We start from the raw sequence: 53368 nt of genomic DNA, 5'->3' as shown, positions 1-53368 counted from the left end.
CCGGATGACCTCATGTCCCCGGCATCGGCCGGTCGCGGTCCAGAAGGCGGCGGAGTTACGGGCCTGACGCGTCGGCGCCTCGGCCAAGGTGACGGACATGGACGGGTCGGTCGGTGTCGATCGTGTGGTCATCGTGCCTACGGTAGTGGCCAGTTGTTGTTTCACGGGGGCTCAGCCCAGGGCGAGCCAGCGGATGCCGAGCCGCTCGACCTGTGCGGCCTCCGCCTCGTCGAGCGGTTCCCGACCGGTGGCCTTGCGCAGGAACCGGGGGTGGCTCCACCCCAGTTCGCCGGCCTTCGCGGCGTGCTCCGTGCCGAGGAGCAGCTCCGTCACGGCGTCGCCGGCCGGCGGGGTGAGCCAGGCCTCGCGGCCGAGGGCGTCGGCCAGGTCGAGGCCGTGGACGGCGACCTCCACGACGCGGGTGAGGAGGAACTCCGACAGGAGCATGGCGTCGCCATGGCGTGTCCGCACGGTCCGGCCGTCGGGCTGGGCCCGGCACAGCCGGTCGGCCCGCCGCCACGTCGCGGCGAAGTCCCCGGCGAAGGCGGCGCCGTCGGCCGGTCCCGCCGCACGGTCCTGGGCCAACGCGATCCGCTTGCCGTTGGTCCCGGGCGAGAACCGGTCGTCCGGGCGGTAGTACTCCACCGCGGAGATCTCCGCCGCGTCGGGCGCCGGCGCGTCCAGCATGGCCGGAAGCCAGTCGATCACCACGCACACGTGCCCGAGCAGGTCGCGCACGGTCCAGGGGGCGCAGCGGGTCGGGAGGTTCCACTCGCCCTCGGAGAGTCCGGCCACGGCGTCGCCGAGGGCCTCGCATTCCAGCTGAAAAGCCTTCAGCACCCGGTCCTGGTCCACGCTCCGCCGCCTTCCGTCCGTCCGCCGCCCCGCGCTCGTCCCGCCGTCCCGCCGTCCCGCCGGTCCGCCGGTCCGCTCCGGGCGGTTCGTCGAGCGGATCACCGGGTACGGGCGGGGACTTCACGCCGTACGCCTCTCAGATCATCGACACGCGCGCGGAGGCGGTCCCGGTTGCGTTTCGCCGGAGGGAGACCGCGAGCGGGGCCCGGCTTCCGCCGCTCGCCCTCCGGGGGCGTGCGATAGCTTCCCGTCATGACCGAACCCGGAACTCACACCTGGCCGCCTGCCCCGATACCGACCGAACGGCTCGTGCTCCGCGAGTCCGAGGCCCGGGACCGTGCGGCGTTCGTCGAGCTGTTCGCCTCGCCGGAAGTGGGCACCTACGTCGGCGGGGCCCGGCCTCGCGACGAACTCGAGCGCGCGGTGCCGGAAGTTCCCGGCCGGCGCCCCGGCTGTTTCGTCGTCGCCCTCGACGGAACGATGATCGGCATGGTCACGCTCGACCCGCGCGGCGCCGACCGCCGGGGGCACGTCCGCCCCGAGGCCGGGGAGACCGACCTCGGTTACCTGTTCCTGCCGGAGGCCTGGGGACACGGCTACGCCTTCGAGGCGTGCGCGGCGGCTCTCGACTGGTTCTCCGGCGCGTACCCCGGCGAACCCGTGGTGCTCTCCACGCAGAGCGCCAACGACCGCGCGATGCGCCTCGCGGCGAAGCTGGGCTTCACCGAGGTCGAGCGGTTCGAGGAGTACGGCGCCGAGCAGTGGTTCGGCGTGCGCCCCCCGGTCAGGCCGGCCGGATGACGGGCGACACCGTGAGCGGGATCGTGCTGATGTCGGACCCGAGGGTCGCCGCCGTACCGGTGACCGAGTCCGGCGAACGCCTCGTGGACGTCCGCCTCGACGGCCGGCTGCTCGTCGACGACCGCAAGCAGGACCCGGCGGACGCCTTCGCCCACCTGCGGGAGGGCGTGCTGGAGCGGCTGCTCACGGCGCAGGAGCTGCTCCCCGAGGGCACGCGGCTGCTGTTCGTCGAGGGGTACCGGCCCCCTTCCCTCCAGCGGGAGTACTTCGAGGAGTACGCGGACCGGCTGCGCTCCGCCCATCCGGACTGGTCCTCCGACCTGATCCACTCGGCGGCGAGCCGGTACGTGTCGCCCCCCGACATCGCGCCGCACAGCGCCGGCGCGGCCGTCGACCTCACCCTCGCCGACGCCGACGGAACCGAGCTGGACCTCGGCACCCGCATGAACGCGGACCCGGAGGAGAGCGCGGGCGCCTGCTACACCCACGCCGCGAACATCACCGAGGAGGCACGGGCCCACCGGGAGCTGCTGGGCACGGTGCTCACGGCGGCGGGACTGGTGAACTACCCGACGGAGTGGTGGCACTGGTCCTTCGGGGACCGCTACTGGGCCCTGGCCACAGGAGGGACGGCGGCCCTCTACGGCCCGAAGGAGCTCGACCCGCGCGACTGACGCGGCCTCGGGTCGGCACCCCGGGACGGAAAGGGCCGCCGCCCGTCAGCGGGGGGTGCCGGGGCGGCCGGTGCCCGTCACCGTGAGGAGGGCGAGGCGTCGCGCGGTGGCGGTGGTCCCGGGGGCGGCGAGGGGTCCGAGGGCGAGCCGGACCAGGGCGAGCGGGTTGTCGTCGCCGGCGATGCGGTTGGCGCTCAGCTCGCCGCAGGAGACGCACTGGTGGATGACCAGCCACTCGCCGTCCGGGCGGACGGACAGGGCCAGCGCCTCCATCCGGCCCCGGCAGTCCGCGTCGCGGTCGCCCGGGATCCGCCGGTCGACGTGCAGGCTGGCGAGGCAGTGGGGGCAGTGGTTCCGGTGGGCGGTGCCGGGCGCCTCCAGGGGCACGTCGAGCCGGCAGGACACGCACCGGAAGTCCTGGGCCCGGTGACCGCCCCGGGAGTGCAGGACGTCCTTGTGCCGCTGTGGACGGCGCCGCCCGCGGTTGCCGTGGTTGCTGCGCGACATGGTGGTTCTCCTTCCCTGTACGGGCGGTCAGAGGGTCCCGAACGCTTCGAGCGGGAAGGGCGGTTGGGCCAGCGGGCGGACCGCCATGCGCATCAGGACGAGCTGGTTGTCGTCGGCGCGGACCGGCTGGGAGGTGAGCTCGTCGCAGCGCAGGCAGCGGTGGATCACCGTCCAGTCCCCGGTGCGGACCACGGCGACGGCGATCGGGGACATCCGGCCCTCGCAGTCGCTCGGCCCGCCCTCGACGTGGTCGAGGACGTGCCGGGAGTGCAGGCAGGACGGGCAGTGGTCGCGCGGCGTGCCGTCGGAGGCGTACGCGGACACGGTCAGACCGCACCAGGCGCAGTCGAAGGCGCCGGGACCGGGGCCGGGGATGTCGGTGGTCCTGGCGGTGTGGCTGGTGCTGTTGCTGGTGCTTCTGTTGCTGGTGCTTCTGTTGCTGGTGCTTCTGTTGCTGGTGGTGTGGCTGGACACCCGGGTGCTCCTTGCTGGGAAGTCGGTCAGGACAGCAAGAGCAGGCCGAGTGGCCTCGTCGGATGGCGGCCCGAAAGCACCGTGGGACGGCGGACGGGCAGGTCAGGGCACCGGAGGACGCGTCCGGCAGCCGGCCCGGAGGTACGGGCGGCGGAGGCGGCGGACGGTTACGCGGTACGGCGAGGCGCACTCGGCGCGGGCCGGGACATCAAACACCCATTTCCAGGGCACACGGGCCCAGAAGGAATCAGAACGACCGCGTCAGCTAACAGGACGCCTTCCTGGGGCGTCAACGCGTTTTCCGACCGCCGACCCGCCGGGGCCGGGGGGCGGGCGGGGCCGGGGCCGTAAGCCGCTCGCGGGCCGAAGTCCGTTCACGGTCCGTCGACTTGGCGGCCCTCAGTAGTAGTGGCGCATGATCTCGGTGGCCCACTCGGGCTGGGTCGTGGTGCCGCGCGGGCCGAACTCGCTCATGTAGGGCTTGATGTCGAGCACCGGGGTGCCGTCGACCGCGTCCAGGCCCTCCACGTGCACCTCGCGGCCGTCGACGCGCAGCAGCCGGCAGCGGGACACCCCGAGCCGGTTGGGGCGGTTCTTGCCGCGCTGCGCGAAGATGCCGACCAGCGGCCAGTCGTCGTTGCCGCGGGGGTGCCGGGCGCCCGTCTCCACCTTCTCCACCGGGACCCGGTCGAAGTGGTAGACGACCTCCACGTGCGAGAAGGCGTCGAGGCCGGCGAGCGCGTCCGCGCCGAACCGTTCGTCCAGGCGGATCACCGCCGCCACCCCGCCCCACTCGTCGTCCCGGACCTCGGCCCGGCCGCCGACCACCCGGCCGACCGGCTCCGAGACGATCTCCACGGGGGTGCTGTTCTCGGTCATGCGCACGGGGCCTTTCGCGAGACGGGACGGGTCACCGACCGGATCGGCGGACGGATCACGGCCGCCCCACGGTCGCCCCACGGTACGCCGGAGCGGAGCCGGCGTGGATCACTCTCCGCGAACCGGGGCGGCTGTCACATCCGACGGGGCTGTCCGGTCATGAGGGTGTACTCACCTGGAGGTTGACCATGAGGATCCTGCTCGCCGGGGCCACCGGCGCCATCGGACGCCCGCTGACCCGCGCCCTCGTCCGGGGCGGACACGAAGTGCTGGCCCTGGCCCGTTCGGAGGGGGCCGCGGGGACGGTACGCGCCCTCGGCGCGACGCCCGTGCGGGCGGACGCGCTCGACCGGGAGGGGCTGCTGCGGGCGCTCGACGGGCTGTCCGCCGACGCGGTGGTCCACCAGCTGACCGCGCTCAAGGCGCCCAGCCGGAAGCTCACGGCGGACGACCCCAGCAACGTGCTGCGCGAGCGGGGCACCGCGCACCTCCTGGAGGCGGCGGGCGTGCTCGGGGCGGGCCGTTTCGTCACGCAGTCGCTGGTCCTGGGGTACGGCTACAGCGACCACGGCGACCGGCCCGTCACCGAGGAGGACCCCTTCGGCGTGCGCGGCGGGACGGTCGCGGACCACGTCGTCACGGGTCTCGTCGAGGCGGAGGGCCGGGTCTTCGCCGCGGACCACGTGGCGGGCACGGCGCTGCGGTACGGCGTCTTCTACGGCCCCGGGACCTGGTTCGACCCGGCCCCCGGCACCCGGCCGTTCCCGGTGCCGGTGGGCGGCGGCGGCACGATGTCGTGGATCCACGTCGAGGACGCGGCCGAGGCCACCGTCGCCGCGCTGGAGCGGGGCGGCGCGGGCGAGGCGTACAACATCGTCGACGACCGCCCCTCCACCTGGGGCGAGCTCTCCGCCGCCCGCGGCCGCCGGCTCGTCCTCCCCGGCCGGCTCCTGCGCCTGGCCGTCCCGTACCTGGGCCCCCTCATGCTCGACACCCACCTCCGCGTCTCCCACGCCAAGGCCACCCGTGACCTCGGCTGGACCCCCCGGTACCCGGACCACCGCGTGGGGATGCGGGGGTGAGGGAAGGCGGGGCCGGAGGTCAGGGGCCGGGCGTCAGGGGCCGGGCGTCAGGCGGCCGGGCGTCAGACGGCCAGGCGTCAGACGGCCAGGCGTCAGACGGCCAGGCGTCAGACGGCCAGGCGTCAGGCGGCCGGAGGTCAGACGGCCAGGCGTCAGGCGGTCGCCTTCTTGATGAGGGCCTCGATGCGGGCCTCCACCTCGGGGGTGAGGACGGTGAGGGCGAAGGACGTGGGCCACATGTCGCCCTCGTCGAGGATGGCGGAGTCGCTGAAGCCGAGGGTGGCGTAGCGGGCCTTGAACTTGGCGGCGCTCTGGAAGAAGAGGACGATCTTGCCGTCCTTGGCGTAGGCGGGCATGCCGTACCAGGTCTTGGCGGTGAGCTCGGGGGCGACCTTCTTGATCAGGGCGTGGACGCCCTCGGCGAGCACCCGGTCCTCGTCCGCCATCTCGGCGACCTTCGCGAGGAGGTCGGCCTCGCCGTCGGCGGCCTTGGCCCGGCCGCCGCCACCACCGCGGGCCTTGGTGCCCTTCAGCTCCTTCGCCCGCTCCTTCATCGCGTCCCGCTCGTCCTCGGTGAAGCCGTCGTAGGACTTGGCGGGCGCCGTGTCGGCGGATGCCCCGGTGGTGGTCGCCCGCGTCGCCTTGGTGGTCATGGACCGGTCCCCTCGTTCGTGTCTTCCCTGGTCTGCTTCCAGGCTAGGTATCGGTGTTTCCCGGTGCTTCTCCGAAACTGACCGGGCTTCCTCACCGTCGGTGCGGTCGCGGTTCCCGCGCGGGTCCTTCAGCGCCTGGAGCCGTACCGCCTCGGTGCGGGCTTCCGCCCATCCGGGCCGGCACATGTCGGTCCCCCTCCGGGCTCAGCGGAGTTCCTGGATGCGGATCAGGTTGCCCGCCGGGTCGCGGAAGGCGCAGTCGCGGACGCCGTACGGCTGCTCGGTCGGCTCCTGGACGACCTCGGTGTCGCCGGCGGCGACCTTCGCGAAGACGGCGTCGAGGTCGGGGGTGGCGAGGAGGACCCAGCCGTACGTGCCCTTGGCCATCATCTCCGTGATGGTGCGGCGCTCGTCCTCCGTGATGCCCGGGTCGACGGCCGGCGGCGCGAGCAGGATCGAGGTCTCGGGCTGTCCGGCGGGTCCGACGGTGATCCAGCGCATCTTCCCCTGGCCGACGTCGCTGCGGACCTCGAAGCCGAGGACGTCGCGGAAGAAGGCGACGGAGGCCTCGGGGTCCTCGTGCGGGAGGGCCATGGTGTGAATGGTGATGTCCATACGGATGAAGGTAGTTGGAGGCAGAAGCGCGCGCTTCTCGGATCCTGACCGTGTCGGCGGAGCGGGTCGTTCCCCTCCGAGGGGGCCGGCTAGCGGGTCCCCTCGGTCGGCCCCGGCCCCTGCGCCGGCCCTGCCCCCGGACCCGATCCCGGACCCGATCCCGATCCCGGCCCTGACCCTGCCCCCGGACCCTGCGCCGGCTCGCGCTCCGGCTCCGACTCCGGTTCCGGCTCCTCCGCCGCCAGGAAGTCCGTCACCGCCAGCGCGAAGAGCAGCGCGAGCGCCAGGCCGATCACGACCCAGCCCGTCGGGTGCGGCCACAGGACGAAGGCGAGGGCCGCGCCGACCACCAGGATCCACACGATCCAGGTGTGGAAGCGGCGCACGAAGCCGCCGACCGGACCCAGCCGCATGCCCGACCGGTCCGCCGTGGAGCGGGTCGCCGTGATGCCCGAGTGCCACAGTCCGCGTGCCAGGAGGGCCGGGCGGCTCGGTCCCGACAGCCAGGCGACCAGCGCGACGAGCACGCCGAGCACCGCGCACACCCGGACCGAGGTGCGCAGGAAACGGATCAGGGTGTCGTAGACGGATCCGGCGGCGGCCGGGGAGACGGTGGCGGGCAGCGCGTTGAGGTAGACCGTACGGAAGACGGTGAGCGCGATCCCGAGGACGACGGCCGCCACGGCGAAGCCCAGGGCGGCGGCGACGAGCGCCCGGCGGCGGCGCACCGCGAGCAGCACGCCGCCCGCCACGCACAGGACGGCGATCACCGGCAGCCACACGCCCAGCGCCTGGAGCAGCGCGAAGCCGGTCTTGGCCTTCCCGATGTCGTCGGAGCGCAGGACCGTGAAGTCGGTGTGCACCTCGGGGATCTTGGCGGCGACGGTGAGCCCCGAGTCGACCAGGCGTTCCTTGACCCGCTCGATGACGGGCGCCAGGTCGATCGACACCGTGTCCGTCTCGATCTTCACCGCCCCGTCCTGGTCGCCCGTCAGGGCCCGGTCGAGGGAGGTGTGGATGGCGCGGTTGGCGTCGGTCCAGATGGTCTCGAAGGCCGGGGAGGCGACGACGTCCTGCGCCCGGTCGTGGACGAAGCTCGCGAGCGCGCTCTCCAGCGAGCCGCCGAGCTTCCCGAGCGCCTTCTCCACCAGCGGCCGCTGGTCGGGGGCGACGCCTTCGAGCAGCGCCGGCAGGTCGATGTGTTCCATGACGGCGCCGGTCACCCGGTTCGCGACCGCCGCCTGCACGTCCGGATCGGAGGCGAGCGGGGTCACCGTCTGGACGTAGCGGTCGGTGTCGCCCAGGAGGTCGGCGGTCCAGGCGGCGACCAGGCCGAGCGGCACGAGCACGCAGCCGATCACCACGAGGAGCCCGGAGAAGAAGGAGCGGAGGCGGTGGTGCTCGCGCTTCGGCGCGCCCTGTGCCGTACCGGCCTCCAGGGCCGCGACCCGGGCCCGCAGCATGGAGAGTTCGTCGTCGGTCCCGCCCGCGGATGTGCCCATGGGGCCACTGTGGGGGCGGGGTGGGGTTCCGGCTCGCGGACGGTGTCGAACGGGTGACCCGGTCGCGGGCGGGCGGATGCGCGATCATGCCGTCATGACTCCGCTGCCGCGCTGTGCCGTGCTCGACGACTTCCAGGGCGCCGCCCTCGCCTCCGCCGACTGGAGCCCGCTCCACGGGCGCGTGGAGGTACGGGTGCTCCGCGAGCACCTGACGGACCGGGACGCGCTCGTCGCGGCCGTCGGGGACTGCGAGGTCCTGGTGGTGATGCGGGAGCGGACGCCGCTCGACGCGGCGCTCCTCGACCGGCTGCCCCGGCTGCGGCTCGTCGTCACCTCCGGGATGCGCAACGCCTCGATCGACCTGGCGGCCTGCCGGGAGCGCGGGATCACCGTCTGCGGCACCGCCAGCGGCTCCGAGCCGCCCGTGGAGCTGACGTGGGCGCTGATCCTGGGGCTCGTCCGGCACGTCACGACGGAGGCCCGGGCCCTGCGGGAGGGCGGGCCCTGGCAGTCGACGGTCGGCGGCGACCTGGCCGGGCGGACGCTCGGCCTGCTCGGGCTGGGGAAGATCGGCGGGCGGGTCGCCGCCGTGGGCCGCGCCTTCGGCATGGACGTCCTCGCCTGGAGCCCGCACCTGACCGAGGAGCGGGTCGCCGCGCACGGGGAGGGGGTGCGGCTCGCCGAGGACAGGGCCGAGCTGTTCGCGGAGAGCGACGTCGTCTCGCTGCACCTGGTGCTCTCCGACCGCACCCGGGGCATCGTCGGCGAGCCGGAGCTGCGGGCGATGCGGCCGGGGGCGTATCTGGTGAACACCGCGCGGGCCGGGCTCGTGGACGGTACGGCGCTGCTGCGGGCGCTGCGCGAGCGCTGGTTCGCGGGGGCGGGGCTGGACGTGTACGAGACGGAGCCGCTGCCGGCCGGCGATCCGCTGCGCACCCTCCCCAACGTCCTCGCCCTCCCCCACCTCGGGTACGTCTCCGAGGCGAACTACGCCCGCTACTTCGGGCAGGCGGTGGAGGACATCGAGGCGTACCTGGCCGGTGCGCCCGTCCGCGTGCTGGAGTGAACCCGTCCCGCCCGCCCCGCACCGCCCTATCCCGTCCCGCCCTGCCCGCCCCGTCCTGCCCGTCCTGCCCGTCCTGCCCGTCCTAGTCCAGGCTGGCGCGGGCCAGGTCGAGGAACTCCGCCTCGGTGAGGCCGAGTTCGCGGGCCTCGGCGGCGGCCTCCCGCAGCCGGGTGACGAGCCGGGCGCGGTCGGGGGCGGCCGCGCCGGGGACGATGAGGGCGCCGCGGCCCCGGCGGAGTTCGATGAGGCCCTCCTCGCGGAGCCGCTGGTAGCCGCGGAGGACGGTGTGGACGTTGACGCCGAGGGAGTCGGCGAGTTCCCGGGCGGCCGGGAGGCGCTCGCCGGGGGCGGCGGTGCCGTCGGCGAGGGCGCCGCGGACGCAGCCGGCGATCTGGTCGCCGAGCGGGACGGAGGAGGCGGGGTCGACACGGAAGAGCACGGTCAGAGCCTTCCACGGCGTTCGACGAGGGTGTTGAGGAGGGCGGCGGCGGTACGGGCGTCGGGCACGGTGACGGCGAACTCCCGGCCGTTCCCGCGCCGGACGACCAGCGCCTCGCCGGAGCGCAGCACCACGCCGGAGCGGTGGGCGCGGACCCGGTAGCCCCAGCCGCCGAACTCGCGCAGGGCGTCCACGTCACGGACGTCGGCGGCGGTGATGTCGGCGAGCGGCACGTGGACGCGGGGCCGGGGGGTGAGCGTGGAGCGGACGGTGAGGCCGTGCCGGTCGACGTTGACGCGGACCCGGGCGAGGGCGAGTCCGGGGACGGCGACGACGAGCGCGACCGGGAGCAGCGGCCACGGGCCGAGGAGGGCCGCGACGGCGCCGCCGGCGAGGAGGAGCAGGCCGAGGGCGGTGAGCGGGGCGGAGGCGGTGGCCCGGGACCAGCCGGCGACCTCGCGGGCGCCGAGGTCGAGGCGGGGCGCGTCCGGGTCGGCGCCGGGGCCGGAGGCCTCGTGCTCCTCCGGCGGGACGAGCCGGGAGAGGGCGTGGCCGGCGAGGGCGAGGACGGCTCCGGCGGCGGCCGCGACGGCGAGGCCGGAGAGCGGGGAGGTGACGTCGGCGGGGTCGGCCGCGTCGAGGTTGTCGTGGACCACGAGGCAGAGCAGGGTTCCGGCGAGGCCCGCGGTCAGCCAGGCCCCCCACAGCGCGTTCCGCCGGACGAGGACGGTCCAGCCGGCGCCGAGGGTGAGCAGCAGTCCGGTGCCGACGGCGGCGAAGGCGGCCCGGCCGGTGAAGCCGTCGGCCTCCCCTCCGTACGAGAAGTGGGTGGCGAGCGGGTCGGGGAGCCGGTCGGACCAGGCGGCGATCAGCAGGGGGTACGCGGTGGCGGCGAGGGCGAAGGGGAGCGCGGCGAGGGCGCGGAGGCGGAGCGGGACGCGGCGGTGGGGCGGGGTGGTGGGGCGCGGGGTGGTCGGCATGGAAACCTCCTTTGTTCGCACTCTACTAGAACAAGTGGGTTTTCGAGCGGCGCGGTCGCCCCTCGCTTCCGGATGCGGGGACGTGGGGCCGGTAGTTGACTGGCCCGAATACTGACGAATGCCGTCGAATGGGGAGTCTTCATGCGCCGTCGGTCCGCCGCCGCCCTCACCGCCCTCGCCACCCTCACCGCCGCCCTCGCGACCGGCTGCGGCAGCGACGACGAGCCCGACCCGCTCCGGGCCCAGCAGTGGGCGCTGAACGCGCTGAAGCTTCCCGACGCCTGGGGCTCGGACAAGGGGGACGACACCGTCATCGCCGTCGTCGACACCGGCGTGGACCCCGGCCACCCCGACCTCGAGGGGCGGCTCGTCGACGGATACGACTTCGTGGACGGCGACGACGACCCGAAGGACCTCAACGGGCACGGCACGCACGTCGCGGGCATCGCCGCCGCCCACACCGACAACGGCCTCGGCATCGCGGGCGGCGCGCCCGGCGCCAAGATCATGCCGGTGCGGGTGCTGGGCGCGGACGGCAGCGGCAGCGACGCGAACATCACGAAGGGGATCGTCTGGGCCGCCCAGCACGGCGCCGACGTCATCAACCTCTCCCTCGGCGAATCCGGCCTGATGGCCCGGCTGCTCAAGGGCGGCGTCCTCAACGAAGCGATCTCCGTCGCCAACGCCAAGGGGGCCGTCGTGGTCGCCGCCGCCGGCAACGACGCGACCCTGCTCCAGCCGTACGAGCTGACCACGCCGGTCCTCGTCGTCAACGCGGCCGACCAGAACGGGCAGCCGGCCGAGTTCACCAACTTCGGCGCGCAGAACGCGGTGGCGGCGCCCGGGGTCGACATCCTCTCGACCCTGCCGACCTACACGTCCCGGGAGACCCTGAAGAACACGACGGGGTACGGCAAGCTCTCCGGCACCTCGATGGCCTCGCCGTACGTCTCCGCCGTGGCCGCGCTCCTGCACCAGCAGGGCCTGAGCCCGACGGAGATCATGACGGCGATCCGCGACACGGCGAAGAACCCGGCGAACGCGCCGAAGCTGGGGCTCGGGAACGTGGACGCGGCGGCCGCGGTGAAGGCGGCGGGCGGCACGCAGTAGCCGCACCGGGCGGGCCGGCGCGGGTCGGCGCAGGTGGACGCGGGTCGGCGTCGGGCGGCGCAGGTGGACGCGGGTCGGCGTCGGGCGGCGCAGGTGGACGCGGGTCGGCGTCGGGCGGCGCGGGCGGTGGCTACTCGCCGCAGTCGTGGACGGACGGGTCGACGACCACGCGGTCCAGGAGGGCGCGCAGCAGGGCCCGTTCGGCTTCCGTGAGGTCGGCGAAGAGCTCGCGCTCCGCCTCCCCGACGGCCTCGTCGACCCGCTCCAGGACGGCCGTGCCGGCGGGGGTGATCTCGACGATGTGCCGCCGCCTGTCGGCCGGATCGCGGCGCCGCTCGGCGAGGCCCGCCGCCTCCAGCTCGTTGAGGATCGCGACCAGTTGGCTGGGGTCGATCTCCATCGCGCCCGCCAGGTCGCGCTGGCTCATGGGCGCGGTCGCGAGCTGCATGAGGGTCATCGCGTTGCGCGGGTGCAGCCCGGCGACGCCCAGGGCGGAGCGGATGCGCGCGCCGGTGAGCTCCCCGCGGAAGGAGAGGAGGAAACCGAGCCGGTCGGTCGGGAGGGCTGCCATGCCGTCCACCGTAACAACAAGTACATTGTGGAGACAGATAAATCGTTGTTACTCTTCAATGGTTTTCCCCATCTGACCATTGGAGCGTCCCCATGTTCATCGGCTATGCCGTCCTCGCCGCCCTCCTCGCCCTCGCGATGACCGCCTCCGCCGTCATGACCTTCACCCGCAACCCGGCGGTGGCGGGGAACATGACGAAGCTCGGGGTGCCGGAGGGCTGGCTGCCCTGGCTGGGCACCGCGAAGGTGGCGGGCGCGCTCGGCCTGCTCGCGGGGCTCGCCGTCCCGGCGCTCGGCGTGGCCGCCGCCGTCGGCCTCGTCCTCTACTTCGTCGGCGCGGTCGTCACCCACCTGCGGGCGAAGGACTACGAGCTGGCGCCGGCCCTGGTCCTCACCGTCCTCCCGGCGGCCGCGCTGGTGCTGCGCATAGCCAGCTCCTGAGGGTCCGCGCCCCGGATGCCGGAGGCGAGGCGGAGCGGGGCGCCACGGAGCGAGACGAGACGGAGCGTCTTGCAAAGTCTGCCAGGATGGCCTACCTTCAGGGCAACGAGACGATCCGTCTCGTCTTCTCGACGGCAGGAGTCCGCCCTTGTTCCGTGCCCGGCTCACCGAGGTCACCAAGCGCTACGACGACCGGCACGTCCACCACCGGACCGTCCTCGACCGCGTCTCCCTCACCGTCCGTCCCGGCGAACGCCTCGGCGTCGTCGGCGACAACGGCTCCGGGAAGTCCACCCTGCTCCGGCTGCTCGCCGGCCTCGAAACCGCCGACAACGGCACCGTGGCCGTCGACGCCCCCGGCGGCCTCGGCCATCTCCCCCAGACCCTCGACCTCCCCGCCACCGCGACCGTCGGCGACGCCGTCGACCACGCGCTCGCGGAGATCCGGGAGCTGGAGCGGGAGATCCGGGCGGCGGAGGCCGCGCTCACCCCCGCCGGACTCGACCGGTACGCCGCGCTCCTCGCCGCCTACGAGGCACGGGGCGGGGAGGGGGCCGAGCGGCGGGTCGCGACCGTGCTGCGCCGGCTCGGGCAGAACACCCCGCTCGACCGGCACCGGCCGCTGGCCACGCTCTCCGGCGGGCAGCGGGCCCGGCTCGCGCTGGCCGGCGTGCTCGCCGCCGACCCGGAGCTGCTGCTGCTCGACGAACCGACGAACGACCTCGACGACGAGGCCGTGGCCTGGCTGGAGGAGCGGCTGCGCGCCCACCGGGGCACGGTCGTGGCCGTCTCCCACGACCGCGCCTTCCTCGACCGGGTCGCCACCGCCGTCCTGGAGGTCGACGAGGACCGGCACACGCTGCGCCGCTACGGCGACGGCTACTCCGGCTACCTCGCCGGCCGCGCCGCCGAACGGGCCCGCAGGGCACGAGAGTACGGGGAGTGGAAGGAGGAGCTGGCCCGCCACCGGGCCCTCGCGGACAGCGCCGTCGACCGCTTCTCCGCCATCCCGCGCAAGGCCCCCGCCGCGTTCAGCGGCGCGGGCGCCTTCCGGGCCCGGTCACGGGCGCACGGGGCGATGAGCAGGATCCGCGCCGCCCGCGAGCGGCTGGCCCGGCTCACCGAGCACCCGGTGCCGCCGCCGCCCGAACCACTCCGCTTCCGGGCGGGGTTCGACGGCGACGGCGCCTCCGTCGGCCTGACCGGCGTACGCGTCGACGGCCGCCTCCGACTCGACGCCCTGCGCCTCGGACCGGGCGAGCGGCTGCTCGTCACCGGCCCCAACGGCGCGGGGAAGACCACCCTCCTCCGGGTCCTGGCGGGCGAGATCGCCCCGGACGCGGGCACGGTGACCGTGCCCGCCCGGGTCGGACTGCTCCGCCAGGACACGGCCTCACCCCACGACCCCCGTACGGTGGGCGAGGCCTTCGGAGAGGGCCGCGAGGACGAACTGCTCGCCCTCGGGCTCTTCACGGCCCGGGATCTGTCGACCCCGGTCCGACTGCTGTCGACGGGCGGGCGCCGCAAGCTGGACCTGGCCCGTCTGGTGACCGCCCCGGCCGACCTGCTCCTCCTCGACGAACCGACCAACCACCTCGCGCCGGCGCTCGTGGAGGAGATCGAGGCCGCGCTCGCCTCCTACCGGGGCACGCTGGTGGTCGTCAGCCACGACCGACGGCTGCGGGCGGGCTTCCGGGGCCGGCGCCTGGAACTCCCGCCGGCCCTCGTCGCCGCCCAGTCGCCGCCCGTCGCCGTCTAGTCGTCCGAACCCTCCAGGTCGCCCTCCGTCTCCAGGAACACCTGGCGCAGGGCGGCCAGGGTCTCCGGGTCCGGCTTCTCCCACATGCCGCGCGACTCGGCCTCCAGGAGGCGTTCGGCGATGCCGTGCAGGGCCCAGGGGTTGGCCTCCTTGAGGAAGGCCTGGTTGGTCTCGTCGAGGACGTACTCCTGGGTGAGCTTGTCGTACATCCAGTCGGCGACGACCCCGGTCGTGGCGTCGTAGCCGAAGAGGTAGTCGACGGTCGCGGCCAGCTCGAAGGCGCCCTTGTAGCCGTGGCGGCGCATCGCCTCGATCCAGCGCGGGTTGACCACCCGGGCCCGGAAGACCCGGGAGGTCTCCTCCACCAGCGTCCGGGTGCGGACGGTCTCCGGCCGGGTCGAGTCGCCGATGTACGCCTCGGGGGCGGTGCCGCGCAGCGCGCGGACGGTGGCCACCATGCCGCCGTGGTACTGGAAGTAGTCGTCCGAGTCGGCGATGTCGTGCTCGCGGGTGTCGGTGTTCTTCGCCGCCACCGCGATCCGCTTGTACGCGGTCTCCATCTCGGCGCGCGCCGGGCGTCCTTCGAGCCCGCGCCCGTACGCGTACCCGCCCCACACCGTGTACACCTCGGCGAGGTCGGCGTCGGTCCGCCAGTCCCGCGAGTCGATCAGCTGGAGGATGCCCGCGCCGTAGGTGCCGGGGCGGGAGCCGAAGATGCGGGTGGTGGCGCGGCGTTCGTCGCCGTGCTCGGCGAGGTCGGCCTGGGCGTGGGCGCGGACGTAGTTGGCGTCGGCGGGCTCGTCGAGCCCCGCCACCAGCCGGACGGCGTCGTCGAGGAGGCCGATGACGTGCGGGAACGCGTCCCGGAAGAAGCCGGAGATGCGCAGCGTGACGTCGACGCGGGGGCGGCCGAGCTCGGCGAGCGGGATCGGCTCCAGGCCGTTGACGCGGCGCGAGGCCTCGTCCCACAGCGGGCGGACGCCGAGCAGGGCCAGCGCCTCGGCGACGTCGTCGCCGGCGGTGCGCATCGCGCTCGTCCCCCACAGGGAGAGGCCGACGGAGGTCGGCCACTCGCCGTTGTCGGCGCGGTACCGCTCCAGGAGGGAGTCGGCGAGCGCCTGGCCGGTCTCCCAGGCGAGCCGGGACGGCACGGCCTTGGGGTCGACGGAGTAGAAGTTCCGGCCGGTCGGCAGCACGTTGACCAGGCCGCGGAGCGGGGAACCGGACGGGCCGGCGGGCACGAAGCCGCCGTTCAGGGCGTGCACCGCGTGGGCGAGCTCGTCGGTGGTGGCGGCGAGGCGCGGCACGACCTGCTCGCAGGCGAAGCGGAGCACGGCCTGGACCTCGGGGCCGTACGCGGCCGCGACCGCCGGGACCGCGTCCACGGACCAGTCGGCGGCCTCCATCGCCTCGACCAGCTCGCGGGCCTTCGCCTCCGCCTCGTCGGCGGTGGTCCGGGTCGCGGCGGACTCGTCCAGGCCGAGCGCCTCGCGCAGACCGGGCAGCGCCTGCGTGCCGCCCCAGATCTGGCGGGCGCGGAGGATGGAGAGGACCAGGTTGACCCGGGCCTCGCCCTCCGGGGCGCCGCCGAGGACGTGCAGGCCGTCGCGGATCTGGGCGTCCTTGACCTCGCACAGCCAGCCGTCGACGTGGAGCAGGAAGTCGTCGAAGCCGTCGTCCTCCGGGCGCTCCTGGAGACCGAGGTCGTGGTCGAGCCGGGCGGCCTGGATCAGGGTCCAGATCTGGGCGCGGATCGCGGGCAGCTTCGCCGGGTCCATGGAGGAGATCTGCGCGTACTCGTCGAGCAGCTGCTCCAGGCGCGCGATGTCGCCGTAGGAGTCGGCGCGGGCCATCGGCGGCACGAGGTGGTCGACCAGGGTGGCGTGGACGCGGCGCTTGGCCTGGGTGCCCTCGCCCGGGTCGTTGACGAGGAAGGGGTAGACGAGCGGCAGGTCGCCGAGGGCCGCGTCCGGGCCGCAGGCGGCGGAGAGGCCGGCGTTCTTGCCGGGCAGCCACTCCAGGTTGCCGTGCTTGCCCAGGTGGACCATGGCGTCGGCGCCGAAGCCGCCGTCCTCGGCGCGGGCGGCGATCCAGCGGTAGGCGGCCAGGTAGTGGTGGGACGGCGGGAGGTCGGGGTCGTGGTAGATCGCGATCGGGTTCTCGCCGAAGCCGCGCGGCGGCTGGATGAGGACCAGGAGGTTCCCGCGGCGCAGCGCGGCGAGGACGATGTCGCCCTCCGGGTTGCGGGAGCGGTCGAGGAACATCTCGCCGGGCGCCGGGCCCCAGTGCTCCTCGACGTGGGTGCGCAGTTCCTCGGGCAGGGTCGCGTACCAGCGCTTGTAGTCGGCGGCCGGGATGCGGACCGGGTTCTTCGCCAGCTGCTCCTCGGTGAGCCAGTCCTGGTCGTGGCCGCCGGCCTCGATGAGGGCGTAGATCAGCTCGTCGCCGTCGCCGGAGACCAGACCGGGGAGGTCCGCCTCCGGGCCGAAGTCGTATCCCTCGGCGATGAGGCGGCGCAGCAGGGAGACGGCGGAGGCGGGGGTGTCGAGGCCGACGGCGTTGCCGATGCGGGAGTGCTTCGTCGGGTACGCGGAGAGGACGAGCGCCAGCTTCTTCTCGGCGTTCGGGATGTGCCGCAGGCGGGCGTGCCGGACGGCGATGCCGGCGACGCGGGCGGCGCGCTCGGCGTCGGCGACGTAGGCGGGCAGCCCGTCGGGGTCGATCTCCTTGAAGGAGAACGGGACGGTGATGAGCCGCCCGTCGAACTCGGGGACGGCGACCTGGCTGGCCGCGTCCAGCGGCGACAGGCCCTCGTCGTTCTCCTCCCAGGCGGAGCGCGAGCCGGTCAGGCAGAGCGCCTGGAGGACGGGCACGTCGAGCGCGGCGAGCGCGCCCGCGTCCCAGGCCTCCTCGTCGCCGCCGGCCTGCGCGGCGGCCGGCTTGGTGCCGCCGGCGGCGAGGACGGTGGTGACGATCGCGTCGGCCCCCCGCAGGACGGCGAGCAGCTCCTCCTCGGGGGCGCGCAGCGAGGCCACGTACAGCGGGAGGGCGCGGGCCCCGGCGTCCTCGATCGCGTCGCAGAGGGCGCCGACGAAGGCGGTGTTCCCGCTCATGTGGTGGGCGCGGTAGTAGAGCACGGCGACCGTCGGGCCGTCGGTGGGGCGGGCGGTCCGCTCCAGCGGGCCCCAGGTGGGGGCGGCGGCCGGGGCCTCGAAGCCGTGGCCGGTGAGCAGCACGGTGTCGGAGAGGAAGCGGGCCAGCTGCGCCAGGTTGGCGGGGCCGCCGTGGGCGAGGTAGGCGTGCGCCTCGGTGGCGACGCCGATCGGCACGGTGGAGGCGGCCATCAGCTGGGCGTCGGGGGCCTGTTCGCCGCTGAGGACGACGACCGGCTTGCCCGTGGCGAGGACCGCGTCGAGCCCTTCCTGCCAGGAGCGGACGCCGCCGAGGAGGCGGACGACGACGAGCTCGGCGCCGTCGAGGAGGCCCGGGAGGTCGGCGAGCGGGAGCCGGGAGGGGTTGGCGAAGCGGTACGCGACCGGGCCTTCGGGCGCGGCGGCGTGGGCCGCGCGGGCGCTGAGCAGGTCGGTGTCGGAGTGCGACAGCAGCAGGAGCATGGCGAGGCTCAGGCCCTTCCTCGGGGTTGTCCGCGCCCCGGGTGGTCGTATGGACGGCGGGAGTTCCTGACTCACCCGTGCCATCGCTGGTACGGGCTCACAGTGGCGGGACCGCGCCGGATTCTCACCGGGCTTCCTCCCCGGGGTCCTGGGACCCCATGCCGATCTGCATAGTAGAGCGTGCCGTCGGCGGGCCGGAGGGGGCGGGAGAGTCGGCCGGATCACACTCGGTGGCCGCCCGGTTCCCCGTGGGTATGCTCGCCGCCATGCCGCCGACCCCGACCACACCGCCCGAACCGGGCGAAGCTCCGATAAGGGACCGTGGCGACGCGTGCCCGGGGGCGCTCCGGCTGCACGCCGCCGCCGACGGGTTCCTCGCCCGACTCCGCCTCCCCGCAGGCAGGGTGACAGCTCGTCAGATCGTGGTCCTGGCCGACGCCGCCGAGACCCTCGGCGACGGCAGCCTCTCCGTCACCTCGCGCGGCAACGCCGAGCTGCGCGGCCTGGGCGACGACTGCGGCGCCCGGCTCGCCGCGCTCCTCGCCGACGCCGGCCTGCTGCCCTCCCCCACCCACGAGCGGGTCCGCAACATCGTCGCCTCCCCGGCCGCCGGACTCGACGGACTCGGCCACGCCGACGTGCAGTTGTGGGCCCGGGCACTGGACTCCGCCCTCTGCGCGGAGCCCCGCGCGGCGGCCCTCTCCGGCCGCTTCCTCTTCGTCCTCGACGACGGCCGCGGCGACGTCGCCGGACTCGGCGGCGATGTGACCTTGATCGCAGCACCGGACGGCACCGCGCTCCTGCGGGCCGGCTCCCGGACCTTCCGGCTGCCCGCCGCCGACGCCGTCCCCGCCGCCCTCGCCTGCGCCCTCGCCTTCCTCGACGCCGCCGAGGCCGCCGGGACCGGCGCGTGGCGCCCGCGCGAGCTCCCGCCCGAGCACCTCCCGGAGTGGGCCGGCGCCCTGGCCCGCGCGGCGATCACCGCGGAGCCCGTACCCTCCCTCCCCCACCCGTCGGCGCCGCCGCCCGCACCCGGCCCGCTCGGCGACCACGCCCTGCACGTCCTCGCCCCCCTCGGCCGGCTGACCGCCGCCCAGCTGCGGGCGCTCGGCGAGGGCGCGGCGGAAGCGCGCCTCACCCCGTGGCGCGGGGTGGTCGTCGTGGGAGCGCCCGGGGACCGGCTCCCGGATCTCCCCGCGCTCGCCGCCCACGGGCTGATCACCGACCCCGCCGACCCCGGCGCCGGCGTCACCGCCTGCACCGGGACCCCGGGCTGCGCCAAGTCCCTCGCCGACGTCCGCGCCGACGCGGCCCGCGCGCCCGGCGGGCCGCTGCCCGTGCACTACTCCGGCTGCGAGCGCCGCTGCGGGCATCCGCACGGCACCCGGATCGAGGTCACCGCCCGGGACTCCGACACCTATCTGCTGGACGGCGCCCCCGTCCCCCGTACCGCCCTGGCCGAGGCCGTCGCGGCGGCCCGCAAGAGATCGATGGAGAGCTGAGGATGTACGAGTACGAGAAAGACGGCGCCGAGATCTACCGCCGCTCCTTCGCCACGATCCGCGCCGAGGCGGACCTCGGCGCCCTGCCCGCCGACCTCGCCACGGTCGCCGTCCGCATGATCCACGCCTGCGGCATGACCGACCTCGTCCGGGACATCGCGTACTCCCCCGGGGTCGTCGCGAGCGCCCGCGCCGCGCTCCAGGCCGGCGCCCCCATCCTCTGCGACGCGCAGATGGTCGCCTCCGGCGTCACCCGCAAGCGGCTGCCCGCCGACAACGAGGTGCTCTGCGCGCTCTCCGACCCGGCCGTGCCCGCCCTCGCCGCCGAGCTCGGCACCACCCGCTCCGCCGCCGCCCTCGAACTGTGGCGGGACCGCCTCGAAGGCTCCGTCGTCGCCATCGGCAACGCCCCCACCGCCCTCTTCCACCTCCTGGAGATGATCGCGAAGGGCGCGCCGAAGCCCGCCGCCGTCCTCGGCGTCCCCGTCGGGTTCATCGGCGCCGCCGAGTCCAAGGACGCCCTCGCCGCCAACGACCTCGGCCTCGACTACCTCGTGGTCCGTGGCCGGCGCGGCGGCAGTGCCATCACCGCCGCCGCCCTCAACGCCCTCGCGCACGAACCGGAGATCCAGCAGTGACCGATGTGAAGGGCCACGTGAAGGGCAAGCTGTACGGGGTCGGCCTCGGCCCCGGCGACCCGGACCTGCTCACCCTCGCCGCCGTGAAGGCGATCGCCGAGGCCGACGTCATCGCCTACCACTCGGCCCGCCACGGCCGCTCGATAGCCCGCTCCATCGCCGCCGGGCACCTGCGCGAGGACCACGTCGAGGAGCGGCTGATGTACCCGCTCACCGTGGAGACGACCGACCACCCCGGCGGCTACCGCGGCGCCCTCGACGACTTCTACGAGGAGGCCGCGGCCCGGCTCGCCGCCCACCTCGACGCGGGCCGCACGGTGGCCGTCCTCGCCGAGGGCGACCCGCTCTTCTACGGCTCCTACCAGCACATGCACAAGCGGCTCGCGGACCGGTACGACACCACCGTCATCCCCGGCGTCACCTCCGTCAGCGCCGCCGCCGCCCGGCTCGGCGAGCCGCTGTGCGAGGCCGAGGAGGTCCTGACGATCATCCCCGGCACCCTGCCCGAGGACGAGCTCGCGGCCCGCCTGGCCGGCACCGACTCCGCGGTCGTCATGAAGCTCGGCCGCACCTTCCCGGCCGTGCGGCGCGCCCTGGAGCGGGCCGGCCGGCTGGAGGACGCCCGCTACGTGGAGCGGGCGTTCATGGCGGGCGAGCGGACGGAGCACCTGGCGGACGTGGACCCGTCGACGGTCCCGTACTTCTCGGTCGCCGTCCTGCCCTCCCGGGTCGACCGGGAGAATCCCGTACGGGAACGGGGCGAGGTCACCGTCGTCGGCACCGGTCCCGCCGGCGCCCCCTGGCTGACCCCCGAATCGCGCGGCGCGCTCGTCAACGCCGACGTGCTCGTCGGCTACACCACCTACCTCGACCGGGTCCCGGTCCTGCGCCCCGGCCAGATCCGGCACGGCTCCGACAACAAGGTCGAGTCCGAGCGCGCCGAGTTCGCCCTCGACCTGGCCCGCCGCGGCCACCGGGTCGCGGTCGTCTCCGGCGGCGACCCCGGTGTCTTCGCCATGGCGACGGCCGTCCTGGAGGTCGCCTGCGAGCCGGAGTACGCGGACGTCCCCGTACGGGTCCTCCCGGGGGTGACCGCCGCCAACGCGGCCGCCGCCGCCGCGGGCGCCCCCCTCGGCCACGACTACGCGACGATCTCCCTCTCCGACCGCCTCAAGCCCTGGGACGTCATCGCGGCCCGCCTCCGCGCCGCCGCCGAGGCCGACCTCGTCCTCGCCCTCTACAACCCCGGCTCGAAGTCCCGCACCCACCAGGTCGCCGCCGCCCGCGACCTCCTCCTGGAGCTCCGCGCCCCCGAGACCCCGGTCGTCGTCGCCCGTGACGTCGGCGGCCCGGAGCAGTCGGTCCGCGTCCTCACCCTGAAGACCCTGGACCCCTCCGAGGTCGACATGCGCACCCTCCTCCTCGTCGGCTCCTCCCAGACCCGGGCGGTCGAGCGGGGCGACGGGCGGACGATCGCGTGGACGCCGCGGCGCTACGGGTGACGGGCGCGGCTACGCGCGGGTGAAGGTCCCGAGTCCTTCGCCGTCCAGGTACTCGACGGTGAAGGACTTCCCGTCCGGGGCGAAGGTGACCCCGGTGCGGCCGACGGCGTTCTCGCCGCGGGTCTCGAAGTCGAACACGTCGCCGTCGTAGTGGGTCAGGCGGTACGACTGCGGTTCGGGGCCCAGACGGAGGGTCAGGGCGCCGTCCTCGCCGGCGACGACCTCCGCCCGCCCGTAGTAGTCGCTGCGGTACGTGCCGGTGTACGCGTCCGCGTCCTTCGCGGGCGCGGCGCCGGACGGCGGGTGGGCGTAGTCGGTGTCCGACCGGCCCTCCTCCGCCTGCTGCTGGTAGACCGCGTCGACCAGCGGGATCCAGTCGCGGCTGACCTTCCCGGTCTCCGCGATGTCGAAGAAGTCGAGGGCGACGGCGTCGGCGACGCCGACCGGCGAGGTGTTGGTGAGGACGACGATGCCGAGGCTCTCGCCGGGCAGCATCGTCACGTTGGTGTGCGCGCCCTCCGCGAAGGCTCCCGTGTGGGAGAGGCGGAGCCGGCCGGCGTCGTCGTAACTCACGTTCCAGCCCAGGCCGTAGAAGCCGGTGCGGGCGGCGGGGGCGCGGGGCGGGGAGGAGACGGTCTCGGGCCAGTGGGTGCGTTCCAGGGCCTCGGCGTCGACGATCCGCCTGCCGTCGAGTTCGCCGTTCGCGAGCTGGAGGCGGAGCCAGACCGCCATGTCGCGGGCGGTGGAGCTGACCCCGCCGGCCGGTGACTGGGCGTCGGGGTCGCGGACGAACTCCGGCTTCCACTCGCCGCCGGTCTTCACGTGGCCCCAGGCCCGGTCGTCCGCCTTCTCGAAGTCCTCGAAGCGCGAGCTGGTCGCGTCCATGCCGGCCGGCTCGTAGAGGACGTCCTCGGCGAGCTTCTCCCACGGCACGCCCTCCTCGTCGGCGACGGCCTGCGCGGCCGCCGTCAGCCCGAAGTTGGTGTAGGCGTAGCTCGCGCGGAACGGCGCCAGGGGCTCGTACCGCAGGTGGGACAGGATGTACTCCCGGTCGTAGCCGAGGTCTTCGAGCAGGTCGCCGGCGTGGTCCGGCAGGCCGCTGCGGTGCGAGAACAGGTCCGCGACGGTCACGTGCGAGGTCACCCAGGGGTCCTTGAGGGCGAAGTCCGGGACGTGCGGCGCGACCGGCTTCGACCAGCCGTCGACGCCGACGGCGCCGGAGACGACGGTCGAGGCGATCGGCTTCGAGACGGACGCCAGCTGGAAGACGGTGTCGGCGTCGACCGCGGCGTCCTCGCCCGCCTTCCGCACCCCGTACCCCTTGAGGTGCAGCACCTTGCCGTCGTGGACGACGGCGACGGCCACGCCCGGTACTCCGGTGCGCTTCATGGCGCTCTCCACCACCCCGTCCAGCCGGTCGACGGCCCGCCGCACGTCGGCGGCGTCGAGCTCGGGCGGGGGCTGGTTCGGCGGAGGCGTGGGGGCCGGGGTGGGGCTCGGGCTCGGCCCGAGCGCGGTGGCGCCCAGGAGCGCCGCCAGCCCCGTCGCGACAAGCCAGCGAACGGTAGCCACGCCTTCCATTGAACGCCGGGCCGGGGCGTCTGTCGCGCGGGGGCTATCCCCGGTGCCGCTCGCCCGCCCAGGCCGCCGCCGCCTCCGGGGTCGCCGCCGTCGGCACGCCCTCCGGGACGGGCGGGCGGCGGACGACGACGACCGGGATCCCCGCCTCGCGGGCGGCGGTGAGCTTGGGCGCGGTGGCGGCGCCGCCGGAGTCCTTCGTCACGAGCACGTCGATGCGGTGGCGGGCCATCAGCTCCCGCTCGCCTTCGAGACCGAACGGGCCCCGGTCGAGCAGGACTTCGGCGCGCGCGGGCATCGGCGCGTCCGGCGCGTCCACCGATCGCACGAGGAACCACTCGGGGCGGTCCGCGAAGGCGGCGAGCCCCATCCGCCCGGTGGTGAGGAACACCCTCCCGAAGCCGCCGAGGGAGAGGGCCGCCTCCTCCAGGGACGCCACGTCGCGCCAGTCGTCCCCCTCCCCCGGGACCCACCCGGGGCGGCGCAGCGCCAGCAGGGGAACATGGGCGGTGGCGGCCGCCCGGGCCGCGTGGAAGCTGATCCGCTCGGCGAAGGGATGGGTGGCGTCGATGACCGCGTCCACGGCGTGTTCCCGCACCCATGCCGCGAGCCCCTCGGCACCGCCGAACCCGCCGATCCGCACCTCGCCGACCGGCAGCCGGGGCGCCGCCACCCGCCCGGCGAGGGAGCTGGTCACCCTCGTACGGGGATGCAGCAGCCCGGCCAGGACGCGGGCCTCGGTCGTCCCTCCGAGAATGAGTACGTGCATAGGAGCCTCTTCGTGAGTACCGGCGGCGGGCGCGAGGCCCAACTCAAGCACACCGGTCTGCGGCCCGGCTGGACGACCGGCGCGTGTGCGACGGCCGCGACGACGGCCGCGTACACCGCCCTGCTCACCGGCGGCTTCCCGGACCCGGTGACGATCACCCTGCCCAAGGGCCAGACGCCGTCGTTCGCCCTGACGGCGGAGTCGCTGACCGGGGACGCGGCGATGGCGGCGGTGGTGAAGGACGCGGGCGACGACCCGGACGTCACGCACGGCGCGGTGGTCCGCTCGACGGTACGGCTCCTGCCGCCGGGTTCCGGCGTCGTCTTCCGCGCCGGCGAGGGCGTCGGCACGGTCACCCTCCCCGGTCTCCCCCTGGAGGTCGGCGAACCGGCCATCAACCCGGTCCCCAGACAGCTGATGCGCGAGCACGTGGCGCGGGTGGCGGCGGCCCACGGCGCCACCGGGGACGTCGAGATCACGATCTCCGTCGACGACGGCGCCGAGATCGCCCGCTCCACCTGGAACCCGCGCATCGGCATCCTCGGCGGCCTGTCGATCCTCGGCACGACCGGCGTCGTCGTCCCCTACTCGTGCTCGGCCTGGATCGACTCCATCCGCCGCGGCGTGGACGTGGCCCGCGCGGGCGGCCTCACCCACGTCGCCGGCTGCACGGGCTCCACCTCCGAACGCACGGTCACGGAGCTCTACGACCTCCCGGAGATCGCCCTCCTCGACATGGGCGACTTCGCCGGCGCCGTCCTGAAGTACGTCCGCCGCCACCCCGTCGACCGCCTCACGATCTGCGGCGGCTTCGCGAAGCTCTCCAAGCTCGCGGCCGGCCACCTGGACCTCCACTCGGCCCGCTCCCAGGTCGACAAGGGCTTCCTCGCCGACCTGGCCCGCGCGGGCGGCGCGAGCCCGTCCCTGGCGACGGAGATCACGGCCGCCAACACGGGCCTGGAGGCGCTCCGCCTCTGCGAGGCGGCCGGCGTCCCCCTCGGCGACCTGGTGGCCGCCCGCGCCCGCGACGAGGCCCTGTCCGTCCTCCGGGGCGCCCCGGTCGCGGTGGACGTCATCGCCATCGACCGCGCGGGCACCATCGTCGGCCGCTCGGAGCCGGCGGGCCCGGGCGCGTGACCGGAGCGGCGTCGACCACGCGCGTGATCGACGTCCCGCCGACGTCTAAAGGGTGTTGCAGAAGGCTCAGTTCTGGGCATTTTGCAACACCCTTTAGAGGTCGTCCGCGGGGTCCGTGCCTTCGAGGAGGCGCTCCCCGATGTCGTCGGCCCACCGCTGGGCCCAGCCGCGCAGCTCCAGGATCCGGTCGTCGTCGAGGCCGTGCGCGGTGAACTCGTCGTCGTCGATCCACTCCGCTCCGGCGAGCTTCGCCCGGAGCTCCTCCAGGTCGAAGCCGTCCCGCGCGTGCCGGCGGCCCAGCTCCTCCAGTTCCTCCGCGCTCCAGCGGTCCGCCGCCGCCCGGACGTCGACGAGGTCACGGGCCATGCCCCGGTCCGCGAGGGCGCGCACCTTCGTGCCGACCACGTCCCGCAGGGAGAGCAGCAGCCCGAACTCCCGTCGTTCGGGAGGGCCGCACAGGACCTCCTTGAGGACGTCCACCTCACAGCTCTCGCCGGTGCCGGGGTCGGTGACGATCAGACGGGCGGAGAGCGGGTCGGTCTCCAGCGTCCGGACCCGCCACCCCAGCCCCTCCAGTTCGGTCCGCAGGTGGGCGACGATCTCCGCCATCGGCCGGGGGTTCTCGGTGGCGACGTCGAGGTCCCGGCTCAGCCGGTCCACCAGGCCGTGCGCCTGGACCGCGTAGCCGCCGGTCAGGACGAGCGGGTACTCGGTGCCCGCCCGCAGCACGTCGTCGAGCAGACGGCGGTGGAGACCGGTGAGGTTCACCCGGCCCGCCCGGCCACCGGCACCGGCGCCAGTTCGCGGAAGGCGTCCTCCCAGACCACCCTCAGGTCCTTGCTGACGAGGGTGCGCAGCACGGGCCACATCTCGACGAGCAGGTCCCGGTTGAGGTGCCGGACGAGGTCGTCGCGGCCGCCTTCGGCCAGTACGGTGCGGTAGCAGCTCATCCGCAGCCGGGGGCGGTCGAGGTCGTACTCCGTCAGCCCCGACCACGCCAGGTGCAGCGGCAGCCGCACCGACCCGTGCCCGGGGCCGCGCAGCGCGGAGAGGTCGGCGGGAAGCCGCCGTGCGAACCGCTCGCGCCGAAGCTCGGAGACGGTCGTCTGTTGTGCCATACCCGATTATCCCCACGCCCGGCCGTCCCGGGGGAAACACGCGGCGCTTCCGCCCCGGATGCGGCTCCCGGGCCCCGAACCTAGGCTCGACAGCGCAGGAGTCCCCACCAGCGAGGAGGAACCCCATGGCCAAGCGCGGCAACAAGAAGCGGGCCCGCAAGAAGAAGAAGGCCAACCACGGCAAGCGGCCCAACGCCTGAGGCGAGGGGCCGCGGCGGGGCCGTCAGCAGGTGTGGCGGTCCCGGGCCGGGTCGTAGAGGTGGCTGTCGCGGAACTCGGAGGCGGCGAGGGTGCGGCCGACGATGATGACGGCCGTCTTGGTGATGCCGGCCTCCCGCACCTGGTCGGCGATGTCGGCGAGGGTGCCGCGCAGGACGAGCTCGTCGGGGCGGCTGGCCATGGCGACGACGGCGGCCGGGCAGTCGGCGCCGTAGTGGGGGATCAGCTCGGAGACGATCCGGTCGGTGTAGCGGGCGCCGAGGTGCAGGACGAGCAGGGCGCCGCTCCGGCCGAGGGTGGCGAGGTCCTCGCCCTCCGGCATGGGGGTGGCCTGCTGGGCGATGCGGGTGAGGATGACCGTCTGGCCGACGGTGGGGACGGTCAGCTCGCGCTTGAGGGCGGCCGCGGCGGCGGCGAAGGCCGGGACGCCGGGCACGACCTCGTACGGGATGCCGGCCGCGTCGAGCCGGCGCATCTGCTCGGCCATGGCGCTGAAGACGGACGGGTCGCCGGAGTGCAGCCGGGCCACGTCCTGTCCGGCCTCGTGCGCGGCGGCGATCTCGGCGACGATCTCGTCCAGGTGCATCTTCGCGGTGTCGACGAGCTTCGCGTCCGGCGGGCACTCGGCGAGCAGTTCGCGGGGGACGAGGGAGCCCGCGTAGAGGCAGACCCCGCAGGCCGCGAGGGTACGGGCGCCGCGCACGGTGATGAGGTCGGCGGCGCCGGGGCCCGCGCCGATGAAGTAGACGGTCATGCCTCTGGAGAACCCTTCGTTACGGACCATTGCGTGACGGGCATCGCCGTGCGCCAGCCGGTGAAGCCGCCGACGGGGACGGCGGTGGAGACCGCGAGCCGGACCAGTTCGCCGCCGTGCCGGCGGTGACGGTCGGCGAGCAGCGCCTCTGATTCGAGCGTCACGGTGTTGGCGACGAGCCGGCCGCCGGCGGGGAGCGCGTCCCAGCAGGCGTCGAGCAGGCCGGGGACGGTGAGACCGCCGCCGATGAAGACGGCGTGCGGGGCGGGCAGGCCGGCGAGCGCGTCGGGCGCCGGGCCGGTGACCACGCGGAGGGCCGGTACGCCGAGGGCGGCGGCGTTGCGGGTGATGCGGGCCGCCCGTTCGGGCGAGCGCTCGACGGCGATCGCCCGGCAGTCGCGGTGGGCCCGCATCCACTCGATGCCGATGGAGCCGGAGCCGCCGCCGACGTCCCAGAGCAGCTCCCCGGGGGCGGGGGCGAGGGCGGCGAGCGTGGCGGCGCGGACGTACCGCTTGGTGAGCTGCCCGTCGTGCTCGTACGCCTCGTCGGGCAGGCCCGGCGTGGCGCCCAGCCGGAGCGTGCCGGGGTCGCGGACGCAGTCGAGGGCGAGGACGTGGAGGGCGTCGGCGCGGGCGTGCGGCCAGTCGGCGGCGGTGCCGTCGAGGAGCCGTTCGGCGGGTCCGCCGAGCTGTTCCAGGACCCGGATCCGGGTCCCGCCCCAGCCGGCCTCGCGGAGCAGCGCCGCGACCCGCGCGGGGGTCTCGGGGCCCTCGCCGAGGAGGAGGAGCCGGCGCCCGGGGTGGAGGGCGGCGCGGAGCGCGTCGAGGGGTCTGGCAACGAGCGAGAGCGTCTCGACGGCCTCCAGCGGCCAGCCGAGCCGGGCGCAGGCGTACGAGACGGAGGACGGGTGCGGGTGGACGTCGAGCCGCCGGTCCCCGGCGGCCTCGGCGAGGGTCCGGGCGATCCCGTAGAAGGAGGGGTCCCCGCTGGCGAGGACGGCGATCCGGCGCCCGGCGGCGGTGTGCTCGGCGAGCAGTCCGGGGACGGCGGGGCGGAGCGGGGACGGCCAGGCCACGCGCGAACCGGGGCAGTCGTCGGCGGGGAGGAGGCCGAGCTGGCGGGGGCCGCCGATGATCACCTCGGCGGCGCGCAGGGCGCGGCGGGAGTTCTCGGGGAGCCCGTCCCAGCCGTCCGCGCCGATTCCGACGACCGATATCGCACCGTTCACGTCGGCGACTCTACGTGAGGGTCGAGGGTGGGCGGCACGTGGCGGCCCTCACTCCGGAGTACGCGACGACCCTCGCTTCCGGGTCGGTGGCGGCCCTCGCTTCCGGGCGTCACTTCCGGGCGTTCTGCCCCACGTAGAAGAGGAGCCAGACGAAGCCGGCGAAGGCGTGGGTCGCGAAGACGTAGACGAAGACGCGGAGCATCACGCCCCGCTCCTTCCAGTTCTCGTCGTCGTGCGCCTTCTCGGTCATGACGACCAGGGTACGGGGGGCGGAATAGGAGAACGGGTGACACGGTTGACCATGACGGTTTAAGATTCAACCATTACCGAGCACAGGAAGCGCGAGAGGTGACCACGATGCAGTTCGGGATCTTCACCGTCGGCGACGTGACGACCGACCCCACCACCGGCCGCACCCCCAGCGAGCACGAGCGCATCAAGAACACGGTCGCCATCGCGCTCAAGGCCGAGGAGGTCGGGCTCGACGTCTTCGCGACCGGCGAGCACCACAACCCGCCGTTCGTCCCGTCCTCCCCGACGACCCTGCTCGGCCACATCGCGGCCCGCACCGAGAACCTGGTCCTCTCCACGTCCACGACCCTCATCACCACCAACGACCCGGTGAAGATCGCCGAGGACTACGCGACGCTCCAGCACCTCGCCGACGGCCGCGTGGACCTGATGATGGGCCGCGGCAACACCGGCCCGGTCTACCCGTGGTTCGGGCAGGACATCCGCCAGGGCATACCGCTCGCCATCGAGAACTACGCGCTCCTCCACAAGCTGTGGAGGGAGGACGTGGTCGACTGGGAGGGGAAGTTCCGCACCGCCCTCCAGGGCTTCACGTCCACCCCACGCCCGCTCGACGGCGTCCCGCCGTTCGTCTGGCACGGCTCCATCCGCTCCCCCGAGATCGCCGAGCAGGCCGCGTACTACGGCGACGGGTTCTTCGCCAACCACATCTTCTGGCCCAAGCAGCACACCGAGAAGATGGTCCGCCTCTACCGCCAGCGGTACGCGCACTACGGCCACGGCACCGAGGAACAGGCCATCGTCGGCCTCGGCGGCCAGGTCTTCGTGCGGAAGAACTCGCAGGACGCGGTACGGGAGTTCCGCCCCTACTTCGACAACGCTCCGGTCTACGGCCACGGACCCTCCCTGGAGGAGTTCAGCAGCCAGACCCCGCTGACCGTCGGCTCCCCGCAGGAGGTCATCGAGCGCACCCTCTCCTTCCGCGACTACGTCGGCGACTACCAGCGCCAGCTCTTCCTCGTCGACCACGCCGGACTGCCGCTGAAGACGGTCCTGGAGCAGCTCGACATCCTCGGCGAGGAGGTCGTCCCCGTCCTCCGCAAGGAGTTCGCGAACCTCCGCCCGGCCGGCGTCCCGGCCACCGCCCCGCTCCACCCCGCCGTCACCCGAACCGCCAAGGAGGCATGACGTCATGCAGACCCTGAAGCTGGTCGCGGTCTCCGCCGGCCTCGGCTCCCCCTCCTCCACCCGGCTGCTCGCCGACCGCCTCCTCCAGGCGGCCCGGTACCGGCTGGCCGAGCAGGAGTACGCCGTCGAGGTCGAGGTCGTCGAACTGCGCGACCTGGCCGTGGACATCGCCAAGAACCTCGTCAGCGGCTTCCCGTCGGACGCGCTCCAGGAGGCGATCGACAAGGTGACGGGCGCGGACGGCGTCATCGCGGTGACGCCCGTCTTCACCGCCTCCTACAGCGGTCTCTTCAAGTCCTTCTTCGACCTGATCGACCCGACGGCCCTCACCGGTACGCCGGTCCTCCTCGGCGCGACCGGCGGCACCGCCCGCCACAGCCTGGTCCTCGACCACGCCCTCCGCCCCCTCTTCGCCTACCTGCGCGCCCGGATCTCCTCCACCGCCGTCTACGCGGCCTCGGAGGACTGGGGCACGGGCGGCGACGCGTACACGGAAGGCCTGCCCCAGCGGATCACCCGGGCCGGCCAGGAGTTCGCGGAACTGGTGGCGGTGACCGTGCGGTCGGCGGCGGACCGCCGGTCCGGAGCCGACGAGGAGATCGTCCCCTTCGAGAAGCAGTTGGCCGATCTCAGGCTGGATTGACCCTTTTGTTAAGTTGGGGGTGAGTATCCCGACGACGAACGGAGGTCGGCGATGGCCGGCGGCAGGATCGTGGTGGGCGTGGACGGCTCGGAACCGTCCCTCAAGGCGCTGAAGTGGGCGGCCGCGCAGGCCGCGCTCACCGGGGACGCGCTCCACGCGGTGATCAGCTGGGAGTACCCGGCGTCCTGGGCGACGCTGATGCCGGGCGTCCCACCGGAGTTCGACCCGGAACGGCTCGCGAAGCAGATCCTCGACCAGTCCCTTGAGGAGGCGCTCACGCCGGAGCAGGCGGCGGCGACCACGCGCACGATCGTCGGCGGCAACGCCGCGCAGGCGCTGGTCGACCAGGCGGCGGGGGCGGAGCTGCTGGTCGTCGGCGACCGGGGCTACAGCGGTTTCAAGGCGGCGGTCCTGGGCTCGGTCTCCTCCAACGTCACCCAGCACGCCCCCTGCCCGGTCGTAGTGGTCCGAGGCACCCCCGCCTGACGCCACCGCCCCGTCGCGGGCCCGCGCCGCCGCGGGCCCACACGGGGGTGCGGGTCAGGGCGCGGAGGTGCGGGACAGGGTGTCGATCGCGCCGGCGGGGGTCACTTCGGCTGTCGCCAGGGCCAGGTTGTCGGGGGCGCCCAGGGACAGCGCCAGCTCGCGCAGCGCGTCCGCCGCCCCCGCACCCCCCACCGCGGCGAACGTCCCGGCGAGCTCGGCCGGCGACGCGAGCGCCGAGAGTCCGTCCGTGCAGAGGAGGACCCGGTCCCCGGGACGGACCTCGTGCACGCCCAGGGCCGGCGCCGACGCCCCCTCCCCACCGGACAGCGCCTTCAGCAGCACCGCGCGGTCCGGCCGCTCCGCCGCCTCCTCCGGCTCCAGCCCGCCCGCGTCGACGAGCGCCTGTACGACGGTGTCGTCCCTGGTGAGCTGCCGCAGCCGCCCGTCGCGGAGCAGGTAGGCCCGCGAGTCCCCGAGGTGCGCGACGACCAGCCGGCCGCCGGCCAGCAGCGCGGCGGTGAGCGTCGTACCGGAGCCGTCGAGGCCGACGACCGCCCGGCCCGCCGCCCGTACCGCGTCCTCCAGCGCGTCGAGCCCGTCCCCGGCCCGTACCGGCGCCGGCACCGCCGCCACCGCCTCCACCGCCGCCCGCGCCGCGCGCTCGCCCTCGGGGCCGTAGCCGTCCGCGACGGCGAGCAGCCGGGGCGAGGCGTGGGCCGCGTCCTGCTGGAGCTCGCGGACGAGCCCCCGGTCGAGGAGGGCCGTGCCCTCGAACACGTACGGAGTCGGTCCGTTCGTCGTCATGTCGGTCGTGGTTCCCTTCACCCGCTCCACCAGGGAGGCCGCGAGCCCCCGCCGCGCCGCCGTGTCCGCCTCGACGGAGGCCCAGTACGCGCGGATCTCCCGCGCCGCCGCCGCCGGGTCGTCCGCGTACAGCGCGCAGACCCGTCCGACGTCGGCGAGCGGCATCCCGATCCGCCGCAGCCAGGCGATCAGCCGGGCCCGTTCCGTCTGCGTGTCGGCGTAGTAGCGGTAGCCGGTGTACGGGTCGACCCGGTCGGGCCGCAGCAGGCCGAGTTCGTCGTAGCGGCGCAGCGCCTTCGCGGAGAGCCCGGTGGCGCGGGCGAAGTCCCCGATGGTGCGTGCGATCGGTGACCGTGCCATGCCCCGCGTCCCTTCCCTGGACCGGGCCTCGTGCCCGGCCCCGCCGATGCTGGTCCTTCCCGGCGGGGGAAGGTCAACGGGCGGCTCCGCCCACATCGGCGGAGGATGCCCCCATGGACATCAAACTCGAACTGGTCGGCGTCCCCGTCACCGACGTCGACCGCGCCAAGGCCTTCTACGAGCGGGCGGGCTTCCACCCGGACCACGACGTGACCGTCAGCGAGGAGGTCCGCTTCGTGCAGATGACCCCGCCCGGTTCGGCCTGTTCGATCGCCTTCGGGAAGGGCATCACGCGGATGGCTCCCGGTTCCCTCGACAACATGCAGGTCGTCGTCGACGACATCGAGCGCGCCCACGCCGAACTCACCGCGCGCGGTGTCGAGGTGGGCGAGATCGACGACCAGCCGTGGGGTTCGTTCGTGTACTTCGCCGATCCGGACGGCAACCGCTGGGCCGTCCAGCAGAAGACGCCCCGCGGGACTCCGTGAGGGCCGGTCGCTACTTGCGGTTGTAGAGGCGCATCGTCACCGCGCCGAAGACCGCCACGAAGAGCACCGACCACCCCAGCGACCAGGCGATGTCCGCCGCCGGCCAGTTCCCGGCCATCAACTCCCGTACCGCCGTCGCCAGGTGCGTCACCGGGCTGTTGTTCACGAAGGCCTGGAGCCACCCCGGCATGGTCTTCGGGTCGACGAAGACGTTGGAGAGGAAGGTCAGCGGGAAGATCACCATCATGCTGACGCCCATGACGGACTTCTCGCTGCGCAGCAGCAGGCCGAACATGGTCCAGATCCACGAGAAGGCGAAGGAGAAGACCAGCAGCAGCGCCACCCCGAGCAGCACGCCGATCACCCCGCCGTCGGGCCGGTAGCCGATGAGGAGGCCGACGCTCAGCATCACGGCGGAGGCGATCAGGTAGCGCACGACGTCGCCGAGGAGATAGCCGACCATCGGCGCGGGCCGCCAGATCGGCAGCGTGCGGAACCGGTCGAAGACGCCCTTCTCGATGTCGGTGTTGACCGAGACGCCGGTGTACATCGTGATCATCACGACCGACATGACGAGGATGCCGGGCAGCAGGAACTGGATGTACGCCGAGGCGGAGCCGGCCAGCGCGCCCCCGAAGAGGTACGTGTACATCAGCACCATCATGATCGGGAACGCCGTCACGTCGAACAGCTGCTCCGGCACGTGCTTGATCTTCAGCATGGCCCGCCAGCCGAAGGTGAGCGACGCCGAGAGCGCGCTGGGCCGCGGTGGCCGGCTCTGCCCGACGAGCAGCGCGGCGAGCTCGTCGGCCCGGGGCGCGACGAGATCGGCGGCGGCGTCGGAGGACGCGGAAGCGGTCGTGGACGTGGTCGTGTCCGTGGTCGTGTCCGTGGACTCGGACGTCGCGGAGCTCATGCGGCCGGTCCCTTCCGGTCGGTGAGGGCGAGGAACACCTCGTCGAGACTGGGCTGGCCCAGGGCGAAGTTGTCCACCGTGATCCCGGCGCGGGCCAGTTCGGCGAGGGCGCGGGCGGCCTGTTCGGCGGCGCCGAGGTCGGTGCCGTGGCCGTTGACGGTGGCGGTGAGGGCGACCGGGTCGGGATCCAGCTGGACGGCGGCGTTCAGGGCGGTGGTGAGGACCCGCTCGGCCTCCGGCCGCTGCTCCGCGTCCCGGAGCCGTACGTGCACGGAGCCGGAGCCCACCGACGCCTTCAGCTCGCCCTTCGTGCCCTCCGCGATCACCTTGCCGTGGTCGATGACGGCGATCCGGGAGGCGAGCTGGTCGGCCTCGTCGAGGTACTGGGTGGTGAGCAGGACGGTGGTGCCCTGGTCGACGACGGCCCGCACGATGTCCCAGACCTGGTTGCGGCTGCGGGGGTCGAGGCCGGTCGTCGGCTCGTCGAGGAAGAGCAGGTCGGGGGTGTTGAGGATGGACGCGGCGATGTCGATGCGGCGCCGCATGCCGCCCGAGTAGTTCTTGACCTGCCGGTCGGCGGCGTCCGCGAGGCCGAACGCGCCGAGCAGCTGCGCGGACCGGTCGCGGGCGGCGGGGCGGCTGTGACCGAGGAGACGGGCGAGGAGGACGAGGTTCTCGGTGCCGGTGAGGTCCTCGTCGACGGAGGCGTACTGCCCGGTGAGACTGACCCTGCCGCGTACGGTGTCGGCCTCCGTGACGACGTCGTGCCCGAACACGCGGGCGTGGCCGGCGTCCGGACGGAGCAGGGTGGCGAGCATCTTCACGGCGGTGGTCTTCCCGGCGCCGTTGGGACCGAGCAGTCCGTACACCGTCCCGGCCGGCACGCGCAGGTCGACCCCGTCGACGGCCCGGTTCTCCCCGAAGGTCTTCACGAGCCCTTCGGTCTCCACCGCGGCGCCACTCGTACCGGCCATACCGGTGCCTCCCTCTCCGGACCACACCCCTCCAGTCTGCTGCGGGACGGGCGCGGGCGCAGTCCGGAGACGGCGGGCGGCGGTGAGGGCCGGCTGCGGGCCGGGTCAGGGCTGGGTCAGGTCCAGCCGGGCCAGGTCCGGTCCGAGCAGGTCGGGTCCGGTCAGTACGGAGCGGGGTGACCCGTGGCGTCCTCGTGCGTGTAGAAGAGGTAGAACATCCCCGCGCCCACCGCGATCCCCGTCGCGAGCCCGAGCCCGCTGGACGAGAGCACGCTCGCCCCGGAGAGGCTGTAGAGGAAGCCGACGGCGCCGCCGGCGAGCGCGCCCCACGCCACCGCGCGGGCCTCGCGCGGCAGGGTGTGCCCGTAGGCGCGGAGCGCCCACAGGGCGCCGCCGAGGACGATCGCGGAGACGAGGCCGAGCCAGAGCTGGCCCCAGGTGAGCGCCCCGCCGTGCCGCGAGACGGTGGCGGCGTAGAGGCCGTAGAGGATGCCGATGACGGCGGGCAGGACGGCGCCGTGCAGTTCCACGGAACGCCGTGCGGGTACCGCTGCGTGTGCGGCCATGGCAGGAGCTCCTTCGTGTCGCCCCCCTGCTGCTGCACCCTCCAGGGCACACCCGCCGCCGGTGCCCCGCAAGTGGATCAGCGGACGGGGCCGGGTCCGGTCCGGCCGGCAGGCCGTTCCGCCATCCGGCCGAGCCCGGACGGCCCCTCTCCGGCCTCCCGGATCGTGGTCGGGCCCTTCACTCTTTCGGCGCAGCCGAAAGGCCGAAATCACACGATTGCTCCCACGATGGGGCCATGAGCCAGAACAGCACACCCCCTCGACCGGACTCCGCCCCCCGACCGACCAGGTCGACCACCTCGGAGGCGTGGTCCTCCGGCGGGACGCTCTTCGCCGGCGTCCTCATGCTGGTCACCGGCATCATGGACATCTTCCAGGGCATCGCCGGGATCGCCGAGGACGACGTCTACGCCCGCGTCGGCGACTACGTCTTCAAGTTCAACCTCACCACCTGGGGCTGGATCCACCTGATCCTCGGCATCGTCGTCGCGATCGCCGGTTACGGGATCCTCAAGGGCGCCGAGTGGGGCCGGGTCGCCGGTATCTCCCTGGCGTCCCTCAACCTCCTCGCCCAGTTCCTCTTCCTCCCCTACCAGCCGTGGTGGGCACTCTTCTCGATGGCCATCTCGGTCTTCGTGATCTGGGCCCTCGCCACGGACGACGCGTACGGCCCGGGCGAGCGGTACTGAGGTGAGCCGACGGTTCACGGCCGCGTTGCTGGCCCTCGCCGCGACCGGCTCCGTCGCCGGCGCCGCGACCGGCTGCGACGCCGCCAGGGAGGCCGCCGGGGACATCGTCTCCTCGGCGACCTCCGCCGTCGCCTCGGCGGCGCAGCAGAAGATGGACGAGATCAAGGACGGGGCGAACGCGACCGGCGACGTGACCGCCGGGCCGACCTCCGCCGACGGGGACCGTACGGTCGCCACCGTCACGGCCGCCAACCCGAAGTCCACGACCGCCGACTACACGGTCATGGTCCTCTTCCGGGACGACGGCGGGAACCTCCTCGACACCGTCGTCCTCACCCTCGACGACGTCCCCGCCGGAGCCTCCAAGTCCGGTACGGCGCGCAGCAATCGGACCCTGGAGGGGCCGACGACCGCGGAGATCGCGCGGGCCCTGCGACACTGACGGGGTGGACCGAGCCCTCGCAACCGAACACCCCACGGCGGCCGTCATCCGGCCCCCCGCCCCGCTGCGGCCCAGAGCCCGCACCCGTGCGGCCGCCTGGGCCGGCGGACTGCTCCTGGTCGTCCCGGCCGTCGTCGCCGGCTGCAAGGCGCTCGGCACGGACGGCGTCACCCCCGTCCCCCAGCTGCTCTCCTTCCTCCCCTGGCTGACCGTCCCCGCCGGGCTCGGTTTCCTGCTGGCGGCGGTCGCCCGGCGCCGGGGCCTGGCGTTCCTCGCGGTGCTCGTCCTCCTGGGCACGGCGTGGACGTCGCTGCCCCCGATGCTCGTCGTCTCCTACGGCACCCCCCTCGCGCGGATCCGCGTGATCGCCGCGAACGTCGAGTTCGGACAGGCCACCGGCTCCCTCGTCGACCTCGCCCGCCGGGAGCGACCGCAGCTCCTGTACGTCTCCGAGTGCGACCCCGGCTGCGGGCGGGCCCTCGCCGCCGCGCTGTCGAAGCAGCTGCCGCACCGGGTCTCCGTGGACGCGGAGGGCTCGTCCGGCTCGGTCGTCCTCAGCGCCTACCCGCTGCGCGACCGGTCCGTCGTGCCGGCCGCCATGGGGATGCCGGGCGCGACGGCGGAGATCGCGGGGCGGTCGGTACGGCTCCAGCTCGCCCACCCCCTGCCGCCGCTGCCCGGCCAGGTCGCACGCTGGCGTACCGAGCTCGCCCGGCTGCGGGAGGCGGTCGCGGCCCGGCCCGCCGGCGAGCCCCTGATCCTGGCCGGCGACTTCAACGCCTCCCAGGACCACGCCGCCTACCGCTCCTTCCTCACCACCCTCGCCCTCCTCGACGCGGCCCGCGTCACCGGCGCCTCCCGCACGCCGACCTGGCCGGCGGAGGGCCCGCTGCCGCCGTACGTCCAGATCGACCACGTGCTCACGTCATCCGTCCTCACCCCCGTCGCCACCCGCTTCCTCCCGATCCCCGGCAGCGACCACCGGGCCGTCCTCGCCGACCTCGACCTGCACGACGGCCGCTGATCGGCGACGCTGGGAGCATGGACAACGAGCAGATCCTCGACGACATCGGAGCGCTCGTGGAGGAGGAGCGCGCACTGCGCAGGCGCACCGGCGGGCTCCTCCCCGAGGAGCTCGAACGCCTCGCGGCCCTCGAAGTCCGCCTCGACCAGTGCTGGGACCTGCTCCGCCAGCGGCGCGCCAAGTCCGAGTTCGGCGAGGACCCGGACACGGCCGCCCTCCGCCCCGCCACGGAAGTGGAGTCCTACCGCAACTGACCCCCGGGGGCCGGTCCCCGTTCCGTTCACACGAGGGGTCGCCGGTCGCGGGCGCGGCCCGGGTACGAGGTGGGTGCGAGGTGGGCCGTGGGGGCGCGCGTAAGTTGGGGGGCATGGAATCCGGACGGTCGGGCGAGGGGCGGATGGCACCGCCCGCGTGGCTGACCGCGGGCCTGCGCCCCGCACCCGCCCCCGTCCCCTGGGCCGCCGCCGCCCGCGCCGCCCTCGCCCTCTCCCTCCCCCTCGCCGCCGGACTCGCCCTGGACCGCCCCGTGGAGGGCGCCCTCGTCTCGATGGGCGCGCTCTCCGGCGTCATCGGGGACACCGCCGACGCCTACCGGATGCGCGTCTTCAACATCGCCGTCCCCCAGCTCTTCGGCGCCCTCGGCGTCACGCTCGGCGCCCTCGTCTTCGGCCACGGCTGGCTCGCGGTGGCGACGCTGACCCTGGTCGCGCTCGTCTCCGGGATGATCTCCTCGATCGGCGCGGTCGCCTCCGCCTCCGGTCTCCTGCTGCTCCTCAACGCCGTCGTCGGCGCCGGCCTGCCCATGCCGGCGCCGTGGTGGAAGGCGCCGGTGCTGCTGACCCTCGGCGGTCTCGTCGTCCTCGCGCTCACGCTCCTCGGCTGGCCGCTGCGCCGCGCCGCCCCGGAGCGGGCCGCGGTGGCCGCCACGTACCGGACGGTCGCCGAGCTGTACGAGGCGGCGGGCTCGGCGGCGTACGAGGAGAAGCGGCACGCGGTGACCGCCTCGCTCAACCAGTCGTACGACCTGATCCTGGCCCGCCGTACCCGCCAGCACGGCCGCACCTCCTCCCTGGCCCGGCTCCTCGCCCAGCTCAACGTGCTGATCCCGCTCCTGGAGGCGGCCCCCGCCGCCGACCTCCGCGCGCGCCTGTACGGCCCGTTGCCACCGGCCGTCGCCGCGACCGTCCGCGAGCTCGCCGACGCCGTGGAGAGCGGCCGCACCGACCGCACCGAACCGGCCCTCCCCCCTTCCACCCGCCCCGCCGAGAAGGCCGTCGAGCACGCCCTCCGGCACGCCGTCACCGTCGTCCACGAGGCCGAACCCGACCTCCACAACGTCGACGACCGGCTCGGCCGGCCCGCCTCCCTCACCGTCCGCGCCCGCCGCGCCGCCCGCACGATGCTGCTCTCCGAGCCCTCGTGGCGGTACGGGCTCCGCCTGGCGCTCTGCATCGGCCTCGCGCAGGCCCTCGTCTCGCTGATCGCGGTCCCGCGCTCGTACTGGGTGGCGCTCACCGTCACCTTCGTGATGAAGCCCGACTTCGGCTCGGTCTTCTCCCGCGCGGTGCTGCGCGCCGTCGGCACCTGCCTGGGCCTGGTCTCCGCCGCGCTGGTCCTCGCCGAGGTGCCGCGGGGCTGGTGGGACGTGCCGGTGATGGCGGTGCTCGCCGCGCTCATCCCGGTCTTCTCGGCGAAGGGATACGCCTTCCAGACGGCGGCCGTCACCCCCGTCATCCTGCTGCTCTCCGACGCCCTCAACCAGCAGGGCTTCGACCTCGTCCTGCCCCGCCTGTACGACTCCCTCATCGGCTGCTGCATCGCGCTCGTCGCCGGCTACCTCCTCTGGCCCGAGTCTTGGCACAGCCGCATCGGCGACCGGCTCGCCGACGCGGTCGCGGACTCGGCCGCGTACGTGGACCGCGCCTTCCGGCCCGACGCCGACGCCGACTCCGGCCGGCTGCGGGCCCGCCGGAAGCTGTACCGGGACCTGTCGGCGGTCCGCTCCGAGTTCCAGCGGGCCCTCACCGAGCCGCCGCCGACCGGCACCCGCGCCGCCGCCTGGTGGCCGCTCGCGATCGCCGTCGAGAGGATCGTGGACGCCACCACCGCCGCCCGCATCCGCGTCGCGCACGGCGCCCCGCCGCCGGACCCGGCGGAGGTGACCGAGGTGGCGCGCGAGCTGCGCGAACTCGCCGACGGGCTGCGGGCCAGCGAGACCCTCGTCGCGGTCCGCACCGAGCTGCCCGGAGACGAGGACGGCGTCCTCGCGCCGCTCCGCCAGGAGGTCCGCGCGGCCCGCGCCATCGCCGGCCCCGAACTGCCCCCGGACGGGCCCTGAACCCTCCGCCGGGGGCGCGTCGGAGGACTTACCGGCGGTCACGGAACCGAACCTTCCTGCCACCGTTACCGGATTCCACCCGGGCGACTACGATGCGCTCGACCGCCCCGACGCGATCAGCCCCCGCACCCCTGCCGTACCCCTGCCCGCGCCCGCACGGGGCCCGCCAACCGGCCCGCCCGACGGGCCACTTCACCCTGCCCCTCCGCTGCCCCGCCCCCTCCGTCGTCCGGACCCCCCACTCCCGCTCCCAGGACTCCGAGGACACCGCCATGCGCACGACCACGAGCAGAGGACTCCAGCCCAACGTCCTCGGCACCTTCGACACCATCGTGATGGCCGTCGCCGGCAGCGCCCCCGCCTACTCGCTCGCCGCCACCACCGCCGTCCTCTTCGGCGCGGTCGGACTCGCGGGGCCGGCCGCGCTCCTCTACTGCGCGATACCGATGTTCGGCATCGTCCTGGCCTACGCCCGCCTCGGCCGGATCGACGTCAACGCGGGCGCCGGCTACTCCTGGGTGGGCCGCACCCTCCACCCCTTCCTCGGCTTCCTCTCCGGCTGGGCCCTGGTCTTCGCCGCCACCGTCTTCATGGTGGCGGGCTCGCTGCCGGCCGGCTCGCTCACCCTCGCCCTCGTCGACCGGGACCTCGCCGCCTCCACCCCGCTGGCGGCGGCCGTCGGCGCCTGCTGGTTCCTGCTGATGCTCGGGATCGTCCTGGGCGGCACCCGGCTCACCGTCCGCGCCCAACTCCTCATGTCGGGCGTCGAGATGGCCATCCTGCTCGCCTTCGTCCTCGCGGCGGTGGCGCACCGGGGCCGGGCGGTCGCCTTCGACTGGTCGTGGTTCGGCCTCGGACACTTCCACGGCCCGGAGGGCTTCGCGGCGGGCGCGCTGATCGCCGCCTTCTACTACTGGGGCTGGGACGTCACCAGCAACCTCAGCGAGGAGACCCGGAACAGCCGGCGGACGGCCGGACTCGCCGCGCTCGTCGGCGTCGGTTTCGTCTTCCTCCTCTTCGTGGCGTTCACGGTCGCGGTGAACGTGCTGCTGCCCGCCGACCGGATCCTGGCCGCGGGGCCCAACGTGCTCGCCGTCCTCGGCGAGGAGATCTGGCCCGGCGTCGGCGGGAAACTCCTGGTCATCGCCGTGATCCTCTCCACGGTCGCGACCCTGGAGACCACCCTGCTCCAGGTGACCCGCTCGCTCTTCGCGATGGGCCGCGACCGGACCCTGCCGGCCTCCCTCGGTCTCGTCCACCCCCGCTGGAACACGCCCTGGGTCGCGATCGCCGCCGTCGGCGCCGCCGCCCTCGCCCTCTTCGCGGCCGCGGCCGCCGCCGGGTCCGTCCAGCGGATCCTGCGGGACGCGGTCTCCGCGATCGGCCTCCAGATCGCCTTCTACTACGGCCTGGCCGGCATCGCCGCCGTCGTCGCGTACAAGTCCCTGCTGCTGCGGTCGGTGAAGAACCTGCTGCTCGGCGGGGTGTGGCCGCTGCTCGGCTCGGCGTTCATGCTCTGGGCCTTCGTCGAGTCGCTCGGCGAGCTGTCCACCACCGCGCTCACCATCGGCCTCGGCGGCCTCGCCGTCGGCCTCGTGCCGATGACGGTGTACTGGCGCAAGGGCAGCGACTACTACCGCCCCGCCCGGCTGGACGCGGACCTCGCGCTCGCCGCCGCCGGCGAGGCCGCCCCCGCCTCGGCCGGCACCCGCCTGCGGGACAAGAGCTACGCCACGGACTTCTGACGCCCCCCACGGGCCCGACACCGACACGGACCCCGACACGGGCCACGACCCCGACACCAACACCAACACCGACACCGACACCGACACCGACACTCGACCGAAGCACGACCGAAGGAGGTCACCATGGGCGTACGCCGACGCGCCCTCAGGCGGTCCCGCGGGGAGCGGTTCACGCCCGACTTCGACCCGGACTTCGGTGACCGCGCGCTGACGGAGGCCCGCCACGACATCGTCATCGGCCGCTGGCAGGGCGTACGCGACCTGCTCGCCGCCACCGGCGACGACTGGGCCCGCCGCACCCACCGCGTCCGGCTGCTCTCGCACGCCGCCGCCGGCAGCTCCACCGTCGAGACCTGGCGGGCCGCCGAGCCGCGCAGCGCGGACGCGGCGGTGCTGCGCGCGGCGACCGAGGTGGTCCGGGTCTTCGACGCGGCCATCGCCGCCGGCCGGGGCGCCACGGTCGACCGGGCGAGGATCGACGCGGCGGTCGACGCCTGCCGGGGCGCCGCGGACGCGGCGCCCGCCGACCCGATGCCGTGGGTGTCGCTGCTGTCGGTGGCGCGGCTGTACGAGGGTGGCGTACCGCGCCGCGAACTCCGTTACTGGTTCGACGAGTTGCGCCGCCGCGACCCGTACAACACCGAGGGGCACGTACAGGTGCTGCGCTACCTCTCGGCCCGCTGGCACGGCACCCACGGCTCGATGTACGACTTCGCGCGGGACGCGGCCGGGGTCGCCCCGCCCGGCTCGGCCCTCCCGGTCCTGGTGCAGGTGGCGCGGGTCGAGGAGTACCGCTACATCGCGGACGGGGCGCTGGGGCGCGGCCCGGTGCGCGGCTTCGACCAGCACTGGAAGCACGAGCTGGCGGTGACCGAGCTGCGGCGCACCTACGACCGCTGGATCGGTGGCCGGGACCGCTCGTGGCCGATCGCCCCGGAGGAGGTCGGCGACCTCAACTTCCTCGCCCACGCCGCGTGTTACGCGGGCCAGGTGGAGCTGGCGCGGGAGCTGATGGGCCTGCTCGGCGCACGGGCGGCGTGGGTCCCGTGGGCGTACACGGGCGACCCGGAGGAGCAGTTCGTCCGCTTCCGGGAGGGCCTGGGGGTCGCGTGACCGCCCCCGGACCCTCCCGGTCGCGGAACCGTCGGCCTCAGACGCCGATGTCGCGGCCGTCGTTGCGCCAGACGGCGACCACGGACGGCCGGACGATCCTGCCGGGCCCGTCGGGCCAGACGGAGGCCGGGTTCTCGACGGAGGCGCCGTCCAGCTCGCCCGGGTGCTGCACGGCGACCAGGACACGGCGGTCCTGGATGATCGGGCCGCAGGTCTCGGCACCCCGGGGGACGGTGAGGAACTGCTTCAGCTCACCGCGGCGCTCGCCGTGCACGGCGACGCCGAAGAGGCCGTCGTGCGAGCCGAGCTGGTTGCCGTCGGTGGAGATCCACAGGTTGCCGTGCGGGTCGAAGGCCACGTTGTCCGGGCAGGAGATCGGGGAGACCTTCTCCTTCGGGTAGCCCGCGAAGTAGGTCGCCGGGTCGTCCGGGTCGCCGGCGACGAGGAAGAGACGCCAGGCGAAGCCGTCGGAGGACGGGTCGTCCCAGTGCTCGGCGAGCTCCAGGATCTGCCCGTGCTTGTTGAGGTTGCGCGGGTTGGCCTCGTCGGCACCGGGGTTGGTGCCCTTGCCGCGGTTGGTGTTGTTGGTCAGGGCGACGTAGACGCGGCCGGTACGCGGCGAGGGCTCGACGTCCTCGGGGCGGTCCATCTTCGTCGCGCCGACCTTGTCGCCGGCGAGGCGCGTGAAGACGAAGACCTCCTCGGCGGTCATGCCGGGCACGTGCGAGACGGCGCCCTCAGGACCGGCGGTGGCCAGCGGGATCCAGCTGCCGGAACCGTCGAACTCACCGTCGTTCGGGAGCTTCCCGGTGCCGTCGATCTCGGCGGCCGGGGAGTCGCCGGTGATCCGGGCGACGTAGAGCGTGCCCTCGTCGAGCAGGGTGAGGTTGTGGGCGCGGGCCTTCCGCGACTCGCCCTTCATCATCCGCTTCGACGAGACGAACTTGTAGAAGTAGTCGAAGCGCTCGTCGTCGCCCATGTAGACGACCGGGCGCCCGTCGGCGGTGAGGCGCGGCTGGGCGGCCTCGTGCTTGAAGCGGCCGAGCGCGGTGCGCTTGCGGGGCGTGGAGTCCGGGTCGTACGGGTCGAGCTCGACGACCCAGCCGAAGCGGTGGACCTCGTTCGGCTCCTGCGCGAGGTCGAAGCGCCGGTCGAACCGCTCCCACTTGCGCTCGGAGGCGCCGGTGCCGACGCCGTACCGCTTGTCCGTGGCGGACGAGCCGTTGGCGAAGTACTGGTTGAAGTTCTCCTCGCCGTGGAGGGTGGTGCCCCACGGAGTGGTGCCGCCGGCGCAGTTGTTGAGCGTGCCGAGGACGGTGTGGCCGGCGGGGTCGGCGGAGGTCCGCACGAGCGCGGAGCCGGCGGCGGGCCCGGTCAGCTCGAACGCGCTGGTGGTGTGGAGACGGCGGTTCAGGTAGTGCCGGGAGACGGGGGCGAGCCTGCCCGTACGGAACTCCTCCTGCACCACGACGACGGAGAGGCCGTGCGCGGCCCAGGCGATCTCGACCTGCTCACGGGTCGGGTTCGCGGCGTCGTACCCGCGGAACATCAGGACCTCGTCGGTGTACTCGTGGTTGGCGACGAGCACCTGGCGCCCGCGCTCGCCGCGCAGCGGCAGCAGGGAGAGGAAGTCGTTGTTGTACCCGAACTGCCCGGCCTGCGCCTTGGCGGTCTGGTTCTCGGAGTCGAAGGCGGGCGCGCCGCGGAGGATCGGCTCGCCCCACCGGATGACGACGTTCTGCCCGTAACCGGACGGAACGGTCACCTGGTCGGCGGTGTTGGGCGCGACCGGCGAGAACCGGAGCCCCCGGGCGCCGTCGGCCCGGGGAGCGGGCTTGTGCCCGGAGTGCGCCTCGGCGGCGGGCGCCCCGCCGAGCACCAGCGATCCCCCGGCGGCGGAGGCGACGGTCACGACGGCGGCCGCGCGGAGCGCGGAACGGCGGGACAGCACGCCGGCTATGACGTCGCCGACGTACTCGTTGTCGCTGGTGTTCGGCACCTCCTGGAAGCAGGCGTCACCGCACCGGAATCGGCAGGTAAGAGCGGAACGTCCGCTTCCGTGGGGGTGGGAGCCGATCATCGGCAGCAGCTTGCGCACGTGGTCCTCCTCCGGCGCAGCAGTGCGCCGACATGGTGTCGGGAATCCCGTTCGGCCGTGACGGTATGTGTGCACATCTGCACGCGGGCGGCGGCGGAATGAACGCCGGATGAATGGGAGACAACCGTGACCGACGGGGTCCCGGGAACCGGAGGACGTGGCCGCTAACCTTACGTGTCCGCCCTGGCCAGGGGTGAAGGACGCATACCGCATCCAACTCATGCGAAAGGGTTCGCCCATGGGTATTCGGAGCTTGCTGCGCAAGGTTTTCGGCCGCGACCGCGAAGATCCCGCGACCCCTTCCGTCCCTCCCCAGTCCCGCGAGTCCGAACCGGAGCCGACTCCGGTCCCCACCGCGGAGACCCCCACCACCCCGGAGCCCGCCCCCGAGACGGCGGCCCGCAAGGCCGCCGACGACCTGGTGGCCGCCGCCTTCGACAACCCCCAGATCCCCAAGGCGCGCACGTCCGCCACGGACACCCCCGCCCCGGAAACGGAGCCCGAGCCCGCCCCGGCAGCCGAGGCGAAGCCGGAGCCTGCGGCCGAGGCTGAGGCGAAGGCAGAGCCTGAGGCCGAGCCCGAGCCCGAGGCGAAGGCTGAGCCTGAGGCGGAAGCGAAGGCCGAGCCCGAGGCCGAGCCCGAGACCGAGGCGGCACCGGAAGCGGAGGCCGCCCAGGCCGACGCGGAGCCCGCCACGGAGACCGAGACCGCTGCCGAGCCGGTCACGGCGACCACCGACGTCGACGCCGAAGGCGAAGCCGACGTCGAGCCGGTCACGGCAACCGCCGAGGCGGAGACCACCGACACCACGGCCGAGGCGGAGACCACCGCGCTCGCCGAGGCCGAGGTCGAGGTCGAGACGGCCCCGGCGGAGGAGCCGCAGGCGAACGCCGAGGCAGCGCCCGAGGTCGAGGCCGAGACGGCCCCGGCGGCCGACGCGGAGGGGACGCCCGAGGCCGAGGCCATCACGGACGCCGAGCCCGCGGCCGCCACGGACGCCGAGCCCGAGGCCGTCGCCGACACCGAGCCCGAGGCCGTCGCCGACACCGAGCCCGAGGCGGAGGCCGCTCCGGCCGACGCCGAGCCGGAGGCCTCGGTCGACGCGGAGCCCGCCGCGGACACCGAGACCGCCGCCGAGCCCGCCCCGGCGGTCGCCGACGCCGAGACCGAGCCGGTCGCGGCACCCGCCGAGGACGCGGAGGACGCCGAGACCACGCCGGAGGCGGAGGCCGCCCCGGCCGACGACGACGCCGAGCTCGCCACCGCTCGGGCGGCAGCCGAGACGGAGCCCGGTACCGACACCGGCACCGACGCCGCCCCGCAGGGCCTCGTCGCGTCCGCGCCCGGGGTCGTGGAGGCGTACGACGCGGCCGGGGAAGTGCTGCGCGAGCAGGGGCTCGCGGGGGCCCGGGCCCAGGTGTACCTCGTCGTCGACCGGTCCGGGTCGATGCGCGGGTACTTCAAGGACGGGTCCGTGCAGCGGCTCGCCGAGCAGGCCGTCGCGCTGGCCGCGCACCTGGACGAGGACGCGACGGTCACGACCGTGTTCTTCTCGACCGACGTCGACGGGGTCGTCGACCTGACCCCCGCCGACCTCACCCCCACCCGCGTGGAGGAGATCAACGCCGGCCTCGGCCGCCTCGGCCGGACGAACTACCACCGTGCCGTCGAGGAGGTCCTGGCCCACCACGAGAAGGCCGACCCGGCCCGCCCCGCGCTGGTGATCTTCCAGACGGACGGCGCCCCCGAGTCCCGTACCGCCGCGAACCAGGCCCTGGCGGAGGCCGCCGGCCGCCCCGTGCACTGGCGCTTCACGGCCTGGGGCGAGGAGGACGGCAAGGCCTTCGACTACCTGCGGAAGCTCACCGCCGACCGTACGGCCGCGCACTTCGCGGGCCCCGCGCCGGCCGAGACCCCGCACGCGGAGTTCTACCGCGGCGTCGTCACCGGTCTCAGTCTCTGAACCATCGGTTCCGCCCCCTGCTTATCGATGTGAGTGGATCTTCGTACGCCCGTTAGGATTTCGACCATGGCGGCCACTGGATCCGAGAAGCAGGGGGCGAAGGCGTTCTACGTCACGACCCCCATCTACTACGTCAACGACGCTCCTCACCTGGGCCACGCCTACACGACCGTCGCAGGCGACGTGCTCACGCGCTGGCACCGTCAGCGCGGCGAGAAGGTGTGGTTCCTCACCGGCACGGACGAGCACGGTCAGAAGATCATGCGCACGGCCGAGGCGAACGACGTCACGCCCCAGGCCTGGTGCGACAAGCTCGTCGAGGAGGCCTGGAAGCCCCTCTGGGAGCACCTGAACATCGCGAACGACGACTTCATCCGCACCACCCAGAAGCGTCACACCGACCGCGTCCAGGAGTTCGTGCAGGACCTGTACGACAAGGGCGAGATCTACAAGGGCGGCTACGAGGGCCCGTACTGCGTCGGCTGTGAGGAGTTCAAGCTCCCGGGCGATCTCATCGAGGCGGAGGACGGCAGCAAGCTCTGCCCCGTCCACAAGAAGCCGGTGGAGATCCTCAAGGAGGAGAACTACTTCTTCAAGCTGAGCGAGTACGGCCCGAAGCTGCTCGACTTCTACGAGGCGAACCCGGGCTTCATCCAGCCGGAGTCCGCCCGCAACGAGGTCCTGAACTTCGTCAAGCAGGGCCTGGACGACCTCTCCATCTCGCGCTCGACCTTCGACTGGGGCATCCCGGTGCCGTGGGACAGCGAGCACGTGATCTACGTGTGGATCGACGCGCTGCTCAACTACGCGACGGCCGTCGGCTACAACGAGAACCCGGAGAAGTTCGACGAGACCTTCCCGGCGAACGTCCACCTCATCGGCAAGGACATCCTCCGCTTCCACGCGGTGATCTGGCCGGCGATGCTGATGGCGCAGGGCCTCCCCGTCCCGGGTAGGGTCGCGGCCAACGGCTGGCTGATGGTCGGCGGCGAGAAGATGTCGAAGTCGAACCTGACCGGCATCAAGCCGCAGGACCTGACCTCGCACTTCGGCGTGGACGCCTACCGCTGGTACTTCCTCCGCGCCATCGCCTTCGGCCAGGACGGCTCGTTCTCGTGGGAGGACTTCTCCGCCCGCTACACCTCCGAGCTGGCCAACGACTACGGCAACCTCGCCTCCCGCGTGGCGGCGATGGTCGGCAAGTACTTCGGCGGCGAGCTGCCGGCCTCGACGGCCGACGGCGACGCCGAGAAGGCGATCCAGGAGGGCCTGGCGAAGGCGGTCGCGACGGCCGACGCCAAGATCGGCGACGAGCTGGACTTCCAGGCCGGCATCCTGGCGGTCTTCGACTTCGTGAAGCAGGTCAACGGCTACATCACGGAGCAGGAGCCGTGGAAGGTCGCGAAGGACGAGTCGGAGGAGGGCCGGGCCCGCCTGGCGACGATCCTCTACACGGCCGCCGAGTCCCTCCGCGCGGTCGCGGTCCTGCTGAACCCGATCATGCCGGAGACCTCCCAGGCCCTCTGGGACTCGCTCGGCGCCGAGGCGTCCCTCGGTGCCCTGGCGGCCCAGCCGGTCCAGGACGCGGCGGCGTGGGGCAAGCTCCCCGCCGGCGCGACGGTGACGAAGGGCGCGGTCCTCTTCCCGCGCCTGGAGGAGCCGAAGAAGGACTGACGTCCGCACGTACGCCGCCGAAGGCCGCCGTCCCGCCCGGGACGGCGGCCTTCGCCGTCCTCAGACCAGGGCGAGCACGGCCGCGGCCGGCGCCATGTACATCAGGGGGAAGGCCACGTGCCCGTACGCCTTCGCCCGTACGACGGTGATCACCGCACCCGCGAAGTACAGCACCAGGCCGACGGCCGCGAGGGTCCCGATCACGGGCACCCGGAAGCCTGCGACGAGCCCCGCCGCTCCGGCCAGCTTCAGCACCCCGAGACCGTTCCACCACGAGCGCGGGACCCCGTACTCGGCGAGCGGCCCGACGACGAACTTCGCCCGGAACAGCACCGAGGCGCCCGAGAACCCCGCCATGAACGCGGCGACGGCGGTGACGACAGTGGCGGTGGTGGACATCGGGACTCCTCGGGCTGCGGGCCCCGGAAGGGGCCGTACACCGGAGTGACGGAGCCGGCGACCGGCATGTGACAGCCTCCGCACAGAAAGTTCCGGGGCGGCTCCCAGGACCGCCGCCTACGGTGCCCGGCATGCTGACGATCCGGGCGGACGAGGAACAGGGGCGGCGGGCCGTGGCGGCCCTGCTCGCCCTGGTGGGACAGGCCGGCGGGGACGCGGCCGATCCGGCGGCCGCGCGGTGGTCGGCCCGGGCGCTGGAGCCGGGGTTCACGGCGATGGCGGCGGCGGCCCGGCGGACCGGGGAGCCGTCGCGGGCGCTGCGGGCGGAGCTGGGGGCGATCGGCCGGGCCGCGGAGCGGACCATGGCGCGCGCGGACGGCGGGGCCTCGCTGCACCACGGGGCGGTGTGGCCGCTGGGCCTGCTGGTGGCGGGCACGGCCCTGGCACCGGGCGGGGGCCCGGAGGAGGCGGCCCGCCTCGCCGGGCAGCTGGCCCGGCATCCGGATCCGGGCGCGCCGCGCCGCCCCTCCCCCGGCTCGGCGATGTCCCAGCGGTACGGCGCGGCCGGCGCGAAGGGCGAGGCGCGGGCCGGTTTCCCCCACGTCCGGATGGCCCTGAGGGCCCTTGCGAAGGCACGTGCCGACGGGGCGCGGGAACCCGAGGCCCGGCTGACGGCGCTCCTCACCGTCATGGCCTCGCTCCGCGACACCGGCCCCCTCCACACGGCGGGCCCCGCGGGCCTGCGGGAGGTGCAGGACGGGGCGCTGGCGGTCCTGGCGGGCACGCTCGCCCCCGCCGTGCTGGACGCCCGGCTGAGGGCGCGGGGCCTTCGCCCGCGGGGCAGTGGGCACGTGCTGGCGGCCGCGCTGTTCCTGGAGGACTCCGACTCGTCTTTCATGTAAACAAGAGTTCCCAAGCCCGGGTCTCGTAAACTACAGTTGTCACATGACGTTCTCGGAGCAGCTTCCCGCGGAAGACCTGACCGGCCTCGAATCGGCGCTCTACGAGGCCCTGAACCCCCTGGCCGCCGCCCTCCGCGCCCGCACGACCGGGCAGCCGGAGAAGCACCTGTGGCACGGCGAGCCGGTGGACATCGCGCTCTCCGTCCTGGCCGCCTGGAAGGTGGTGGACCAGGAGGTCAAGCGCCTCACCGCCGTCGCCGCCGGCACGGCGGGCTCGTACGGAGCGAGCTACGAACAGCTCGGCGCCGTCTGGGGCATCACCCGCCAGGGCGCGCGCAAGAAGTGGCCGGACGCCGTGAGCCGCCCGGCGGCCGGCGCCACCGCCCTCTCCCTCTTCGGCGGCCGCGCCGAGCTGACCCCGTCGGACGGCGCCTGGACCTGGACGGCCACCGCCGCCGACGGCACGAGAGCCGACGAAGCCGCCGCCCCCACGAAGGAGGAGGCGGCGGCCCTCGCGGGCGCGTTCCTGAAGGAGCACGCCCGCTGACGACTCAGCCGTCGGTCCCGGTATGGGTGGCGTCGGGGTCGACCCCCATCGTGAGCGTCGCGACGACCCCGCCCGCGATCCGCCCCTTCTTCTTGTACCTGAGCGTCAGCAGCCCGCCCTCGGCGCCGTTCCCCGGGTAGATGGTGTCCTGGTCGAGCGTGGTCCGCTCGGTCGTGCTCGTCGAGTACGGCGCCACCTCGGCCGAGGCCAGGACGGCCTCCTCGTCGAAGAACAGCTGCCCGGTGTGGCAGCTGTTCCCGCCCTCGTACCCGGAGGAGGTCATCGCCCCGCCCACGTGCACCTTGGTGTGGATGTGCACGCACCGCCCCCGGTACCAGCCGGGGAAGACCGTCGTGAACTCGACGACCCCGTTGGCACCGGTCAGCTGCGTCCCGCGCAGATAGCGCGTGTCGTCGGTCGGCTCCTCGTGCCCGCCGCCCCCGCCGCCGGGTCCGCCGGTCGGCGGAGTGCCGGTGGGCAGGTCGGTGGGCGGCGCCCCCGTCGGCGGCTCGCCGCTCGGAGGCGTACCCCCGCCCCCGGGTCCGCCACCGGCGCTGAGGCTCTCGTACCCGGAGTAGATCCCCAGGGCGTCGCAGTGCCAGATGTCGACGGCCACGCCCTTCAGCGGCTTGCAGCTCTCCGCGTCGATCACCTTGAGCCGGACGGTGAGGGGAATCCCCTCCTTGCCCTCGGTGATGTCCTTCCGGATCTTGTCCGCGTCGATGTAGTACGGGCCTTCGGTCGTCTCGGAGGTGAGCCGGTAACAGCCCTCGGCGGCAGCGGCGGCACCGCTGTCCCCCGTCCCCCCGGCCGAGGCGGTGGTGACCACCCCGGCGCCGATCCCCGCCGCGACCACGGCTCCGCCGCCCACGACGAGCACCCGCCGCCTCGACACGTCCCGCCTGTGCTTCTGGTCTTCGCTCATGGGCGAGGACCCTAGGAACCCGCCCTGTCAGGAACGTGGGTCCAGACTGTGCGTACCTGTGAATCCCACGAACCCGACCCACGCCTCCGGCGAGAGGACGAGCGAGGGCAGACCGATGTCCTTGGAGTCCCGGACGTGGACGACGGAGCGGGTGGTGGCGACCTCGACGCAGGTATCGCCGTCGGGCCCGCCGCTGTAGCTGCTCTTGAACCACGTCAGTTCGGAGGCGTCCCCGCAGGAGGACTTGAGGATCATGTTTCTCCCAACAGTTTTTCCATCAGGGCCAGCGACTCCTCAGGCGGCAGAGCCTTCGCCCGGATGGTGCCATAGCGCAGCTCAAGGATGCGCAGCTGCTTGAGCTCGGACACCGGGCGCCCGGTGAAGGCGCCGTCGGAGCGGCCGACGGCGGTGCCGTCCTCGAACTTGAGCAACTCGATGCGGCCGCCCAGGCCGGGATGCGGACCGCTGACCATCGGCATCACCTGAAGCGTGACGTTGTTCAACCGCCCCACCTCCAGAAGCCGTTCGAACTGCCGCCTCCGCTCCATTGTGCCCCCAACCCTCCGGCACAGCGTCGACTCCTCCAGCACGAAGCCGAGCGCGGGCGCCGGCAGCCGGTCGAAGACGGACTGCCGCGCCATGCGTGCGGCTACGCGGCGCTCCAGGTCGTCCGGCGAATAGGCCGGCAGCCACGATTCCAGCAGCGCCCGCGCGTACTCGGGCGTCTGAAGCAGGCCCGGGATGTAACTGCACTCGTACACCCCGATCTCCACCGCCCTGGCCTCCAGCTTCGCCAGCTCGCGGACCTTCTTCGGGTAGCGGACCTTCGCCACGTCGTCCTTCATCGCCGACAACAACCCGTCGGCCCGCAGGACCTCGTCCGCCTTGTCCAGGTACTCGGCGCGCGGGATCCGCTTCCCGCCCTCGATCTTGTAGACGAGGTCCTCGCCGTAGCCGAGCGCCTCCCCGAACTCGGCTCCGCTCATGCCCACCGCCTCGCGCCGCAAGCGCAGTTGGCGGCCCACCGTGGCGACGACGGCGACGCCCCACTCGTCGTCCGGATCGACGTCCCAACCGCTCTCCTCAGCCGCCATCCCGCACCCCTCCGCATGTCCTGTGTGGCCGCACTCCCCTACCCGCCACGGGGTCCCCGACAGACCGGACAGCAGTGGACAAGCCCCGGACAGTCACCCTACGTATCGGCGGAGTGACTGTTCACGGTAGCCGTGCGCGACCACGCTCGGTGACGTGAACGAAGAGAACGGGATGCCTCAACTCCCGAACCCCAACCACCAGTTCGACATCCGGCTCTCCCCGACCCCGCGCGGAGCGCGCCTCGCCCGGCTCCTCGCCGTCGAGTGGCTGCGGCCCCGGCGGGACATCCCGTACGCCGTCACCGAGGCGGCCGAGCGGATCGTCGCCGAGCTGACGACGAACGCGGCGACGCACGGCCGGGTCGCCGGCCGGGACTTCCGTCTCGCCCTGGTCGCCCACCCGGGGCTGCTGCGGATCGAGGTCAGTGACACGCGCGGGGACGAGCTGCCCGAACCCCGCGCGGGGCGGGGGCTGTCGCTGGTCGAGGAGCTTGCCGACCGCTGGGGCGTCGCGCCCGGTCCCGTACCCCGCAAGACGGTGTGGGCGGAGCTCGACCACCCGGGCGGACGACTGCCCTGACCTGCACCGCTCGACGGCCCCCGGCCCCGGGTCCCGGCCGGGGAACTCCTCCGGCACCAGCCCCGCGAGCGCACCGGCGACCGGCTGGAAGGATGGCGGTCGTCCGGCGCCCGTGCCGGAACGGACGAGGGTGGGCGCGTGGGAGTCGAGAGCGGACGGGAAGACGTCGTCGTCGAGGTGATCGGTACCGGGCGGCTGGAGCTGGTGCCGTTGGAGGTCGGGCACGCCGAGGAGATGGCGGGGGTGCTGGGGGATCCGGCGCTGCACGCGTTCGTCGGGGGCGCGCCGGAGAGCCCCGAGGAGGTGCGGGCCCGGTACGTGCGCTGGGCGGCCGGGGCGCCGGAGCCGGGGACCACCTGGTGCAACTGGGTCCTGCGGGAGCGGGACGGGGGACGGCTCGTCGGGACCGTGCAGGCGACCGTCGCGGACGGCGCGGCCGAGGTGGCCTGGGTCGTGGGGACCGCCTGGCAGGGGCGCGGGTACGCCCGGGAGGCGGCGCGGGGGCTCGTCGGGTGGCTGCGGCCCCGGATCCGTACCGTCGTCGCGCACGTGCACCCCGACCACGCCGCCTCCGCCGCCGTCGCCCGCGCCGCCGGGCTCGTACCGACGGACGTGGTGGAGGACGGGGAGGTGCGCTGGGAGTCCCCGGCGTGAACGGGGAGGGGCCCGGGATCCGCGAACAGCGGATCCC

57 protein-coding genes and 1 riboswitch (1 of these 58 cut by a window edge) are annotated in these 53368 nt (G+C 74.0%); of the genes, 29 read left to right on the top strand and 28 right to left on the bottom strand.

The annotated features are described in order from the left end of the window. Positions 1–132, bottom strand: partial view of a GNAT family N-acetyltransferase gene (locus tag ACFQ8C_RS15295; protein WP_383456835.1) — the beginning only. 639 nt of this gene lie to the left of the window's left edge; only the first 132 of its 771 coding nucleotides appear in the window; it begins with the start codon at positions 130–132; the stop codon falls past the left edge of the window. 39 nt (positions 133–171) lie between these two features. Next, positions 172–855 (bottom strand): maleylpyruvate isomerase family mycothiol-dependent enzyme, encoded by a 684-nt coding sequence (locus ACFQ8C_RS15290; protein ID WP_383456832.1) that lies wholly within the window; start codon positions 853–855, stop codon positions 172–174. Between the two features lie 252 nt (positions 856–1107). On the opposite strand from ACFQ8C_RS15290, the gene ACFQ8C_RS15285 reads away from it, so the two are divergent. Both ACFQ8C_RS15285 and ACFQ8C_RS15280 read left to right on the top strand, forming a co-directional pair. Beyond that, entirely contained in the window at positions 1108–1656 is a 549-nt protein-coding gene (locus ACFQ8C_RS15285) for a GNAT family N-acetyltransferase (protein ID WP_383456830.1), read from the top strand. An 11-nt stretch (positions 1657–1667) separates the two neighbouring features. Further along, complete coding sequence (locus tag ACFQ8C_RS15280; RefSeq protein ID WP_383456852.1) at positions 1668–2330, top strand: M15 family metallopeptidase; 663 nt, start codon at positions 1668–1670, stop codon at positions 2328–2330. Positions 2331–2375: 45 nt separating this feature from the next. Here ACFQ8C_RS15280 and ACFQ8C_RS15275 read toward each other — a convergent pair whose 3' ends face one another. The 3 genes from ACFQ8C_RS15275 to ACFQ8C_RS15265 form a co-directional block, all read right to left on the bottom strand. Further along, positions 2376–2837 (bottom strand): RNHCP domain-containing protein, encoded by a 462-nt coding sequence (locus ACFQ8C_RS15275; protein WP_383456827.1) that lies wholly within the window; start codon positions 2835–2837, stop codon positions 2376–2378. Between the two features lie 27 nt (positions 2838–2864). Beyond that, the gene (locus tag ACFQ8C_RS15270) at positions 2865–3212 is read right to left on the bottom strand and encodes an RNHCP domain-containing protein (RefSeq protein WP_383456849.1); all 348 of its coding nucleotides are present in this window, start codon (positions 3210–3212) and stop codon (positions 2865–2867) included. Between the two features lie 498 nt (positions 3213–3710). Beyond that, complete coding sequence (locus tag ACFQ8C_RS15265; RefSeq protein WP_383456824.1) at positions 3711–4190, bottom strand: SAM-dependent methyltransferase; 480 nt, start codon at positions 4188–4190, stop codon at positions 3711–3713. 188 nt (positions 4191–4378) lie between these two features. Between ACFQ8C_RS15265 and ACFQ8C_RS15260 the strand changes: the two genes are divergently transcribed. Continuing rightward, positions 4379–5272, top strand: coding sequence for an NAD-dependent epimerase/dehydratase family protein (locus ACFQ8C_RS15260; RefSeq protein WP_383456821.1), 894 nt, complete (start codon positions 4379–4381; stop codon positions 5270–5272). A gap of 152 nt (positions 5273–5424) precedes the next feature. Here the strand turns inward: ACFQ8C_RS15260 and ACFQ8C_RS15255 are convergent, their stop codons facing one another. The 3 genes from ACFQ8C_RS15255 to ACFQ8C_RS15245 form a co-directional block, all read right to left on the bottom strand. Then, the gene (locus tag ACFQ8C_RS15255) at positions 5425–5925 is read right to left on the bottom strand and encodes an iron chaperone (RefSeq protein WP_383456819.1); all 501 of its coding nucleotides are present in this window, start codon (positions 5923–5925) and stop codon (positions 5425–5427) included. A 204-nt stretch (positions 5926–6129) separates the two neighbouring features. Continuing rightward, entirely contained in the window at positions 6130–6540 is a 411-nt protein-coding gene (locus ACFQ8C_RS15250; RefSeq protein WP_383456816.1) for a VOC family protein, read from the bottom strand. Between the two features lie 89 nt (positions 6541–6629). Then, a complete protein-coding gene (locus ACFQ8C_RS15245) occupies positions 6630–8042 on the bottom strand; it encodes a hypothetical protein (RefSeq protein WP_383456813.1) in 1413 nt (470 codons plus the stop codon). A 94-nt stretch (positions 8043–8136) separates the two neighbouring features. Here ACFQ8C_RS15245 and ACFQ8C_RS15240 point away from each other — a divergent pair, with 94 nt between their 5' ends. After that, positions 8137–9108 carry a D-2-hydroxyacid dehydrogenase family protein gene (locus ACFQ8C_RS15240; protein ID WP_383456812.1) on the top strand — a complete coding sequence of 324 codons (972 nt, stop codon included), beginning with the start codon at positions 8137–8139 and terminating at the stop codon, positions 9106–9108. Between the two features lie 82 nt (positions 9109–9190). Here ACFQ8C_RS15240 and ACFQ8C_RS15235 read toward each other — a convergent pair whose 3' ends face one another. Beyond that, positions 9191–9547 carry a GntR family transcriptional regulator gene (locus tag ACFQ8C_RS15235; protein ID WP_383456809.1) on the bottom strand — a complete coding sequence of 119 codons (357 nt, stop codon included), beginning with the start codon at positions 9545–9547 and terminating at the stop codon, positions 9191–9193. Between the two features lie 2 nt (positions 9548–9549). Then, positions 9550–10527 carry a hypothetical protein gene (locus ACFQ8C_RS15230; RefSeq protein WP_383456806.1) on the bottom strand — a complete coding sequence of 326 codons (978 nt, stop codon included), beginning with the start codon at positions 10525–10527 and terminating at the stop codon, positions 9550–9552. A gap of 141 nt (positions 10528–10668) precedes the next feature. Here ACFQ8C_RS15230 and ACFQ8C_RS15225 point away from each other — a divergent pair, with 141 nt between their 5' ends. Further along, positions 10669–11637, top strand: a complete 969-nt coding sequence (locus tag ACFQ8C_RS15225) for a S8 family serine peptidase (protein ID WP_383456802.1) — start codon at positions 10669–10671, stop codon at positions 11635–11637. A gap of 130 nt (positions 11638–11767) precedes the next feature. On the opposite strand, the gene ACFQ8C_RS15220 is transcribed toward ACFQ8C_RS15225, so the two are convergent. Beyond that, on the bottom strand, positions 11768–12208 hold the full coding sequence (locus ACFQ8C_RS15220; protein WP_383456799.1) for a MarR family winged helix-turn-helix transcriptional regulator: 441 nt from the start codon (positions 12206–12208) through the stop codon (positions 11768–11770). A gap of 92 nt (positions 12209–12300) precedes the next feature. On the opposite strand from ACFQ8C_RS15220, the gene ACFQ8C_RS15215 reads away from it, so the two are divergent. Both ACFQ8C_RS15215 and ACFQ8C_RS15210 read left to right on the top strand, forming a co-directional pair. After that, positions 12301–12648, top strand: coding sequence for a DoxX family protein (locus ACFQ8C_RS15215; RefSeq protein WP_383456797.1), 348 nt, complete (start codon positions 12301–12303; stop codon positions 12646–12648). Between the two features lie 148 nt (positions 12649–12796). Next, positions 12797–14407 (top strand): ABC-F family ATP-binding cassette domain-containing protein, encoded by a 1611-nt coding sequence (locus tag ACFQ8C_RS15210; protein ID WP_383456795.1) that lies wholly within the window; start codon positions 12797–12799, stop codon positions 14405–14407. Here ACFQ8C_RS15210 and cobN read toward each other — a convergent pair. After that, positions 14404–18021, bottom strand: a complete 3618-nt coding sequence (gene cobN, locus ACFQ8C_RS15205; RefSeq protein ID WP_383456793.1) for a cobaltochelatase subunit CobN — start codon at positions 18019–18021, stop codon at positions 14404–14406. The genes ACFQ8C_RS15210 and cobN overlap by 4 nt on opposite strands. 38 nt (positions 18022–18059) lie before the next feature. Next, a riboswitch (cobalamin riboswitch) is annotated at positions 18060–18196 on the bottom strand. 91 nt (positions 18197–18287) lie between these two features. On the opposite strand from cobN, the gene cobG reads away from it, so the two are divergent. From cobG to ACFQ8C_RS15190, 3 genes are read left to right on the top strand one after another with little or no spacing between them, the layout of a single operon-like run. After that, entirely contained in the window at positions 18288–19523 is a 1236-nt protein-coding gene (gene cobG / locus ACFQ8C_RS15200; RefSeq protein ID WP_383456790.1) for a precorrin-3B synthase, read from the top strand. A 2-nt stretch (positions 19524–19525) separates the two neighbouring features. Beyond that, a complete protein-coding gene (locus tag ACFQ8C_RS15195; protein WP_383456787.1) occupies positions 19526–20161 on the top strand; it encodes a precorrin-8X methylmutase in 636 nt (211 codons plus the stop codon). Positions 20162–20178: 17 nt separating this feature from the next. Next, on the top strand, positions 20179–21663 hold the full coding sequence (locus ACFQ8C_RS15190; protein WP_383456847.1) for a precorrin-2 C(20)-methyltransferase: 1485 nt from the start codon (positions 20179–20181) through the stop codon (positions 21661–21663). Positions 21664–21672: 9 nt separating this feature from the next. On the opposite strand, the gene ACFQ8C_RS15185 is transcribed toward ACFQ8C_RS15190, so the two are convergent. Both ACFQ8C_RS15185 and ACFQ8C_RS15180 read right to left on the bottom strand, forming a co-directional pair. Then, entirely contained in the window at positions 21673–23244 is a 1572-nt protein-coding gene (locus ACFQ8C_RS15185; RefSeq protein ID WP_383456784.1) for a serine hydrolase, read from the bottom strand. Between the two features lie 34 nt (positions 23245–23278). Next, entirely contained in the window at positions 23279–24010 is a 732-nt protein-coding gene (locus ACFQ8C_RS15180; protein WP_383456781.1) for a cobalt-precorrin-6A reductase, read from the bottom strand. A gap of 12 nt (positions 24011–24022) precedes the next feature. On the opposite strand from ACFQ8C_RS15180, the gene ACFQ8C_RS15175 reads away from it, so the two are divergent. Then, positions 24023–25147 carry a cobalt-precorrin-5B (C(1))-methyltransferase gene (locus ACFQ8C_RS15175; RefSeq protein WP_383456778.1) on the top strand — a complete coding sequence of 375 codons (1125 nt, stop codon included), beginning with the start codon at positions 24023–24025 and terminating at the stop codon, positions 25145–25147. A gap of 93 nt (positions 25148–25240) precedes the next feature. Here ACFQ8C_RS15175 and ACFQ8C_RS15170 read toward each other — a convergent pair whose 3' ends face one another. Continuing rightward, entirely contained in the window at positions 25241–25915 is a 675-nt protein-coding gene (locus ACFQ8C_RS15170) for a nucleotidyl transferase AbiEii/AbiGii toxin family protein (protein WP_383456776.1), read from the bottom strand. Further along, positions 25912–26265 (bottom strand): transcriptional regulator, encoded by a 354-nt coding sequence (locus tag ACFQ8C_RS15165; RefSeq protein ID WP_383456774.1) that lies wholly within the window; start codon positions 26263–26265, stop codon positions 25912–25914. Before ACFQ8C_RS15165 ends, ACFQ8C_RS15170 begins: the two co-directional genes overlap by 4 nt. 125 nt (positions 26266–26390) lie before the next feature. Here ACFQ8C_RS15165 and ACFQ8C_RS15160 point away from each other — a divergent pair, with 125 nt between their 5' ends. Then, the gene (locus ACFQ8C_RS15160) at positions 26391–26465 is read left to right on the top strand and encodes a 50S ribosomal protein bL37 (protein ID WP_099895366.1); all 75 of its coding nucleotides are present in this window, start codon (positions 26391–26393) and stop codon (positions 26463–26465) included. Positions 26466–26488: 23 nt separating this feature from the next. Here ACFQ8C_RS15160 and cobM read toward each other — a convergent pair whose 3' ends face one another. The 3 genes from cobM to ACFQ8C_RS15145 all read right to left on the bottom strand — a co-directional run bounded on the left by cobM (position 26489) and on the right by ACFQ8C_RS15145 (position 28717). Further along, positions 26489–27238 carry a precorrin-4 C(11)-methyltransferase gene (cobM, locus tag ACFQ8C_RS15155; RefSeq protein WP_383456771.1) on the bottom strand — a complete coding sequence of 250 codons (750 nt, stop codon included), beginning with the start codon at positions 27236–27238 and terminating at the stop codon, positions 26489–26491. Further along, a complete protein-coding gene (cbiE, locus tag ACFQ8C_RS15150) occupies positions 27235–28467 on the bottom strand; it encodes a precorrin-6y C5,15-methyltransferase (decarboxylating) subunit CbiE (protein WP_383456768.1) in 1233 nt (410 codons plus the stop codon). The genes cobM and cbiE overlap by 4 nt, the downstream gene beginning before the upstream one ends. Before the next feature lie 109 nt (positions 28468–28576). Further along, the gene (locus ACFQ8C_RS15145; RefSeq protein ID WP_383456765.1) at positions 28577–28717 is read right to left on the bottom strand and encodes a DUF6126 family protein; all 141 of its coding nucleotides are present in this window, start codon (positions 28715–28717) and stop codon (positions 28577–28579) included. Positions 28718–28824: 107 nt separating this feature from the next. Between ACFQ8C_RS15145 and ACFQ8C_RS15140 the strand changes: the two genes are divergently transcribed. Genes ACFQ8C_RS15140 through ACFQ8C_RS15130 form a run of 3 tightly spaced genes read left to right on the top strand, consistent with a single transcriptional unit; the run spans position 28825 to position 31036 of the window. Then, complete coding sequence (locus tag ACFQ8C_RS15140) at positions 28825–29907, top strand: LLM class flavin-dependent oxidoreductase (protein WP_383456845.1); 1083 nt, start codon at positions 28825–28827, stop codon at positions 29905–29907. A gap of 4 nt (positions 29908–29911) precedes the next feature. Beyond that, positions 29912–30550, top strand: coding sequence for an FMN reductase (locus ACFQ8C_RS15135; protein WP_383456763.1), 639 nt, complete (start codon positions 29912–29914; stop codon positions 30548–30550). 51 nt (positions 30551–30601) lie between these two features. Then, positions 30602–31036 (top strand): universal stress protein, encoded by a 435-nt coding sequence (locus ACFQ8C_RS15130; protein ID WP_383456760.1) that lies wholly within the window; start codon positions 30602–30604, stop codon positions 31034–31036. Between the two features lie 54 nt (positions 31037–31090). On the opposite strand, the gene ACFQ8C_RS15125 is transcribed toward ACFQ8C_RS15130, so the two are convergent. Beyond that, positions 31091–32200 carry a MerR family transcriptional regulator gene (locus tag ACFQ8C_RS15125; RefSeq protein WP_383456757.1) on the bottom strand — a complete coding sequence of 370 codons (1110 nt, stop codon included), beginning with the start codon at positions 32198–32200 and terminating at the stop codon, positions 31091–31093. 113 nt (positions 32201–32313) lie between these two features. Here ACFQ8C_RS15125 and ACFQ8C_RS15120 point away from each other — a divergent pair, with 113 nt between their 5' ends. Beyond that, entirely contained in the window at positions 32314–32688 is a 375-nt protein-coding gene (locus tag ACFQ8C_RS15120; protein ID WP_383456754.1) for a VOC family protein, read from the top strand. Between the two features lie 10 nt (positions 32689–32698). On the opposite strand, the gene ACFQ8C_RS15115 is transcribed toward ACFQ8C_RS15120, so the two are convergent. The 3 genes from ACFQ8C_RS15115 to ACFQ8C_RS15105 form a co-directional block, all read right to left on the bottom strand. Beyond that, the gene (locus tag ACFQ8C_RS15115) at positions 32699–33604 is read right to left on the bottom strand and encodes an ABC transporter permease (RefSeq protein WP_383456751.1); all 906 of its coding nucleotides are present in this window, start codon (positions 33602–33604) and stop codon (positions 32699–32701) included. After that, positions 33601–34578 carry an ATP-binding cassette domain-containing protein gene (locus tag ACFQ8C_RS15110; RefSeq protein ID WP_383456748.1) on the bottom strand — a complete coding sequence of 326 codons (978 nt, stop codon included), beginning with the start codon at positions 34576–34578 and terminating at the stop codon, positions 33601–33603. The genes ACFQ8C_RS15115 and ACFQ8C_RS15110 overlap by 4 nt, the downstream gene beginning before the upstream one ends. A gap of 161 nt (positions 34579–34739) precedes the next feature. Continuing rightward, on the bottom strand, positions 34740–35144 hold the full coding sequence (locus ACFQ8C_RS15105; protein WP_383456746.1) for a hypothetical protein: 405 nt from the start codon (positions 35142–35144) through the stop codon (positions 34740–34742). A 236-nt stretch (positions 35145–35380) separates the two neighbouring features. On the opposite strand from ACFQ8C_RS15105, the gene ACFQ8C_RS15100 reads away from it, so the two are divergent. The 7 genes from ACFQ8C_RS15100 to ACFQ8C_RS15070 all read left to right on the top strand — a co-directional run bounded on the left by ACFQ8C_RS15100 (position 35381) and on the right by ACFQ8C_RS15070 (position 42495). Then, positions 35381–35833, top strand: coding sequence for a hypothetical protein (locus ACFQ8C_RS15100; RefSeq protein ID WP_383456745.1), 453 nt, complete (start codon positions 35381–35383; stop codon positions 35831–35833). 1 nt (position 35834) lies between these two features. Continuing rightward, positions 35835–36275, top strand: a complete 441-nt coding sequence (locus tag ACFQ8C_RS15095) for a hypothetical protein (protein WP_383456742.1) — start codon at positions 35835–35837, stop codon at positions 36273–36275. Positions 36276–36279: 4 nt separating this feature from the next. Further along, complete coding sequence (locus ACFQ8C_RS15090) at positions 36280–37299, top strand: endonuclease/exonuclease/phosphatase family protein (protein WP_383456739.1); 1020 nt, start codon at positions 36280–36282, stop codon at positions 37297–37299. Positions 37300–37316: 17 nt separating this feature from the next. Continuing rightward, positions 37317–37553 carry a DUF2630 family protein gene (locus tag ACFQ8C_RS15085; RefSeq protein WP_383456737.1) on the top strand — a complete coding sequence of 79 codons (237 nt, stop codon included), beginning with the start codon at positions 37317–37319 and terminating at the stop codon, positions 37551–37553. A 113-nt stretch (positions 37554–37666) separates the two neighbouring features. Next, on the top strand, positions 37667–39637 hold the full coding sequence (locus ACFQ8C_RS15080) for an FUSC family protein (RefSeq protein ID WP_383456734.1): 1971 nt from the start codon (positions 37667–37669) through the stop codon (positions 39635–39637). A gap of 272 nt (positions 39638–39909) precedes the next feature. After that, positions 39910–41382 (top strand): APC family permease, encoded by a 1473-nt coding sequence (locus ACFQ8C_RS15075; protein WP_383456733.1) that lies wholly within the window; start codon positions 39910–39912, stop codon positions 41380–41382. Positions 41383–41505: 123 nt separating this feature from the next. Then, a complete protein-coding gene (locus ACFQ8C_RS15070) occupies positions 41506–42495 on the top strand; it encodes a hypothetical protein (RefSeq protein WP_383456732.1) in 990 nt (329 codons plus the stop codon). Positions 42496–42532: 37 nt separating this feature from the next. On the opposite strand, the gene ACFQ8C_RS15065 is transcribed toward ACFQ8C_RS15070, so the two are convergent. Beyond that, on the bottom strand, positions 42533–44593 hold the full coding sequence (locus ACFQ8C_RS15065; RefSeq protein WP_383456729.1) for a PhoX family protein: 2061 nt from the start codon (positions 44591–44593) through the stop codon (positions 42533–42535). 238 nt (positions 44594–44831) lie between these two features. On the opposite strand from ACFQ8C_RS15065, the gene ACFQ8C_RS15060 reads away from it, so the two are divergent. Together ACFQ8C_RS15060 and metG are read left to right on the top strand one after the other, a co-directional pair. Further along, on the top strand, positions 44832–46556 hold the full coding sequence (locus tag ACFQ8C_RS15060; RefSeq protein ID WP_383456728.1) for a VWA domain-containing protein: 1725 nt from the start codon (positions 44832–44834) through the stop codon (positions 46554–46556). Between the two features lie 66 nt (positions 46557–46622). Continuing rightward, complete coding sequence (metG, locus tag ACFQ8C_RS15055) at positions 46623–48230, top strand: methionine--tRNA ligase (RefSeq protein ID WP_383456726.1); 1608 nt, start codon at positions 46623–46625, stop codon at positions 48228–48230. 60 nt (positions 48231–48290) lie between these two features. Here metG and ACFQ8C_RS15050 read toward each other — a convergent pair whose 3' ends face one another. Further along, positions 48291–48629, bottom strand: a complete 339-nt coding sequence (locus tag ACFQ8C_RS15050) for a DoxX family protein (RefSeq protein WP_383456723.1) — start codon at positions 48627–48629, stop codon at positions 48291–48293. A gap of 134 nt (positions 48630–48763) precedes the next feature. Here ACFQ8C_RS15050 and ACFQ8C_RS15045 point away from each other — a divergent pair, with 134 nt between their 5' ends. Together ACFQ8C_RS15045 and ACFQ8C_RS15040 are read left to right on the top strand one after the other, a co-directional pair. Then, complete coding sequence (locus tag ACFQ8C_RS15045) at positions 48764–49531, top strand: triphosphoribosyl-dephospho-CoA synthase (RefSeq protein WP_383456842.1); 768 nt, start codon at positions 48764–48766, stop codon at positions 49529–49531. Positions 49532–49574: 43 nt separating this feature from the next. Beyond that, entirely contained in the window at positions 49575–50078 is a 504-nt protein-coding gene (locus ACFQ8C_RS15040) for a hypothetical protein (protein ID WP_383456720.1), read from the top strand. Positions 50079–50082: 4 nt separating this feature from the next. Here the strand turns inward: ACFQ8C_RS15040 and ACFQ8C_RS15035 are convergent, their stop codons facing one another. From ACFQ8C_RS15035 to ACFQ8C_RS15025, 3 genes are read right to left on the bottom strand one after another with little or no spacing between them, the layout of a single operon-like run. Continuing rightward, positions 50083–51003, bottom strand: coding sequence for an intradiol ring-cleavage dioxygenase (locus ACFQ8C_RS15035; protein ID WP_383456717.1), 921 nt, complete (start codon positions 51001–51003; stop codon positions 50083–50085). 27 nt (positions 51004–51030) lie between these two features. Then, positions 51031–51258, bottom strand: a complete 228-nt coding sequence (locus tag ACFQ8C_RS15030; protein ID WP_383456714.1) for a DUF397 domain-containing protein — start codon at positions 51256–51258, stop codon at positions 51031–51033. Then, positions 51255–52097, bottom strand: coding sequence for a helix-turn-helix domain-containing protein (locus ACFQ8C_RS15025; RefSeq protein ID WP_383456712.1), 843 nt, complete (start codon positions 52095–52097; stop codon positions 51255–51257). Before ACFQ8C_RS15025 ends, ACFQ8C_RS15030 begins: the two co-directional genes overlap by 4 nt. 154 nt (positions 52098–52251) lie before the next feature. On the opposite strand from ACFQ8C_RS15025, the gene ACFQ8C_RS15020 reads away from it, so the two are divergent. Then, entirely contained in the window at positions 52252–52677 is a 426-nt protein-coding gene (locus ACFQ8C_RS15020) for an ATP-binding protein (RefSeq protein ID WP_383456709.1), read from the top strand. Positions 52678–52815: 138 nt separating this feature from the next. After that, entirely contained in the window at positions 52816–53331 is a 516-nt protein-coding gene (locus tag ACFQ8C_RS15015) for a GNAT family N-acetyltransferase (protein WP_383456707.1), read from the top strand. Positions 53332–53368: the final 37 nt, after the last annotated feature.

The organism is Streptomyces sp. NPDC056503 (genome assembly GCF_042794995.1).
Lineage (GTDB): Bacteria > Actinomycetota > Actinomycetes > Streptomycetales > Streptomycetaceae > Streptomyces.
Note: the sequence above shows the minus strand (reverse complement) of the source record. Positions and strands in the feature narration are given on the sequence as shown.

What these genes read in the sequence shown, in the direction of transcription:
- ACFQ8C_RS15285 (WP_383456830.1), top strand. Translation starts at nt 1,108, where the DNA reads ATGACCGAACCCGGAACTCACACCTGGCCGCCTGCCCCGATACCGACC.
- ACFQ8C_RS15275 (WP_383456827.1), bottom strand. Translation starts at nt 2,837, where the DNA reads ATGTCGCGCAGCAACCACGGCAACCGCGGGCGGCGCCGTCCACAGCGG.
- ACFQ8C_RS15265 (WP_383456824.1), bottom strand. Translation starts at nt 4,190, where the DNA reads ATGACCGAGAACAGCACCCCCGTGGAGATCGTCTCGGAGCCGGTCGGC.
- ACFQ8C_RS15260 (WP_383456821.1), top strand. Translation starts at nt 4,379, where the DNA reads ATGAGGATCCTGCTCGCCGGGGCCACCGGCGCCATCGGACGCCCGCTG.
- ACFQ8C_RS15255 (WP_383456819.1), bottom strand. Translation starts at nt 5,925, where the DNA reads ATGACCACCAAGGCGACGCGGGCGACCACCACCGGGGCATCCGCCGAC.
- ACFQ8C_RS15250 (WP_383456816.1), bottom strand. Translation starts at nt 6,540, where the DNA reads ATGGACATCACCATTCACACCATGGCCCTCCCGCACGAGGACCCCGAG.
- ACFQ8C_RS15245 (WP_383456813.1), bottom strand. Translation starts at nt 8,042, where the DNA reads ATGGGCACATCCGCGGGCGGGACCGACGACGAACTCTCCATGCTGCGG.
- ACFQ8C_RS15240 (WP_383456812.1), top strand. Translation starts at nt 8,137, where the DNA reads ATGACTCCGCTGCCGCGCTGTGCCGTGCTCGACGACTTCCAGGGCGCC.
- ACFQ8C_RS15230 (WP_383456806.1), bottom strand. Translation starts at nt 10,527, where the DNA reads ATGCCGACCACCCCGCGCCCCACCACCCCGCCCCACCGCCGCGTCCCG.
- ACFQ8C_RS15225 (WP_383456802.1), top strand. Translation starts at nt 10,669, where the DNA reads ATGCGCCGTCGGTCCGCCGCCGCCCTCACCGCCCTCGCCACCCTCACC.
- ACFQ8C_RS15220 (WP_383456799.1), bottom strand. Translation starts at nt 12,208, where the DNA reads ATGGCAGCCCTCCCGACCGACCGGCTCGGTTTCCTCCTCTCCTTCCGC.
- ACFQ8C_RS15215 (WP_383456797.1), top strand. Translation starts at nt 12,301, where the DNA reads ATGTTCATCGGCTATGCCGTCCTCGCCGCCCTCCTCGCCCTCGCGATG.
- cobN (WP_383456793.1), bottom strand. Translation starts at nt 18,021, where the DNA reads ATGCTCCTGCTGCTGTCGCACTCCGACACCGACCTGCTCAGCGCCCGC.
- cobG (WP_383456790.1), top strand. Translation starts at nt 18,288, where the DNA reads ATGCCGCCGACCCCGACCACACCGCCCGAACCGGGCGAAGCTCCGATA.
- ACFQ8C_RS15195 (WP_383456787.1), top strand. Translation starts at nt 19,526, where the DNA reads ATGTACGAGTACGAGAAAGACGGCGCCGAGATCTACCGCCGCTCCTTC.
- ACFQ8C_RS15185 (WP_383456784.1), bottom strand. Translation starts at nt 23,244, where the DNA reads ATGGAAGGCGTGGCTACCGTTCGCTGGCTTGTCGCGACGGGGCTGGCG.
- ACFQ8C_RS15180 (WP_383456781.1), bottom strand. Translation starts at nt 24,010, where the DNA reads ATGCACGTACTCATTCTCGGAGGGACGACCGAGGCCCGCGTCCTGGCC.
- ACFQ8C_RS15165 (WP_383456774.1), bottom strand. Translation starts at nt 26,265, where the DNA reads ATGGCACAACAGACGACCGTCTCCGAGCTTCGGCGCGAGCGGTTCGCA.
- cobM (WP_383456771.1), bottom strand. Translation starts at nt 27,238, where the DNA reads ATGACCGTCTACTTCATCGGCGCGGGCCCCGGCGCCGCCGACCTCATC.
- ACFQ8C_RS15145 (WP_383456765.1), bottom strand. Translation starts at nt 28,717, where the DNA reads ATGACCGAGAAGGCGCACGACGACGAGAACTGGAAGGAGCGGGGCGTG.
- ACFQ8C_RS15140 (WP_383456845.1), top strand. Translation starts at nt 28,825, where the DNA reads ATGCAGTTCGGGATCTTCACCGTCGGCGACGTGACGACCGACCCCACC.
- ACFQ8C_RS15135 (WP_383456763.1), top strand. Translation starts at nt 29,912, where the DNA reads ATGCAGACCCTGAAGCTGGTCGCGGTCTCCGCCGGCCTCGGCTCCCCC.
- ACFQ8C_RS15130 (WP_383456760.1), top strand. Translation starts at nt 30,602, where the DNA reads ATGGCCGGCGGCAGGATCGTGGTGGGCGTGGACGGCTCGGAACCGTCC.
- ACFQ8C_RS15125 (WP_383456757.1), bottom strand. Translation starts at nt 32,200, where the DNA reads ATGGCACGGTCACCGATCGCACGCACCATCGGGGACTTCGCCCGCGCC.
- ACFQ8C_RS15120 (WP_383456754.1), top strand. Translation starts at nt 32,314, where the DNA reads ATGGACATCAAACTCGAACTGGTCGGCGTCCCCGTCACCGACGTCGAC.
- ACFQ8C_RS15115 (WP_383456751.1), bottom strand. Translation starts at nt 33,604, where the DNA reads ATGAGCTCCGCGACGTCCGAGTCCACGGACACGACCACGGACACGACC.
- ACFQ8C_RS15110 (WP_383456748.1), bottom strand. Translation starts at nt 34,578, where the DNA reads ATGGCCGGTACGAGTGGCGCCGCGGTGGAGACCGAAGGGCTCGTGAAG.
- ACFQ8C_RS15105 (WP_383456746.1), bottom strand. Translation starts at nt 35,144, where the DNA reads ATGGCCGCACACGCAGCGGTACCCGCACGGCGTTCCGTGGAACTGCAC.
- ACFQ8C_RS15100 (WP_383456745.1), top strand. Translation starts at nt 35,381, where the DNA reads ATGAGCCAGAACAGCACACCCCCTCGACCGGACTCCGCCCCCCGACCG.
- ACFQ8C_RS15085 (WP_383456737.1), top strand. Translation starts at nt 37,317, where the DNA reads ATGGACAACGAGCAGATCCTCGACGACATCGGAGCGCTCGTGGAGGAG.
- ACFQ8C_RS15080 (WP_383456734.1), top strand. Translation starts at nt 37,667, where the DNA reads ATGGAATCCGGACGGTCGGGCGAGGGGCGGATGGCACCGCCCGCGTGG.
- ACFQ8C_RS15075 (WP_383456733.1), top strand. Translation starts at nt 39,910, where the DNA reads ATGCGCACGACCACGAGCAGAGGACTCCAGCCCAACGTCCTCGGCACC.
- ACFQ8C_RS15070 (WP_383456732.1), top strand. Translation starts at nt 41,506, where the DNA reads ATGGGCGTACGCCGACGCGCCCTCAGGCGGTCCCGCGGGGAGCGGTTC.
- ACFQ8C_RS15060 (WP_383456728.1), top strand. Translation starts at nt 44,832, where the DNA reads ATGGGTATTCGGAGCTTGCTGCGCAAGGTTTTCGGCCGCGACCGCGAA.
- metG (WP_383456726.1), top strand. Translation starts at nt 46,623, where the DNA reads ATGGCGGCCACTGGATCCGAGAAGCAGGGGGCGAAGGCGTTCTACGTC.
- ACFQ8C_RS15050 (WP_383456723.1), bottom strand. Translation starts at nt 48,629, where the DNA reads ATGTCCACCACCGCCACTGTCGTCACCGCCGTCGCCGCGTTCATGGCG.
- ACFQ8C_RS15040 (WP_383456720.1), top strand. Translation starts at nt 49,575, where the DNA reads ATGACGTTCTCGGAGCAGCTTCCCGCGGAAGACCTGACCGGCCTCGAA.
- ACFQ8C_RS15035 (WP_383456717.1), bottom strand. Translation starts at nt 51,003, where the DNA reads ATGAGCGAAGACCAGAAGCACAGGCGGGACGTGTCGAGGCGGCGGGTG.
- ACFQ8C_RS15030 (WP_383456714.1), bottom strand. Translation starts at nt 51,258, where the DNA reads ATGATCCTCAAGTCCTCCTGCGGGGACGCCTCCGAACTGACGTGGTTC.
- ACFQ8C_RS15025 (WP_383456712.1), bottom strand. Translation starts at nt 52,097, where the DNA reads ATGGCGGCTGAGGAGAGCGGTTGGGACGTCGATCCGGACGACGAGTGG.